The 57,671-nt window shown below is 70.1% G+C and carries 45 protein-coding genes and 1 riboswitch (2 of these 46 cut by a window edge); of the genes, 14 read left to right on the top strand and 31 right to left on the bottom strand.

The window, feature by feature from the left end; genetic code table 11:
- The 5 genes from ACFVWW_RS31790 to ACFVWW_RS31770 form a co-directional block, all read right to left on the bottom strand.
- Nucleotides 1-776: the beginning of an ABC transporter ATP-binding protein gene (locus ACFVWW_RS31790; protein WP_386878051.1), read on the bottom strand. It extends 961 nt beyond the left edge of the window; only the first 776 of its 1,737 coding nucleotides appear in the window; its start codon is at nucleotides 774-776; its stop codon lies off the left edge, out of view.
- Nucleotides 777-898: 122 nt separating this feature from the next.
- On the bottom strand, nucleotides 899-1,321 hold the full coding sequence (locus tag ACFVWW_RS31785) for a lasso peptide biosynthesis B2 protein (protein WP_384186856.1): 423 nt from the start codon (nucleotides 1,319-1,321) through the stop codon (nucleotides 899-901).
- Complete coding sequence (locus ACFVWW_RS31780; protein ID WP_384186859.1) at nucleotides 1,318-1,575, bottom strand: lasso peptide biosynthesis PqqD family chaperone; 258 nt, start codon at nucleotides 1,573-1,575, stop codon at nucleotides 1,318-1,320. The genes ACFVWW_RS31785 and ACFVWW_RS31780 overlap by 4 nt, the downstream gene beginning before the upstream one ends.
- Nucleotides 1,572-3,413 carry an asparagine synthase-related protein gene (locus tag ACFVWW_RS31775; RefSeq protein ID WP_386878050.1) on the bottom strand — a complete coding sequence of 614 codons (1,842 nt, stop codon included), beginning with the start codon at nucleotides 3,411-3,413 and terminating at the stop codon, nucleotides 1,572-1,574. Before ACFVWW_RS31775 ends, ACFVWW_RS31780 begins: the two co-directional genes overlap by 4 nt.
- 74 nt (nucleotides 3,414-3,487) lie before the next feature.
- Nucleotides 3,488-3,616, bottom strand: a complete 129-nt coding sequence (locus ACFVWW_RS31770) for a lasso RiPP family leader peptide-containing protein (protein WP_384186863.1) — start codon at nucleotides 3,614-3,616, stop codon at nucleotides 3,488-3,490.
- A gap of 230 nt (nucleotides 3,617-3,846) precedes the next feature.
- On the opposite strand from ACFVWW_RS31770, the gene ACFVWW_RS31765 reads away from it, so the two are divergent.
- The gene (locus tag ACFVWW_RS31765; RefSeq protein WP_386878049.1) at nucleotides 3,847-6,678 is read left to right on the top strand and encodes a BTAD domain-containing putative transcriptional regulator; all 2,832 of its coding nucleotides are present in this window, start codon (nucleotides 3,847-3,849) and stop codon (nucleotides 6,676-6,678) included.
- 11 nt (nucleotides 6,679-6,689) lie between these two features.
- Here ACFVWW_RS31765 and ACFVWW_RS31760 read toward each other — a convergent pair whose 3' ends face one another.
- Together ACFVWW_RS31760 and ACFVWW_RS31755 are read right to left on the bottom strand one after the other, a co-directional pair.
- Entirely contained in the window at nucleotides 6,690-7,892 is a 1,203-nt protein-coding gene (locus tag ACFVWW_RS31760) for a cytochrome P450 (RefSeq protein WP_384330576.1), read from the bottom strand.
- A 91-nt stretch (nucleotides 7,893-7,983) separates the two neighbouring features.
- A complete protein-coding gene (locus ACFVWW_RS31755) occupies nucleotides 7,984-8,583 on the bottom strand; it encodes a TetR/AcrR family transcriptional regulator (RefSeq protein ID WP_384186871.1) in 600 nt (199 codons plus the stop codon).
- A 321-nt stretch (nucleotides 8,584-8,904) separates the two neighbouring features.
- On the opposite strand from ACFVWW_RS31755, the gene ACFVWW_RS31750 reads away from it, so the two are divergent.
- Both ACFVWW_RS31750 and ACFVWW_RS31745 read left to right on the top strand, forming a co-directional pair.
- Nucleotides 8,905-11,196 carry a glycoside hydrolase family 3 N-terminal domain-containing protein gene (locus tag ACFVWW_RS31750; protein WP_386878048.1) on the top strand — a complete coding sequence of 764 codons (2,292 nt, stop codon included), beginning with the start codon at nucleotides 8,905-8,907 and terminating at the stop codon, nucleotides 11,194-11,196.
- A 400-nt stretch (nucleotides 11,197-11,596) separates the two neighbouring features.
- Nucleotides 11,597-12,589, top strand: a complete 993-nt coding sequence (locus ACFVWW_RS31745; RefSeq protein ID WP_386878047.1) for a hypothetical protein — start codon at nucleotides 11,597-11,599, stop codon at nucleotides 12,587-12,589.
- 24 nt (nucleotides 12,590-12,613) lie between these two features.
- Here the strand turns inward: ACFVWW_RS31745 and ACFVWW_RS31740 are convergent, their stop codons facing one another.
- The 3 genes from ACFVWW_RS31740 to ACFVWW_RS31730 form a co-directional block, all read right to left on the bottom strand.
- Complete coding sequence (locus ACFVWW_RS31740) at nucleotides 12,614-13,840, bottom strand: hypothetical protein (protein WP_386878046.1); 1,227 nt, start codon at nucleotides 13,838-13,840, stop codon at nucleotides 12,614-12,616.
- 117 nt (nucleotides 13,841-13,957) lie between these two features.
- The gene (locus ACFVWW_RS31735) at nucleotides 13,958-14,236 is read right to left on the bottom strand and encodes a hypothetical protein (RefSeq protein ID WP_386878045.1); all 279 of its coding nucleotides are present in this window, start codon (nucleotides 14,234-14,236) and stop codon (nucleotides 13,958-13,960) included.
- 26 nt (nucleotides 14,237-14,262) lie between these two features.
- Nucleotides 14,263-14,466, bottom strand: coding sequence for a hypothetical protein (locus ACFVWW_RS31730; protein WP_386878044.1), 204 nt, complete (start codon nucleotides 14,464-14,466; stop codon nucleotides 14,263-14,265).
- A gap of 168 nt (nucleotides 14,467-14,634) precedes the next feature.
- On the opposite strand from ACFVWW_RS31730, the gene ACFVWW_RS31725 reads away from it, so the two are divergent.
- The gene (locus tag ACFVWW_RS31725) at nucleotides 14,635-15,384 is read left to right on the top strand and encodes an SDR family NAD(P)-dependent oxidoreductase (protein WP_384186885.1); all 750 of its coding nucleotides are present in this window, start codon (nucleotides 14,635-14,637) and stop codon (nucleotides 15,382-15,384) included.
- An 83-nt stretch (nucleotides 15,385-15,467) separates the two neighbouring features.
- Here the strand turns inward: ACFVWW_RS31725 and ACFVWW_RS31720 are convergent, their stop codons facing one another.
- The 3 genes from ACFVWW_RS31720 to ACFVWW_RS31710 form a co-directional block, all read right to left on the bottom strand.
- Nucleotides 15,468-16,289, bottom strand: a complete 822-nt coding sequence (locus tag ACFVWW_RS31720) for a transglycosylase SLT domain-containing protein (protein WP_384330568.1) — start codon at nucleotides 16,287-16,289, stop codon at nucleotides 15,468-15,470.
- A gap of 4 nt (nucleotides 16,290-16,293) precedes the next feature.
- Nucleotides 16,294-16,480, bottom strand: a riboswitch (cyclic di-AMP (ydaO/yuaA leader).
- Nucleotides 16,481-16,818: 338 nt separating this feature from the next.
- Nucleotides 16,819-18,159: a M14 family metallopeptidase gene (locus ACFVWW_RS31715; RefSeq protein ID WP_386878043.1), complete on the bottom strand. Its 1,341-nt coding sequence runs from the start codon at nucleotides 18,157-18,159 to the stop codon at nucleotides 16,819-16,821.
- 201 nt (nucleotides 18,160-18,360) lie between these two features.
- Nucleotides 18,361-19,863 carry a phosphoesterase gene (locus tag ACFVWW_RS31710; RefSeq protein WP_384193501.1) on the bottom strand — a complete coding sequence of 501 codons (1,503 nt, stop codon included), beginning with the start codon at nucleotides 19,861-19,863 and terminating at the stop codon, nucleotides 18,361-18,363.
- An 896-nt stretch (nucleotides 19,864-20,759) separates the two neighbouring features.
- Between ACFVWW_RS31710 and ACFVWW_RS31705 the strand changes: the two genes are divergently transcribed.
- On the top strand, nucleotides 20,760-20,894 hold the full coding sequence (locus ACFVWW_RS31705; RefSeq protein WP_384193496.1) for a hypothetical protein: 135 nt from the start codon (nucleotides 20,760-20,762) through the stop codon (nucleotides 20,892-20,894).
- A 75-nt stretch (nucleotides 20,895-20,969) separates the two neighbouring features.
- Here ACFVWW_RS31705 and ACFVWW_RS31700 read toward each other — a convergent pair whose 3' ends face one another.
- Entirely contained in the window at nucleotides 20,970-21,434 is a 465-nt protein-coding gene (locus ACFVWW_RS31700; protein WP_386878042.1) for a hypothetical protein, read from the bottom strand.
- A gap of 171 nt (nucleotides 21,435-21,605) precedes the next feature.
- Between ACFVWW_RS31700 and ACFVWW_RS31695 the strand changes: the two genes are divergently transcribed.
- Nucleotides 21,606-26,081: an HAD-IC family P-type ATPase gene (locus ACFVWW_RS31695; RefSeq protein WP_386878041.1), complete on the top strand. Its 4,476-nt coding sequence runs from the start codon at nucleotides 21,606-21,608 to the stop codon at nucleotides 26,079-26,081.
- 25 nt (nucleotides 26,082-26,106) lie between these two features.
- Here ACFVWW_RS31695 and ACFVWW_RS31690 read toward each other — a convergent pair whose 3' ends face one another.
- Both ACFVWW_RS31690 and ACFVWW_RS31685 read right to left on the bottom strand, forming a co-directional pair.
- Complete coding sequence (locus ACFVWW_RS31690) at nucleotides 26,107-27,399, bottom strand: MFS transporter (protein ID WP_386878040.1); 1,293 nt, start codon at nucleotides 27,397-27,399, stop codon at nucleotides 26,107-26,109.
- A 160-nt stretch (nucleotides 27,400-27,559) separates the two neighbouring features.
- A complete protein-coding gene (locus ACFVWW_RS31685; protein ID WP_386878039.1) occupies nucleotides 27,560-27,973 on the bottom strand; it encodes a cytidine deaminase in 414 nt (137 codons plus the stop codon).
- A 146-nt stretch (nucleotides 27,974-28,119) separates the two neighbouring features.
- Here ACFVWW_RS31685 and ACFVWW_RS31680 point away from each other — a divergent pair, with 146 nt between their 5' ends.
- Nucleotides 28,120-28,959 (top strand): aldo/keto reductase, encoded by an 840-nt coding sequence (locus tag ACFVWW_RS31680; RefSeq protein WP_386878038.1) that lies wholly within the window; start codon nucleotides 28,120-28,122, stop codon nucleotides 28,957-28,959.
- Between the two features lie 14 nt (nucleotides 28,960-28,973).
- On the opposite strand, the gene ACFVWW_RS31675 is transcribed toward ACFVWW_RS31680, so the two are convergent.
- Nucleotides 28,974-29,771, bottom strand: coding sequence for a class I SAM-dependent methyltransferase (locus tag ACFVWW_RS31675; RefSeq protein WP_386878037.1), 798 nt, complete (start codon nucleotides 29,769-29,771; stop codon nucleotides 28,974-28,976).
- 248 nt (nucleotides 29,772-30,019) lie between these two features.
- Here ACFVWW_RS31675 and ACFVWW_RS31670 point away from each other — a divergent pair, with 248 nt between their 5' ends.
- Nucleotides 30,020-31,420 carry an MFS transporter gene (locus ACFVWW_RS31670; RefSeq protein WP_384330541.1) on the top strand — a complete coding sequence of 467 codons (1,401 nt, stop codon included), beginning with the start codon at nucleotides 30,020-30,022 and terminating at the stop codon, nucleotides 31,418-31,420.
- Here ACFVWW_RS31670 and ACFVWW_RS31665 read toward each other — a convergent pair.
- Together ACFVWW_RS31665 and ACFVWW_RS31660 are read right to left on the bottom strand one after the other, a co-directional pair.
- Nucleotides 31,302-33,305 (bottom strand): helix-turn-helix domain-containing protein, encoded by a 2,004-nt coding sequence (locus ACFVWW_RS31665; protein WP_384330538.1) that lies wholly within the window; start codon nucleotides 33,303-33,305, stop codon nucleotides 31,302-31,304. The two genes, ACFVWW_RS31670 and ACFVWW_RS31665, sit on opposite strands and share 119 nt — an antisense overlap.
- A gap of 118 nt (nucleotides 33,306-33,423) precedes the next feature.
- Complete coding sequence (locus ACFVWW_RS31660) at nucleotides 33,424-34,323, bottom strand: 3-hydroxybutyrate dehydrogenase (protein ID WP_384186226.1); 900 nt, start codon at nucleotides 34,321-34,323, stop codon at nucleotides 33,424-33,426.
- Nucleotides 34,324-34,453: 130 nt separating this feature from the next.
- Between ACFVWW_RS31660 and ACFVWW_RS31655 the strand changes: the two genes are divergently transcribed.
- Entirely contained in the window at nucleotides 34,454-34,948 is a 495-nt protein-coding gene (locus ACFVWW_RS31655) for an NUDIX domain-containing protein (protein ID WP_386878036.1), read from the top strand.
- Between the two features lie 42 nt (nucleotides 34,949-34,990).
- On the opposite strand, the gene lnt is transcribed toward ACFVWW_RS31655, so the two are convergent.
- Nucleotides 34,991-36,595, bottom strand: coding sequence for an apolipoprotein N-acyltransferase (lnt, locus tag ACFVWW_RS31650; RefSeq protein WP_386878035.1), 1,605 nt, complete (start codon nucleotides 36,593-36,595; stop codon nucleotides 34,991-34,993).
- Between the two features lie 183 nt (nucleotides 36,596-36,778).
- On the opposite strand from lnt, the gene ACFVWW_RS31645 reads away from it, so the two are divergent.
- Complete coding sequence (locus ACFVWW_RS31645; RefSeq protein ID WP_386878034.1) at nucleotides 36,779-37,876, top strand: O-antigen ligase family protein; 1,098 nt, start codon at nucleotides 36,779-36,781, stop codon at nucleotides 37,874-37,876.
- Between the two features lie 79 nt (nucleotides 37,877-37,955).
- On the opposite strand, the gene ACFVWW_RS31640 is transcribed toward ACFVWW_RS31645, so the two are convergent.
- Nucleotides 37,956-38,516: a hypothetical protein gene (locus ACFVWW_RS31640; RefSeq protein ID WP_384186216.1), complete on the bottom strand. Its 561-nt coding sequence runs from the start codon at nucleotides 38,514-38,516 to the stop codon at nucleotides 37,956-37,958.
- A gap of 147 nt (nucleotides 38,517-38,663) precedes the next feature.
- The gene (locus tag ACFVWW_RS31635; protein WP_384330529.1) at nucleotides 38,664-39,476 is read right to left on the bottom strand and encodes a glutamate racemase; all 813 of its coding nucleotides are present in this window, start codon (nucleotides 39,474-39,476) and stop codon (nucleotides 38,664-38,666) included.
- 58 nt (nucleotides 39,477-39,534) lie between these two features.
- Here ACFVWW_RS31635 and ACFVWW_RS31630 point away from each other — a divergent pair, with 58 nt between their 5' ends.
- Nucleotides 39,535-40,758, top strand: a complete 1,224-nt coding sequence (locus tag ACFVWW_RS31630) for a glycosyltransferase (RefSeq protein WP_386878033.1) — start codon at nucleotides 39,535-39,537, stop codon at nucleotides 40,756-40,758.
- Between the two features lie 73 nt (nucleotides 40,759-40,831).
- Here the strand turns inward: ACFVWW_RS31630 and ACFVWW_RS31625 are convergent, their stop codons facing one another.
- From ACFVWW_RS31625 to ACFVWW_RS31615, 3 genes are all read right to left on the bottom strand, one after another.
- The gene (locus ACFVWW_RS31625) at nucleotides 40,832-42,106 is read right to left on the bottom strand and encodes a TerD family protein (RefSeq protein ID WP_386878032.1); all 1,275 of its coding nucleotides are present in this window, start codon (nucleotides 42,104-42,106) and stop codon (nucleotides 40,832-40,834) included.
- A gap of 101 nt (nucleotides 42,107-42,207) precedes the next feature.
- Nucleotides 42,208-42,801, bottom strand: coding sequence for a transposase (locus ACFVWW_RS31620; RefSeq protein WP_386878031.1), 594 nt, complete (start codon nucleotides 42,799-42,801; stop codon nucleotides 42,208-42,210).
- The gene (locus ACFVWW_RS31615; RefSeq protein ID WP_386878030.1) at nucleotides 42,798-44,054 is read right to left on the bottom strand and encodes a recombinase family protein; all 1,257 of its coding nucleotides are present in this window, start codon (nucleotides 44,052-44,054) and stop codon (nucleotides 42,798-42,800) included. Before ACFVWW_RS31615 ends, ACFVWW_RS31620 begins: the two co-directional genes overlap by 4 nt.
- Here ACFVWW_RS31615 and ACFVWW_RS31610 point away from each other — a divergent pair.
- A complete protein-coding gene (locus tag ACFVWW_RS31610) occupies nucleotides 43,984-44,361 on the top strand; it encodes a hypothetical protein (protein ID WP_384330517.1) in 378 nt (125 codons plus the stop codon). The genes ACFVWW_RS31615 and ACFVWW_RS31610 overlap by 71 nt on opposite strands.
- Here the strand turns inward: ACFVWW_RS31610 and ACFVWW_RS31605 are convergent.
- Nucleotides 44,260-44,733: a hypothetical protein gene (locus ACFVWW_RS31605; RefSeq protein ID WP_384330514.1), complete on the bottom strand. Its 474-nt coding sequence runs from the start codon at nucleotides 44,731-44,733 to the stop codon at nucleotides 44,260-44,262. The genes ACFVWW_RS31610 and ACFVWW_RS31605 overlap by 102 nt on opposite strands.
- 328 nt (nucleotides 44,734-45,061) lie before the next feature.
- Here ACFVWW_RS31605 and ACFVWW_RS31600 point away from each other — a divergent pair, with 328 nt between their 5' ends.
- Nucleotides 45,062-45,703: a hypothetical protein gene (locus tag ACFVWW_RS31600; protein ID WP_384330512.1), complete on the top strand. Its 642-nt coding sequence runs from the start codon at nucleotides 45,062-45,064 to the stop codon at nucleotides 45,701-45,703.
- Between the two features lie 345 nt (nucleotides 45,704-46,048).
- Nucleotides 46,049-46,954: an FG-GAP-like repeat-containing protein gene (locus ACFVWW_RS31595; protein ID WP_386878152.1), complete on the top strand. Its 906-nt coding sequence runs from the start codon at nucleotides 46,049-46,051 to the stop codon at nucleotides 46,952-46,954.
- Nucleotides 46,955-47,096: 142 nt separating this feature from the next.
- Here ACFVWW_RS31595 and ACFVWW_RS31590 read toward each other — a convergent pair whose 3' ends face one another.
- The 5 genes from ACFVWW_RS31590 to ACFVWW_RS31570 all read right to left on the bottom strand — a co-directional run.
- Nucleotides 47,097-47,663 (bottom strand): YcxB family protein, encoded by a 567-nt coding sequence (locus ACFVWW_RS31590; protein WP_386878029.1) that lies wholly within the window; start codon nucleotides 47,661-47,663, stop codon nucleotides 47,097-47,099.
- Between the two features lie 363 nt (nucleotides 47,664-48,026).
- On the bottom strand, nucleotides 48,027-48,746 hold the full coding sequence (locus ACFVWW_RS31585; protein WP_384330502.1) for a DUF4328 domain-containing protein: 720 nt from the start codon (nucleotides 48,744-48,746) through the stop codon (nucleotides 48,027-48,029).
- Nucleotides 48,747-49,000: 254 nt separating this feature from the next.
- Nucleotides 49,001-49,300, bottom strand: a complete 300-nt coding sequence (locus ACFVWW_RS31580; protein ID WP_386878151.1) for a group II intron maturase-specific domain-containing protein — start codon at nucleotides 49,298-49,300, stop codon at nucleotides 49,001-49,003.
- Nucleotides 49,301-49,643: 343 nt separating this feature from the next.
- Nucleotides 49,644-50,162, bottom strand: coding sequence for a hypothetical protein (locus tag ACFVWW_RS31575; protein WP_386878028.1), 519 nt, complete (start codon nucleotides 50,160-50,162; stop codon nucleotides 49,644-49,646).
- Between the two features lie 72 nt (nucleotides 50,163-50,234).
- Nucleotides 50,235-57,671 carry the 3' portion of a DNRLRE domain-containing protein gene (locus tag ACFVWW_RS31570; protein ID WP_386878027.1) on the bottom strand. It continues 1,254 nt past the right edge of the window, so only the last 7,437 of its 8,691 coding nucleotides appear in the window; its start codon lies beyond the right edge, outside the window; it ends in the stop codon at nucleotides 50,235-50,237.

Below are 57,671 nucleotides of genomic sequence, written 5' to 3'. Positions count from 1 at the left end.
CCGAGCACGGCGAGAAAGGCGACTTGGACCGCCAGCCCGGCCGCCGAGGAGGCCAGGGACTGGAGCTTGGCGACTCTCACCCCGTGCCGCCACGCCGCGCGGGCCGCCACCTCGACGGCCGAGGCCTCACGCTGTTCCGCTCCCGCGGCCTTGATGGTACGAAAGGCTCCGAAGGCCCGCTCCAGCACCGAGGCCATGGTTCCCACGGCCCCCTGCACCTGCTGGGTGGCCTGCGCGATGCGCGGCATCACCAGCACCACGGATCCGCCGATCAACGCGACCGCGGCCAGGGAGACACCGAGCAGGACGACGTCCAGCACCCCCATGAGCACGAGGGTGGCGAGCAGCGTGAGACTGCCGATGACGGCGGAGACCAGCGACTGGGTGGTGGCCTGCCGCAGCAGCGTGGTGTCCGCGATGACACGGGACATCAGGTCCCCCGGCTGGGTCCGGTCCATCTCGGGGAGGCGTAGCCGCAGGAGACGGACCACCAACTGCCGGCGGGCGGCGAGCACGACCGATTCCGCCGTGCGCTCCAAGAGGTACTGCCCGAGCGTGGCGACCGCGCCGCCCAGCAGGACCAGAACGGTCAGCAGGATCAGCACGCCGGCGATCGACTCGCCTTCGCTGAGAGCGTCGACCAGTGCTTTCGCCGCCAGCGGCTGGGCCAGGCCCATGGCCGCGCCGGCCAGGCCCAGCAGGCCGCCGACGGCGATCACGGCGCGGTGCGGCCGGATGTGGGCGCGCAGCGCCCGCCAGGTGTCCCGGGCCGGCAAGGGGGCAGGGACGCCGCCGTCGGCCTCCCCCGCGTCCGCGGGCGTACGCGGCCACGCGGCCCCGGGCGACTGGCGCCGAGTCCCTGCCCGCGGTGGCCCTCCCGGTCCCCGCTGCCGCGGCTTCATCGCAGGCTCGGCACGGTCATGAGGACGTGGAAGTACCGGACGTCGCGGGCGTTCTCCCCGATGGGCTTGCCGTTCACCGCCAGCCACGCGTGGGCCTGGAACGGCTGTGTCCGTACGCCGGTGCACCAGTCGGGCCACGTACCCCTCATCCGGCACAGGAGCGCGCCGGCTATCGAACGTTGCAGGCATCGCGGCCCGGCGCACGGCACGCTGACCGCCACGACCGCCTGGCGGGCGCGGAGGGTCTCCGCCTCGGTTGCGGGACGGGCCCCACGCCGGACGAATTCCAGCACCTGACGCAGGCGCAGCGGCGCCAGACATGTCAGCAGCCGGGCCGCACCGACCGCGCACCACACGGCCGGACGCGAGCGCCACGGCAGCGCGGCGGACGTCTCGAGCGTCAGCGACCTGCCGGTCATGGGGTGACCACCTTCGCGACGCGCAGTGCGGCGATCACGCGCTCCACGTCGCCGGTCGTGTTCTGCGCCGCGTCGGGGAAACGCTCGCGCAGGGCCGCCACCGCCGACTCGACGGTCCCGCCGTCCAGCAGGCACCGCAGGACCAGCGCGCCCGTGTCGTTCATCTGCCAGTAGCGGCCGGTGCGCTCATTGAGCAGCACCATCCCGTGGTCGGTCCCCGTGATGGTGACATGAGGGGCCAGGGCGAACGTCATGATGCTCCTCGGGCGGATCGGGGTACGTGGTGGGTGCCGGCGGGCCGGGCGGCGGAGGGCAGCGAGCGGAGCCACCGTTCGTTGGCCAGCGTTCTCTCCAGGGGCGCGAGGGGTCTGACGTCCATGTGCAGACCGCCGACGACGGTCCGGATGCCGTCGACGTCGACGAGCCCGAGCCGCGCGAGGTACGAGTCGTCGAACAGCTCTGTCAGACGTCGCCGGTGCCGGCGCAGACCGATGTACAGCTCCGGACTGGCGTCGGCCTTGCTCCGCCGGTCGAGCAGGTCGTCGGGCACCACACCGCGCAGCGCGGCGGCGAGCACGGGTTTGACCCTTTCCGGTTCCGTACGGTCCTCCAGCCGGATGGACATCGCCGCCTCGATCACCCGGTCGTCCATGAACGGAGCCTGGAACGACACCCCGTACCGCTCGCCGATCCGGGCGGTGCCACGGACGGCACCGCCATTGATCTGCGTCAGCCGCAGCATCTCGTGATGCACGGGCAGCGGGGCGAGGGGTTCGGGGGACTCCGCGGCGGCCTCGCGAAGGAGACGGCGCACCGCGTCCACGGCATCCGCCGTCGCCCACGGAGGCATCCTCGGCGCTATCTCCCAGTCGACTTCCGCGCCCCAGGCCCGGTCCGCCGTGATGGTGTCGGCGACGGTGCCCAGCCACTGCGGATAGGTCGGGCCGCGCAGGAGATTGCGTGCCGTGGTCAGCCACGTCCAGCGGCGCATCGACTTCAGTTCCCGCACGTTCCTGAACGCGCCCAGCGGCCGGCTGCGCGCGAGCGCGTGCGTGGACATCACACTGGGAAGAAAGAGTTCGTCGGAGCCGATGCCTTGCAGGTGAACCGCCGAACCGTGGCTGGAGACGAGCTGGGCGACATGTTCCAGCATCGGCCGGCAGACCAAGGACGTCGGCGATTCGATGTCTTCTCCGTGCTGCGTCGTCGATTCGGCGAACTTTCCCGGTGTGCTTTCCATCGGGACGATCAGATGCTGGGCCTTCGGCAGCTTCTCCCGGCTGCGGGCGGCCCATATGCGGTCTTCGTTCGCGGGGTCCGACGACTCCAGGTGCACGGTCACCAGCGGGACATCGTTCCGCGCGGCGAGAAAGCACAGACTCGTCGAGTCCTTGCCGCCGGACAGGTCCGCGCTGACGATGCCGCCCCCCGCCGTGCGCGCGTCCACCGCGGTCTCCAGAGCCTGTCGCAGGACGGCACGTCCCGCGGTCAGGGGAACCTCCGCGGCCGGCGGCGTCCAGGAGCGGGCCGTGCGGCTCCGGCCGTCCCTACCGATCTCCAGACGGTGTCCGAGGGTGAGAGCCCGTACCCCCCGCCATACGCATCGGTCGTTCAGGGGCCAGGGCGGACCGTACGGCGTCAGCAGTTGCAGTGCCAGCAGCTCTTCGTCCACGCCGGCGCCCGTCAGCGCGGCCACCGCCTGTGGCCGGTCGGCGGCCACGGTCACGCCGTCGACGGAGCCGTGGAATATCTGACGCGCCGTCGAAAGACTCCCCCGCGCCCCCACGCGGCCGCCGATCGACACGATCAGATGGAAGCAACCCGGCAGTGATCGTGCCAGCACGTCCATGTCATGGACGGTCCGCACGGCGCCGATCTTCCCGGCCAGCCTCTCCGCGGACGCGGTCGGGGAGCCGAAGACCGCCGCCGCGTTGTCCCCGGCCGAAGCGGCGACCACGTCCCGCTCCGACCAGCTTCCCGCGATCCATGGCCGGCCGGAAGCGTGCGACAGCAGGTGGGTCTTTTCGGAGTCCGGCAGCCGCGCTTCGATCGCGGTTCCCGCCGGCTGATCTGGAAGGATCACAAATACCATGTCACCTCTCCCGCGCCGGGCCGGCGCGGGGGAATCCCCGCGCCGGCCTGTTCTTCCCTGGGCCTAGAACCGGCCTAGAACCAGTACTGGTCCCAGAAGGGGTTGTCGTAGTAGCCGCCGTTGGCGGTGATACGGGTCAGTTCGGTGAAGTCGCCGACCTCGACAAGCATCGGGGCCTCGTATACCGGCTGCTCTGCGTCCACGGAAAACCATCTCCCTTGAGTTGATTCACGAGTGCGGTCGCCGTTCCCGGAGGAGCGCCGCGGCCACGACTCTGCGCGAGTGGCCATGGACAGACCTTGGACGAACCTTGAATCGCCCGGTCGGAGCCGCTGAGGAGGTCGCGGGGACCGAGGACCGGATCAGCCGAATACGTCCCCGTCCCCGCCACCTGCGGGTTAGTTTGAGTTCCACTCGGGGGGTGGACAGGGTGATGGTGGAATTCCGCCTACTCGGCGCGATGGAGGCCAGTGTCAACGGCCGTCCGGCGGATATGGGCCACACCCGGCAGCGCTGTGTGCTGGCGGCACTGCTCGTGGACGCCAATCGGGCGGTGCCGGTCGACCAGCTCATCGACCGCGTGTGGGGAGACCGCGCCGCGCAGCGGGCCAGAGGGACGCTGTACGGCTATCTCTCCCATCTGCGCCGGGCGCTGGCCGCCGCCGAGGACGTACGGATCGTGCGACAGCCCGGTGGCTATGTGCTGGAGACCGACCCGGAGACGGTGGATCTGCACCGATTCCGCGCTCTGGTCGTCCGAGCCCGCGCCGCCGACGACGAGCGGGCGGCGGCGCTGATGGAACAGGCGCTGGGGCTGTGGCGGGGAGAGCCGTTCGCCAGCGTCGACAGCCCGTGGTTCCGCGATCTGCGCCAGACCCTGGAGCGGGAGCGGTTCTCGGCCGAGCTGGACAGCAACGACATCGCGTTACGGTGCGGGCGGCACGGCGGGCTGTTGCCCGGCCTCGTCGCCCGTACCGAGGAACACCCGTTGGACGAGCGGCTGGCCGGTCAGCTCATGCTCACCCTGTACCGGGAGGGGCGCTCCGCCGACGCCTTGACCCACTACCGGCGGACCCGGCAGATCCTGGCCGGTCAACTCGGTATCGATCCGGGAGCGCCGCTGCTCCAGCTCCATCAGCGGATCCTGACCGGTGACCCGGCGCTGGACGTCCCGAAGTCCGCCCGGGCCACCGGGCCGCCCACCGCGCCGCCCGTCCTGGTGCCCCGTCAGCTTCCCGCCTGTCCGCGGTGGTTCACCGGCCGCGATCAGCAACTCGCCGAACTCACGAAAGCCGTGGACCTGCCCGGTGAGCTGGGCGGGACGATGATGATTTCCGCGATAGGCGGCAGCGGCGGGGTCGGCAAGACCTGGCTGGCCGTGCACTGGGCGCACGAGAACCTCGATCGTTTCCCCGACGGACAGCTCTACGTCGATCTGCGCGGTTTCGATCCTTCCGGCGAGCCCGTCGCGCCCGCCGTGGCGGTACGCGGCTTTCTCGATGCCCTGGGTGTGGAGTCCGCGGCCATGCCGGTGGATCCGCAGGCTCAGACCGGGCTCTACCGGAGTCTGGTCGCGGACAGACGGATGCTGATCGTGCTGGACAACGCGGCGGACGCCGAGCACGCGGCCGCGCTGCTGCCGGGCAGCGCCACCTGCGCGGTGCTGGTCACCAGCCGCCGACGGCTGACGGGGCTGGCGACCGCCCACGGGGCCCACCTCATGACGCTCGACGGGCTGGCCGGCCCCGAGGCCCGCGAGCTGTTGGGCCGTCATGTGGGCGGGAACCGCGCGAGCGCCGAGCCCGAAGCCGTCACCGCCTTACTGGACCACTGCGCTGGGCTGCCCCTGGCGATCAGCATCGTGGGAGCCCGTGCGGCCGCTCACCCGCATTTCCCCCTGGCCGTGCTGGCCGAGGAGCTGCAGGACCAGTCGGCACGGCTGGACGCCCTGGACGCGGGCGATCTGGCGGCCAACGTACGCGCGGTCTTCGCCGTGTCGTACCGCGCTCTGGCCCCCGGGACGGCGGAGGTGTTCCGGCTGCTGGGGCTGGCCCCGGCACCCGAGATCGGACTGGCGGCGGCCGGCAGTCTCGTCGCGCGACCGGCCGCCGCCACCCGCGCGGTACTGCGGGAGCTGGAGACCGTACATCTGGTGCAGCAACCGGTACCCGGCCGCTATCAACTGCACGATCTGGTCCGCCTGTACGCCGCCGAGCGCGCCGGAGACGACCAGCCGGCGGAGTCCCGCCGTCAGGCTCTGCGGCGTCTGACGGATTTCTACCTGCACACGGCGTACGCCGGTGACCGGATACTGGGCCCGTTCGATCACCACTCCCTGGAGCTCGGCCGGCCGGCCGAGGGCTCGACGGCCCAGCCGCTGCCCGACCAGACGGCGGTCATGGCCTGGTTCCGCACGGAGCACGCCGGTCTGCTCGCCGCGCAGCGGCTCGCCGTCGAGCAGGGGTGGGACGTCCCGGTGTGGCAACTGGCCAGGGTGCTGGACGGCTTCATGTGGCGGCAGGGCCGGCTGCACGACCACATGGCGCTGTGGCGGACGGGCCTCGCCGCGGCCGAACGGCTCGGTGAGGTGTCCGTACGGGCCTGGGCGCACCGGCGGCTGGCCCATGCCTGCGCCAGAGCCGGGGACCACGACGACGCGCTGGAACACGCGCGCCTGGCCCTCCACTCGGCCGAGGAGGCCGGCGACACCGCCGAGCAGGCGCGCGTCCATGACGTCGTCGCCTGGGCCTGGGCCCGCCGGGGCGACGACCGGCAGGCTCTGGCGCACGTCCGGCACGCGCTGCGGCTGCACCGCACGGGCGACGACCGGCTGATGGAGGCGAGCGCCCTCAACGGGGTGGGGTGGTACGAGGCCCGTCTCGGTGACTACGAACAGGCGCTGGCCCACTGCGAGGAAGGGCTCGCCATCCACCGCCGGCACGGCTTTCGTGACGGCGAGGCGTGCACCCTCGACAGCCTCGGTTACATCGCCCACGCCGCCGGCCGCCACGCCGAGGCACTCGCCCACTACCAACGCGCCCGGGACCTGTTCCACGACCTCGGCAACACCTACGAGGAGGCCAACACCCTGGCCAACCTGGGCGACGTCCACCTCGGCCTCGGCCGGTCCGACCTGGCCCGCAGGAGCTGGCAGCGGGCCACGGACCTCTACCGGGCCCAGCACCGCGAGAAGGACGTCGAACGGCTCACGGCCAAGCTGGACGCGAGGGCGGCGGACGGGGCCGTACCACCCGGCGACGGCTGAGGCGCTCCCCCTCAGACCGTGACGGGCAGCCCCTCCAGTCCCCTGATCACGAAGTTCGGCTTGCGGCGAGGCTCGGCCGCCGGGCGCAGCCCCGGGGCCAGGTCCAGCAACGCGGTCATGGACGCGGCCAGTTCGATCCGGGCCAGCGGGGCGCCGATGCAGTAGTGGATGCCCGCGCTGAAGGAGATGTGCGGGTTGTCGCGGCGGGAGAGGTCCAGGGTGGCGGGGGTGGTGAAGGCCGCCGGGTCGTGGTTGGCGGAGCCGAAGAGCAGCGCGACCTCGGCGCCACGCGGGAGAGTGGCGCCGCCGATCTCGATCTCGTCGAGCACCCAGCGTTCGAAGAGCTGGAGGGGCGTGTCGTAGCGCATCAACTCCTCGACGGCGGTGGGCAGCAGGGCCCGGTCCGCGCGCAGGGCGGCGAGCTGCCCGGGGTGCCGGAACAGCGCGTGCCAGCCGTTGACGGTGGCGTTGACCGTCGCCTCGTGCCCGGCGTTCAGCAGCAGCGCGCAGGTGGCGACCATCTCGGCCTCGGTCAGCTTCTCGCCGTCGTCGTGGGCGGCGATGAGGCCCGAGACCAGGTCCTCGCCCGGCTTCTCCCGCCGTACCGCGATGAGTTCGCGCAGATACGCCGAGAATTCCAGGGAGGCGGTGACCGCGCGGCGGGCCGTCTCCTCGGACGGGTTCAGCTCGTACATTCCGCAGATCGCCGCCGACCACGGCCGCAGCAGTGGCCGGTCCGTCTCGGGAACGCCCAGCATCTCGGCGATCACGGCGACCGGCAGCGGCTCGGCGACGGCCGTCAGCAGATCGCCCCCGCCCTGCTCCACGAGCCGGCGCACCAGCTCGGCCGCGAGCCGCCGCACGTACGGTTCGAGCTGTTCGACCGTACGCGGGGTGAACGCTTTCGACACCAGGCGCCGGATACGGGGATGGTCCGGCGGCTCCAGCTCCAGCATCCCCTGGTCGTTCAGCTCGTGGAAGGGTTCGTGGCCGGGCGGCGGCGCGGTCTTCCCGAACTCCTCGTGTGTGAAGCGGTGCCCGTAGGACCGGCCGAGCCGCCGGTCCCGCAGCAGCGCCGCGACATCGGCGTGGTGCGGGACGAGCCACTGGTCACTCGGCTCGTAGTAGTGCACCCGGCCACCGGCCCGCAGCTCGGCGTAGGCGGGGTAGGGATCGGCGAGGAAGGCGGGCGAGCGTGGGTCGAACTCGGGCATTCAAGGACGGTATCCGGCGGGGCGGGCGAGGGCCAGAGAGACCGGCGCGACAAGCGGGGCGGACGATCGGCCGCGACGGCTCCCTCCGTGCTCAGTACGCCACGGTGAGCTGTGCCTCGATGTGCGCGCGCATCACGCCTGCCATGTCCGTCGTGCAGCCGCTGAGGAGCCACTGCACCTGAAGTCCGTCCATCAGGGCGATCAGCTGCTGCGCCGCCGCGTCGGGCGTGATGCCGGCTCGGAGCGCGCCCTCGTCGCGCGCCTGTGCGTAGGCGAGTGCCGTACTCGCGACCGAGGTCCGGTAACGCCGCACGAAGTACGCGTGGGCGGGGTGATCGGCGGAGGTCGCTTCGGCGGCGAGCACCGAGAACAGCTCGACGATCCCTCGGCGGGTGGCGTTCAGCGCGGCCAGATCGACCAGCCGGCGCAGCTGGTCGACGCCGGTGGGGCCACCGAGCGCGAGCCACTCGCCGTCCACCGCGTCACGGTGTTCGAGCACCGCCAGCAGGAGCGATTCCTTGGTCGGGAAGTGGTGCAGCAGCCCGGGGTGCGAGATGCCGCAGCGGGTCGCGATCACCCGGAGCGAAGCGCCCCGGTAGCCGACCTCGCCGAACATGGCCATGGCGTGGTCGAGGATCTCCACTCGCTTCGCACGGCCCTTCGCGTAGCCACGCCGCGCTTCGGCGGTCACTCGTCACACTCCCCGGTCTCTTCGGACGGCCCCACTGACCAGATTCGCACAGACCAAAATACTTACCACATGGTCGGTATTGAGCGTACGGTGAACCGGAGCGGCCGAAGCGCGCCGTCCCACCCGACGCGTCGGAAGTGATCACCGGGCTCTGCGGCGAGCGCCTCCGGAACAGGTCCCGGCGTTCCCCCGCCGTGAGCAGCTCCGTGGACCGGTCCCGCAGGCCCGTCGCCCGGCCGGCTGCCCGAACAGACCCGTCCCCGCCCCCCATTCAGGTATCCGCCCGACGAGAACGTCACCGACGTTGTGAAAGGACCTCTTGTGGACTCCTTCCCGCCCTATCTCGACCCCGCGCTGCCCGTCGCCGAGCGGGTCGCCGACCTCCTCAGCCGTATGACGCTGCCCGAGAAGGTCGGCCAGATGCTCCAGTTGAACGCCAAGGACGGGGTGCGGCACCTCATCGAGGACCTGCACGCGGGATCGATCCTCCACGCCTCTCCCGAACGCGTCCTCGAAGCGGCCCGGCTCACCGAGCAGACCCGCCTGCGCATCCCGCTGCTCGTCGCGGAGGACTGCATCCACGGGCACTCCTTCTGGGAGGGTGCCACGATCTACCCCACCCAGCTCGGCATGGCCGCGACGTGGGATCCGGAGCTGGTGGAGCGCATCGCCAGGGCGACGGCCGTCGAGGTCGCGGCGACCGGCGTCCACTGGACCTTCTCCCCCGTGCTGTGCATCACCCGGGACCTGCGCTGGGGCCGGGTGAGCGAGACGTTCGGCGAGGACCCCTTCCTCATCGGTGATCTCGCCTCGGCGATGGTGCGCGGCTACCAGGGCGAGGGACTGAGCGACCCGACGGCGATCCTGGCGTGCGCCAAGCACTTCGCGGGCTACTCCGAGACGCAGGGCGGCCGTGACGCGAGCGAGGCCGACATCTCCCGGCGCAAACTGCGCTCGTGGTTCCTGCCTCCGTTCGAACGCGTCGCCCGCGAGGGCTGCCGTACGTTCATGCTCGGCTACCAGTCCATGGACGGCGTACCGATCACGGTGAACAACTGGCTGCTGAACGACGTGCTGCGCGGCGAGTGGGGCTACACCGGCACCCTGGTGACCGACTGGGACAACGTCGGCCGCATGGTGTGGGAGCAGCAGGTGTACGCGGACTACACGCAGGCCGCCGCCGCGGCGGTCCGCGCGGGCAACGACATGGTGATGACGACGCCGAAGTTCTTCGCCGGAGCGCAGGAGGCGGTCGCGCAGGGCACGCTCGACGAAGCGGAGATCGACGCGGCGGTCAGCCGCGTCCTGACGCTCAAGTTCGAGCTGGGCCTCTTCGAGAACCCGCGCCGCCCGGACCCCGGCCGGCAGGCCGAGGTCATCGGCAGCGCGGAGCACGCCGCGCTGAACCTCGAAGCCGCCCGCCGGTCGCTGGTCCTGCTCAGCAACGACGGCACCCTGCCCCTGACCGGCTCGGCCGCGGCCGACCACCGGGGGCGCGCCGTCGCCGGTCCCGGTTCCGCGCCGCGCACGGTGGCCGTCATCGGGCCCAACGCCGACGACCCGCAGACCCAGCTCGGCGACTGGGCCGGTTCCTCCGGCCAGGCCGACTGGCTGCCGGACGGTCATCCGCGCGCGATGATCAAGACCGTACTCGACGGATTCCGTGACCACGCCCCCGACGGCTGGACGGTCTCGCACGCCAGAGGCGCCGACATCCTGACCGTCGGTCCCGACCCTGAAGGCGCCTTCTTCCCCGACGGACAGCCCCGGCCCGAGATCGTCGTCCCCGCTGCCCCCCGCGCGGACCTCATCGAAGAGGCCGTCGCCGCGGCGCGGGCCGCCGACTACGTCGTCGCGGTCGTGGGTGACCGGATCGAGCTCGTCGGCGAGGGGCGGTCGACCGCGACCCTGGAGCTCGTCGGCGGCCAGATCGCACTGCTCGACGCGCTGGCCGCGACCGGCAAGCCGCTCGTCGTCGTGGTCATCAGCTCCAAACCACTGGTGCTCCCGCCCTCCGCGCTCGGTGCGGCGGCGATCGTGCACGCCTTCAACCCGGGCATGCTCGGTGGCCGGGCCGTGGCCGAGCTCGTTCTCGGCCTCGTCGAACCCTCGGGGCGCCTGCCGGTCTCCTTCGCACGCCACAGCGGCCAGCAGCCCACGTACTACAACCAGGTGCGCGGCCAGCACGGCACTCGTTACGCCGACCTCACCCAGAGTCCGGCGTTCGTGTTCGGCGAGGGCCTGAGCTACACGACCGTCTCCTACACGGACCTGGAGGTGCTCACGCCCGCCCTCGGGGCGAGCGACACACTGCGCGCACGCGTCACGGTCCGCAACACCGGCGGCCGGCCCGCGCTGGAGACCGTGCAGGTGTACGTCAGCGACACGATCACCTCGGTGACCTGGGCCGACAAGGAGCTGAAGGCGTATCAGCAGGTGGCGCTCGCCCCGGGCGAGTCGCGTGAGGTCCTCATCGACCTGCCGGCCGCGGCGTGCACGCTCGTGGACGCCGAGGGCAACCGCATCATCGAACCGGGCGCCTTCGAGCTGCTCGTCGGCCCGTCGTCGCGCGATGACAGCCTCCTGCGGGCCGGCTTCACCGTAAAAGCCTGAGGCGCGCGTCCGCGAGGCGCCTGGCAGCGGACCAGGCGCCGCGCGGCGCGGGCCGCGAGGGGCCCCGCCCTAGGCCCTGTCCGGTCGATCTTCGCGGGCCCGCGACGCCCGGCACGGCACCTCGCCGCGTTGTCGGAGTCATCCAAGTACGTCCAGTACGAGGATGATCCTCCGCCTTGCGATCCACCGCACCGGACGCCGCGGGCTGATCCACGAAGATCGACCGGACAGGACCTAGACCTTGCGGGCGCCAGCCAGGATCGCCGCGGCATGCGCCGGGCGGTGGTTCGGGGCGCGGTGCCGGCGAGTAGGGTGCGGCGGTACGTACGGCCGTGCAGGGGCGGGCGTGTGGTCGGTGCGACGGGGGCGGGAACGGATGTGGCGCTGGGTCAAGGTGTCGGTGGCGGTTGCGGTGGTCCTGGCCGGGGGCGGCTATGTGGCCGAGCCCCATGTGCGCGAGTGGATGGTGATCCGGAACGCCTGCGGCGGGACACTGCCCCGGGACGCCGTGGAGCGGCTCGTACCGGAGGACTCCCGTCTGGAGTCCGAGGAGTCGAGGCGGACCGAGGGGCTCGACTCCTACTCGTGCGGTTTCGCCTTCGAGGGGGGCGACCGGTTCGTCGCCATGTCGGCGTACACCCGTCGGGACGACCAGGACCGGGAGTTCATGAGGGTCTTCCCCGAGGGGGGCTTCTCCGCGCAGGCACCGCTGCCCGAGGACCTGCCCGGGTTCACCGACGACTACGGCACCACCTGGCTCCGGCTGCCCTGCCCGGATCTCGGCAAGGACGACAACGGCAGGGCGCGCACACTGCTGGTGCGGGCCACCATGGGACGGGACATCCGCACCGAAGTCCCGGGAGCCGCCTACCGCACCACCGTGGCCCTCGCCAACTCCGCTTCGGATGCGCTCGGTTGTGGTACGGAGCCCCTCAAGGCCCCGAAGCGGGACGTTCCCCTCATCGACGTCTCGGAGAATCCGGAAACGGTCCCGCTGGCCGAGGCGAAGGGCACGGCGTGCGAGTGGGTGACCCGGGCCGGACTGCCGGAGCGCGGGAACTGGCGAATCGCGGTGCATGCGAACAACGCGGCACCCAGCGGTATGTGCGACCTCTCCGCGCAGTACGGGGATACGTCGGACAACGACACGGGGCTGGCCTTCGCCTCCTGGTACGGCGACTGGAGCAACCGCCTCGCGGCCGACGACAACAACGGCGAGCGGCGGCCCATGACCGCGACCGCGCGCTGCGACGGCGAGGCCGCCAACTACGCGCTCAGCGCGTCCGACGACATTCCCGGGGTCGGCGAGGCCGCGAAGCGGCGGATGCTCAAGGAGTTCGCGGCGGACGAGGTGCGGCGCCGCGGTTGCTCCGATCTGACGTTCCGTTTCTGACCCCGCCGGATCCGTACGGCGGGGTCAGATCCTCAGCCACAGTGCGCGGACATAGAAGTCGTCCATCAACTGCCGCATGGCGACCGCGCGTTGCGGCGGTATGTTCCGCTGCTGTGCCCAGCGGTCCAGCACGGTGAACAGCTGGTACCGGCCGTCCATCGGGTCGCCCCGCACGGGCCCGACGACGGGCCGGTCCGCGATGTCACCCATCGGGGGACGGGTGTTCAGCTGCCGGTCCGCGGGACGGAAGGTGCCCCGGGTCCGCTCGCGTACGGATCTGTCGAAGGCGGCGAGATCGGAGATCGTTCCGTCCCTGGTATAGGCGGCGCGGTACTTCATCAGGGTACCGACGCGGTCTGCCACGTCCTGGAGATCGTTGTCGGGCCAGGTCGTCGCGGTCGAGGAGGGTTCGCGGCGCGAGGGGCGGAAGCCGGGGTCGCCACCCTCATCGGTCAGCCGCTCCAGATAGTGCGCGAGATTCGCCCGCTCGGCGTCGTAGAGAATCGCGAACGCCTCCGGATCCCTGGCGAGTTCGGCGATCAGGTATTCGATATCCGCGTCGGCGTCCGCGGCCCGGTCGACGTATGCGAACGTGGTGTGTGCCTCCCCGGGCGCGAGGAAGCGGCCGAGCCTCACCCAGCCGTTCTCGTCCGGCAGGGCCTGCTCGGAGGGGGCCACGGGGCCGGGCTCGGACTTCATGCTGAAACCGTTGTCACGCGCCGCGTCCAGCGTGTATTCGGCCAGCATCCGTGCCACGCCGGGCGCCAGCCCGGTGGGGAGTTCGGTGTCATGCAGCGCTGCGGCCACCGCGTAGGCGCTGCGCGCCTGCGCCGCGGTGTGCGGCTCGCCCTTGCCCGCGGAGCGGGTGGCTCCGTCCACGATGCGCCCCAGAACCCGGGCGCCGTCACCGCACACCTTCTCGTGCACCAGCAGCTTCTTCACGGATCCGAGGCGGGCGAGATCGTCCCCGGGGTCGAGGGCCTTGGTGGCCGCCGCGGGGTCGTCGGCGAGGGCCCGGACCGAGGCGGGCAGCTGCCGGCACGGGTCGTTGACCTGGTCGTCGGCGCCGCCGGACAGGGGGACCGCGATCCCGGCGGCCAGCACCACCACGGCCACCGCGGAGGCGAGCAGCCAATGCTTTCTCAGCAGCCCGAACCGGCCGCCCGGCTCGGTGGAACCGTCCGCGGGCCCGACGCCGAGCCCCTCGGCACGCCCGTCGCCACTGTCACCGTTGCTTCCCCCACCACGCATCCGGGCAGACTAGCGACCACCACCACTCCCGGCCCCGCCGGGGCCACACCCACGTAGGGCGACGTCGGACCCACGCGTCATGTGACGCTCCGTCAGGACGCGTTCCCGCGTTGCCTTCTAGAGCGGTGGCTCGGTGAAGAGCTCCCGCAGCCACCGGGCGCTCTCCGCGCCGCCCGCGTCGTCGGATGCCCCGGGGAAGAGCCGCCCCCAGGAGCAGGCCCGGCCGATCGCTCCGAGCCTCCAGGCCAGACCCACCGCGCGTCGCAGTTCCGCCGTCGTACGGCCGTCTCCGGTCCACGGCTCCAGGTAGGCGTCCCGCAGCCGGGACAGCACCTCGGGCCCGTACCGCTCGCGGGCCGAGCGAGTCCGCGACGCCCGCGCCCGCGAGCTCCTCACACCAGTCCACGAGCCGGGGCCGCAGCTCACGCAACGCCCCCGTCCGGAAGCAGCGCCCAGCCACGGTCGGCGTCCCACGGCCGCAGACGGACCTTCCACTGCCCTGTTTCCCGCAGCCCGGGGGCGGCAAGCTCGCGCTCCGCTGCCCAGCCGAGAGCCGCGTCCCGCCAGGCCGTCTCCATCCGGTTTTCTCCCGGTCCGGACGACGCCGCGATGACTTCTCTGTCCATTTTGGGATTAATGGTCGGTTTTCATTGGTTATCGCTTTTACGAGGTGTGCGGCAGAGCGCGGCGCCCATGTGATCGTCTGCGGACGCGACGCCGAACGCGGTGGCTCGACGGCCGGCACCCGATCCGAGAAGCAGAGGCACATCCGATCCGAGAAGGAATTGTCAGCCATGACCACTCCCGTCGTTCTCATCACCGGAGCCCTGACCGGCATCGGCCGCGCGACAGCCACCACGTTCGCGGCGGCCGGAGCGCATATCGTCGTCTCCGGACGGCACGAGGAAGCCGGCCTCGCCCTCGCCGAAGAACTGCGCAAGCTGGGCGGCGAGGCGGAGTTCATACGCGCCGATGTGCGCCATGACGACGACCTGAAGACACTCGTCGACGGAACCATCGAGCGCTTCGGCCGCCTCGACATCGCCGTCAACAACGCCGGGACCGAAGGCGAGTTCAGCGCGATCACCGACCTGACCCCGGAGACATACGCCGCGACCTTCGACACGAACGTACTCGGCACTCTGCTGAGCATGAAGCACGAGCTGCTGGCCATGCGGGCGCAGGGATCCGGCGCCATCGTCAACGTCAGCTCCGTCTTCGGCGAAAGGGGCTACCCCAACGGCGCGCTCTACGTCGCCAGCAAGCACGCGGTCATCGGCCTGACCCGGTCCGCCGCGCTGGAAGCCGCCGCCTTCGGCGTGCGCGTCAACGCCGTCGGCCCCGGCCCCGTACAGACCGAGATGCTCGACCGGTTCATAGGCCGCAGCGACGAGACGAAGAGTTCGTTCGTCGCCACCGTCCCTCTCGGCCGGGCGGGCGATCCGGACGAGATCGCCGAGGCCATCGCCTTCCTCAGCTCCGACCACGCCGGCTTCATGACCGGCCAGACCGTCTTCCTCGACGGCGGCTTGACCGCCGCCTGAGGACCGGACCGGCACCGGCGACCTACCGGCACAGCACATTCCCCTACCCGGGGCCGAGTAGGGGAATGTGCTGCGCCGGTAGGTCAGTAAGGACCGTTCACATTGTCGATCGAGCCGTACCGGTCGGCGGCGTAGTTGCACGCGGCGGTGATGTTGGCCACCGGGTCGTAACTGTCCATCGACGTACCGGGCACGTGATAGGCCTGGAACGTCGGGTCGATCACCTGCAGCAGCCCCTTGGACGGCGTTCCGGCCGCGGCGTTGGAGTCCCAGTTGTTGATGGCCAGCGGGTTGCCCGAAGACTCACGCATGATGTTCCGGTAGATGCCGTCGTAGCTGCCGGGAATGCCTTGCGCGGCCATGACGTCCAGCGACTCCTTTATCCAGCCGTCCAGATCGTTGGTGTACGCCGGTGCGACTGCCTCGGTCGCGACCTCCGCCGGCGCGACTGCCTCCGTCGCGACTGCCGGGACGGTGGCGCTACTCGCACCGACCGGTGCGCTCGCGGCGACCGCCGGCGCGGCGGACGTGGTCGCCGTCCGCGACTCCGCCTTCCCACCGAGCGTCAGCTTGAGGCCGGGACGAATCAGCGACGGGTTGTCGCCGATGGTCCGCCGGTTGTCCTGATACAGCTTCTGCCAGCCGCCGCTCACGGAATGGGCGCGGGCGATCTTGGACAGGGAGTCACCCGCGACGACGACGTAGGTCACGGAGGTGTCCTTCTGAGCGGCGACAGCAGTCGCCGGGTCCGCTTCCGCGGTGACACGGTGGGCCGACGGCGCGGCGCCGGCGGTTGTCGCCGCCACCAACGGGAGGGCGAGTGCCGCCCCACCCGTGCCCGCGGCGACGAGGCGTCGAGCGAGCGGGCTGGTTCTGGGACGACGGTGCTTTGCATGTGCGGGCATGACGCATTCCTCTCCGTCGCCTGCGAGGTGAGCTGTCGGGTTCGGGCTGGAGCTGCCCGGCCGCGGTGGAATGCGGCTTCACCCCAAGCCGGTCCGGATTTCGGATCGGCGACTTACCTGGTTCCCCCGCTCCTGCCGTACGTGAGTGGACTCGGTTTCCGGATGGCGGCAGGATTCGGCAGTCCATCCGGATTGACGCGAACGTAAGCGAGACCGCCCGGGCGAAACAAGTCCCGAATTCGCAACGCAATCCCCTTTTCGAATCCAGCCGGGAAAGATCCGGCTATTCATCCGATGCCGGGGAACTCAACTTTCCTTCCCTGACAGGGAAATGGAGAAGGAAGCGGGAAGCACGGCGCACCACAGAGGTGACACACATCACGGCCACAACAGAGCCACCACGCAGAACACCGACAAATCGCCCTTATAGGCCGCTCTTGACGAGGAGAAACTAGCCCAAACCGCCCGGCCGCCGCAGAAAGCCGCGGCACGGCGGACGAGGCCCTGCCGCGGCGGTCCACGCGCGGGATCACGCGCAGTACTGCTGCTCCTTGCCGATCGACCGGTACATGCAGTCGGCGTTCTCGATCAGCTGGAGCACCGCGTCGCGGTTCCGGCTGGTCTCACGCTCGATCACCTCGTCGGGCGGATAGAAGCCGCCGCCACCGGAGCTCGGGTACATCTCGAAGGTGTAGCTGAAGACCTTCTGGTTGCCCCACAGCCAGTCGTCGATCGAGCCGTCGGTGATGTACAGGTCACTGGACTGCTCGGGCGTGTACCCGTTGCTCGCGGCCATCTTCCTGCCGACGGCGGCGAAGGCGTCACGGTCGTCCTGGGTCAGGCCGGGCGCGGTGTCGGCGTTGGTCCAGCCGAACGGCCAGAGGACCAGCTCGCTGTACGTATGGAAGTCGATGGCCGCCTTGATCTGCTGCTTGCCGCCGACGACCCGCGAGCGGACGAAGTCGGCGACGACCTTCACCTCGGGGGCGGACTCGGCGGCCCGGCCGCGGTAGGTCTCGGAGCTCGCGGAGCCGGAGGAGCCGCCGCAGCAGCCCCATTTGAAGTTCCAGTTACGGTTGAGGTCGGTACCGACGTACGAGGAGCCGGAGTTGGGCTGACGGTTCTTGCGCCAGCTGCGGTACGCGCCGGAGGCGATGTCGTACTCTCCGCCGTCCGGGTTGAGGTCCGGCACGATCCATATCTCACGGTTGTTGACGGCGTTCGTGATACGCGAGTCGGAGCCGTATCCCGCGCCCATCTCACGCAGCAGATACAGCGCCATCTCCACCGTGAGATGTTCGCGCGCATGCTGGTGGTGGGTGAAAAGGACCTCGGGCTCGTTCTCGTCCGACGCGACGTTGTCGCTCACCTTGACGGCGATGATGTCCCGGCCCTCATAGGTCTTGCCGATGACACGTTTGGACATGAGATTCGGATACTGCTGAATGCGCTGGTCGATCTCCGCGTTCATCTCCGCGTAGGTGTGATAGCGGGAGTCGGCGGGCGGAAAGTCCATGGGGGCGACGGCCAGTCCGTCGGTCCGTGCGGGCGGCGCGGGCAGCACGGTGAGCCGGTAGCCGAGGGCGCGAAGGCGCGTGGACTGCTCGGCGTTGGCGCTGACGACGACCGAGTGATCGTCGGCCTCGTCGATCGATACGCCGGTCGCGACGAGGGCGGTGCGATCGGCGGCGGTGGCCGGGCCGTGGATCTCGTACTGCCGGATCACCTCCTCGGCAGTGGCGGCCGACGCGAGGGCGGTCGCGGCGGGCGTACTCGGGGAGGTCGCGGCGGCGGTGAGCGGCGCCGCGACCGCGAGAGCCAGTAACGCCGTGAGGGTGGCGGACCTTCTGCGGTGGATGCGTAGTCGCATGGTCTCTCCTGTAGCGGGGGGAGTCCGGAGAGGCGTCCCCATGCGACGCATCGTGAGACCCTGGCATGCACCCGTCAAGAAGCGCTGTTCGGCCATCGCGGGGGCCCCGCCGCCCCGGGCCGGTTCCGCCGCCGCGCGGCAACGGAACCGGCCCCCACAGGACCTAGTGCTCCTCCCAGCAACATTTGCTCCGTCGCGGCACTAGCGGACCTGGACGAAGACCGGGTTCGAGTAGAACCACAGATCGTCCCAGGGGCTCTCCTGCCCGTCGGCGAGCGGCTCGACCTCGTCCGTGCTCGTACCGCGCACGCGGGCGTAGAGGTCACTTTCCACATTGCGCAGGGTGTGCCGGATGACGTACTCCTTCCCCTGCTTGCGCCAGTCGCGCGGACCGAACCGGGCCACCACCTTCGTGGTCGGGTTGGTGTCGGTGTCGAGGCTGGCGCTCGGGCCGGTGACCTGGCCCACGATCAGGTCGACGCGCCGGACCTCCGGACGGTCACCGTTGGCGTTCTTGCCCTCCAGCGGCCGGAACTTGATCTCGATGTCGACATCGGTGCGGTTGCGGCGGCTCACGGTCAGGGTCTCGCCCATGGCGGCGTCGCTGCCCCGGTTGCTGGCGGTGAGGTCGAGACTGGTGATCAGATCCCCGGTCCCGACCCAGATCCGCCCGTTGCGGAGTCCGTCCATGATGTCGGCGTAGTCCTGCCTGGCCAGCACATGCGTCTTGCTGTACTCGCCCGGCCAGAAGTCCGAGCCGCCGCGCGTCCAGTGCACGTGCGAGTCCGACGTCGCGGTGATCCACCACCGTCGGCCTTCGCCGAGCAGGGAGTCCCACAGCCCGCCGACGCGAGCCGTCATCTGGTCGAAGCCGCCGTGGGTCGGGTAGCTTCCGTACCCGCCGCGCGCGCCGCCGTTGAGCGGGCCGGCCTGGTGACCGGGAGCCCCCTCGAAGCCGATGTAGATCTCCGGTGCGGCGTTGTTGCCGTTACGGAACTCCCGCGGGGTGTCCTGCCCGTAGACACCGAGGCCGGTCGCCGACCGTGCCGCGTGGTGAGCGATCACCAGCGGCTTCCGCCTCATGTCCTTCGCGGCCTTCAGGAACTCGATCATCTTGGGCTCGGTGTCACGGCCGCTGTCGGCCGGGAAAGGGTCGTTCTTGGCGAAACGGCTCTCCAACTCGAAGAGCTGCTGCGCCTCGTCACTGTGGTGAGGAATCATCAGCGTGTGGTGGTCCAGGGCGGGGGCGTCGAACTCCATCCCCCAGAACTGGAGAACTCCCGGCACGAGTACACGTGAGCGCAGGAGGTCGGGGTATGCCTGCTCCAGGTTCACCTTCGAGTGCGTCGGCCCGCCGTGGTCGGTGCACATCACCCAGCTGAGACCGAAGTGCTTGGCCATGATCGCGTTGGTGACGATCGGGTAGACCGCGTCGCCACCCTTACGGAACGTGGGCGGGGTCGTCGACGTGTCGAACGAGCCGCTGTACTCCGAGTGCACATGGTGGTCACCGGCGCGCCACACCCGGTTGCGGGAGTCGTCGGACTTCCCGTGCTTCCGGTCGTCATCGTCGTCGGCCCACGCCGGTCCCCCGCCCACCAGCGGGCTCGCGGCCGCCAGCGTCGCCCCGACGCCGGCGAACTTGACCAACCGGCGCCGCGAGATCGCCGAGTACTCAGGATCTTCGCTGTTTCTGTCCTTCACGATGGAGCCTCTCGTTCAACAGCTGAGGGGGGGCGATCAGCGAGTCTCGAACAACAAACGAAACGCAGCGTGAACAACGAACGCGACATCGGAGAACAGGAACGCCGGTCCTGGAGTCGCGGCGAATCCGTCAACTCGAACCCCGGCCCGACGCCATGACCCGGCCGTCAAAAATCCGGCCACCGCTCAGCCGGAATCACCAGGGGGCACCCAGGCGGACGCCCAGCGACCGAGTCCGGTCCAGGACAGTTTCTGACGGACTGTGCGGCACGCGTTCAGGAACAACAGGGGGCGCCGAACGCGCAGTGCCATGACGGAGCGATGCTCACGCCGGACGAATTGGCCGGCCCCGGGCAGCAGGCGGCGGTTCACTCTCGGCGTCCGGTGTGACCTCCAGTGTGCGCGCCGGATCTCCTTCCACGGCAAAGCCGGGAGCGTGGAGGCGGACCTCGAAGCACTCAGCCGCGGGCAGGTACGCGGGGGCCACGCTCGCGGCCGACTCGGTGCGGGTCAACCGCACCGGCAGTACGCCGCGTTCACCGATTCGCAGCCGCTTCGGCGCGAAGACCTCGGGTGTATCTGGCCGCGGCCGCCGCGGCGACCCGTGACCGCAGCGCGGCCACCCCACCCTCCGGACCGGGAACCGGGAGTGAGCCGTGGCCGCGGTCGTGCCCCGTGCTCTCCCTCAGCCGTGGCGCGACGGTGGGATGGCCGACGAACAGCAGTGCCCGTCTGGAGGAACTCGAGGTACGGCGACCGCGGGATCCCATCGCGTACGTCGGCTCCGCCGATTAGCTGGCATGCGTCATTTACCCGCGATTCACCCTCCATCCGTCTGCGCGATGTCCGCCGGGTTCACAAAGGGGAGAACACACCACAGACAGAAAGGGTGTCCCATGCCGGGCTTCCTCACCTCGATCCTCACCAAGGTGGCGATCACCGCCATCGAGACGATCGTGACCACCGTGCTCGTACGCATCTGGACCGCCTACGCGAACTCCCGCCGCGCGAGCACGCCGGCCTTCGCCTGAGGGGGTCTTTGCCGCCCGGCTCGCCCGGGAGCGCGGCAGCGCGTCAGCGCGGAAGGCGCTGACGCGCCGGCTCGGTCAGGCCGCGGGCCGCTTCTTGTCGGCGCCCCGCTGGCCGGCCTTCTTCTGCGCGGCTTCCGCCGATTGGGTGGCGTCTTCGTCGGCACGCTCCCCACCGTGCCCGTTGCCGCGCTCGGCGCTGCGTCGGCCACTGCGGGCAATCGCGGCCGCGGCTCCGATGGCCGCGGCGACCGGCCACTCGACCGCCCCGAGGACCGCCAGAGCGCCCAGGCCGCCGTAAAAGGCGATCTGCCTGGGTGCCGGCATCGGTGCCAGCTTCGCCCTCGCGGCGCGGGCGTTGGCGGTGATGTCGCCGGGTGTGAGGTACGGGATGGGCAGCTCCGCGTGGAGCGTGTGCATCCGCAGGGCGCCGTCGGGACCATGCTCGGGTGTCTGCATCTGTGCCTGTGCCTGATCCGGTCCGCTCTTCCCGGCCTGACCGCTGCCGCCCTGCCTGTCGGTACGTTCCGTGACACCTGACATAGTTGGCCGCCTCCTTGATGATTTGTCCCTTTTATACTAACTTTCCCCTTCGTATTCGCGTCCTGTCCCGCCCCGTCCCGCCGACCTCCGAGGGTCGGCTGTCGCGCACGTCATGTTCTTGGTCAGGGCGACCGGGCACGCGGGCCGATCAGCCGACATGGACGGTGAGCTGTGGGAATCCCCGGACTCGGCATGCTGAGAGCGGCGGCGCGGCCCGTCGTGGGCGCGCTGGAAGCGCTGGCCGAGCCCCTGGCGTCGCGCTCACACGCACGGGTACGGACGGTTCACGGCGGACGCGTGCATCTCAGCGTGCGCGGACTGCGCGGCTCGGAGTCCGTGAAGGTCGCCGAGGCCCTGGAGCGGCGGCTGGCCCAGGTGTCCGGTGTGCGGTGGGCAGTGGTGAACGCGGTCCTGGAGTCCGTGGTCGTGGCCACGGAAGGGTCGCCGGACGCTGAATCGACCGTACGAGCGCTGCTCGATGTCGTCGAGGCGGTGGAGCAGGTACACGACGTGGCCGAGGAGCCACTGCCCTCCCACCCCGTCTCGCCCGAAGCGACCAGCCGGGCCGCCTGGGCCATGGCGACGCAGGCAGCCGCGCTGCCCCTGGCGATCCTCGGCCGGCTGACCCGCCACTCTCCGCTGGCGCCGGAGTTCGCCGCGCTGGTCACCATCGTCGACACGCAGCCACGGTTGCGGCGCGTGGTGGAGCTCGCGGTGGGGCAGCGGAATGCCCGACTGGTGCTCGCCACGGTCAACGCCGTCGCTCAGGCGAGCTCGGGGGGATTCCTGGGGCTGGCCGTCGACGCCGTACGGGACGCCATGCGCATGGCAGAGCTCAGCGCCCACCGCACCGCCTGGATCGCGGCGGAGCCGGACCTCGCCGGGGCCCCGCACCTCGCCGGGGCGGAGTACCGGGACCGCCCGCCACGCCCGGCGCCGCTGCGGCCCGGCGCCGTCGAACGGTACGCCGACATGGCGGGCATCATCGCGGGCCTGACCTTCGCCGGGGCACTCACGGTCACCCGGCGCCCCGCCGGCGCGGCGCGTGCGGCCCTCGCGGCCATCCCCAAGGCCCCCTGGCTGGCCAGGGAGGGCTTCGCGTGCACCCTCGGTGGCGCCCTGGCCCACAGCGGCAGCGTCGTCCACGATCCAGGGGCACTGCGCAAGCTCGACCGTATCGGCGTCCTCGTCCTGGACGCCGAAGCGCTGACCACCGGGGCCCATGTCCTCGCCGATCTCATCCCGCTCGACGACGACACCTCCGCCGGAGACACCTCCGCTGGAGACTTCGCGGCCGGAGACTTCGCCGCCACCGCCCACCGGCTGTTCGACCCCGGAAACCCGCAAGCTGTGCGCCAGGACCGAGGCACGGAATCGGACGAGGTCCCCGAGCCGGACGCGGGGGCCCTCTGGACCCTGGGCCCGTTGGACCGGCTGACCCCGCACGGCCGCACCGGCGCGCGCGCCAGGGCCCGCCTCGAAGGCGAAGGCGCCGCGTATGTGCTGGGTCTGGCGCGGGGCGACCAGCTGATGGCGGTCGTCAGCGTCGTCCCGGAGGTGCACACCGCCGCCGAGGCACTGGTGAACGGCGCCCGGAATGCCGGATTGAAGGTGCTGGCCGCGGGCGAGGCCACGCCCGCGGTCGTCACCGGAGCCGATGGCACCGTACCCGGCGGCGCACGGCTCGCCGAGTCCGTGCGAGAACTGCAGACCGACGGCGCCGGGGTACTCCTGGTATCCCGGGACCGCGCCGCACTGGATGCCGCCGACGTCGGCATCGGACTCGCCGAGGCTGACGGCCGGCCGGCCTGGGGGGCCGATCTGTACATCGCGGATTCCGGCGACGCCGTGGTCGTGGTCGAGGCATGCGGCGTCGCACGCCGCGTCGCACGTCGCGGGGTCTGGCTGGCCCAGGGCGCCTCAGGGCTGGGCAGCGCGATGACACTCGCCGGACGGACGGAACGGCTGGGCGCGAGCAGCCTGGCGGCCGTCAACTGGGCGGCGGCGCTGGGGATGGTGTACGGCGTCTGGTCCGCGGCCGAGTTGCTGCGCCGCCCGCCGGCCCCGACGATGTCCCGGCAGCCCTGGCACTCGATGCTCCCCGAGACGGTCCTGGCCAGAACGAGCAGTGGTCACAGCGGCTTGACCGGCCGTCAGGCAGCCGAACGTGCCAAGCAGTTGGGCGACCAGGCGGTACCGCCCACCTCGCTGCCCCGCGCCGTAGTGACCGAACTGATCAATCCCCTCACCCCCGTTCTGGTGGGCGGCGCCGCCCTGTCCGCCGCGGTCGGCGGCGTCCTCGACGCCGTCATCGTCCTCGCCGTCACCGGTCTGTCCGGCCTCATCGGCGGAACCCAACGCCACATCACGGACCGCGCGGTGCACCGTCTGCGCAAGCGTTCCGCCGTACGCGCCAGGGTGATCCGGGACGGCGAGGAGAACGAGGTGCCCTCCGAGGAACTGGTCGTGGGGGACATCATCACGCTCAGCCCCGGCGACGTCGTCCCCGCCGACTGCAGACTCCTGGACGCCCACAGTGTGGAGACCGACGAGTCGGCCCTGACCGGCGAGTCCCTGCCCGGCCCCAAGACCGTCGATCCGGTGCTCGCCGCCGATGTGGCGGACCGTACGTCCATGCTCTACGAGGGCACCACCATGGCCGCCGGGCACGCTCGGGCCGTCGTCGTGGCCACCGGCGAGAACACCGAGGCAGGGCGCGGCGCCCGGGCCGGCCATGGCCCCGCTCCCGCGGTGGGCGTCGAGCGCCGGCTCGCGCGGATCACCAGAACCACCCTGCCCCTGGCACTCGGCTCGGCCGGCGCGGTGATGGCCGCCGGGCTGCTGCGCGGCCGCCCGGCCCGCGAGACAGTGGGGGCGGGCGTGGGCCTCGCCGTGGCGAGCGTGCCCGAGGGGCTGCCGTTCCTGGTCTCCGCCGCCCAACTCGCGGCCGCGCGACGGCTTTCCACCCTGGGCGTGCTGGTACGTGACCCACGCACCATCGAGGCCGCGGGCCGCGCGGACGTGCTGTGCTTCGACAAGACAGGAACCCTCACTCACGGCCGTATCGCACTCGCCGGAGTCCTCGCGGACGGCGACAGCCAGCACCGGCCCCTGGACAGCCTCGAACCCCGCCAACAGGCCGTGCTCGCATGCGGGTTGAGGGCCACCCCGCACCGCCGCGGCGAGGGCGAGCTGGAGCACTTCACCGACCGCGCTGTGGCATCCGGCGCCGCAGGGGCCGCTGTCGAGCGCACCGACAACGCACCTGGCTGGGCGCAGTTGGCGAGCCTGCCGTTCGAGCCCCGCCGCGGCTTCCACGCCACCCGGGGCAGCAGCCACGGGCTGTGGCTGCTGTCAGTCAAAGGCGCGCCGGAAGAGGTCGTCGAACGCTGCGCCATGGACGGTGAAAGGAAGCACGCGCTCCTCACCGAGAGCAAAAGGCTGGCCGCTCAGGGCCACCGGGTGCTGGCGGTGGCCGAGTCGCGCGGCGAGGCTGGCGAGGGCGGCGGCAGACTCACCGACGACACGGTGCGCGAGCTGGACTTCCTCGGCTTCCTCCTCCTCAGCGACCAGGTGCGCAGCGGCGCGTCCGGCTCGCTGCGGCGGCTCGCCGAAGCGGGCGTGCACATCGTGATGATCACCGGCGACCATCCGCAGACCGCCGAGTCGATCGCCCGGGAGATCGATCTCATCGACGGCCGCCGGGTCGTCACGGGTGCGGAGCTGGACGCGCTGGACGACGATGCCCTGGATGAACTGCTGCCGCACGTCGGCGTGGTCGCGCGCGGCACCCCCACCCACAAGGTCCGGGTGGTCAAGGCGTTCCAGCGGCTCGGCCGTACGGTCGCGATGACCGGTGACGGCGCCAACGACGCGCCCGCCATCCGGCTCGCCGACGTCGGCATCGCCCTCGGCTCGCGGGCCACCCCGGCCGCCCGCGCCGCGGCGGACCTGGTCGTCACGGACGGCAGCCTGGAGACCATCCTGGCCACGCTGGTCGAGGGACGCGCGATGTGGGCCTCCGTACGGCAGGCCCTCGCCATCCTCCTCGGCGGGAACCTCGGTGAGATCGGCTTCACCCTGCTCGGCGCCACCCTCACCGGCACCTCACCGCTGACCGCCCGTCAGCTGCTGCTGGTCAACCTCTTCACCGACCTCGCGCCCGCCATCGCCATCGCCCTGCGCCCGCCCGGGGACGACGCCGCGGAACGGCTCCTCCGGGAGGGCCCCGAGTCGTCGCTCGGCAGCGCTCTGACGGACGAGATCACCGTACGGGCCATTGCCACCGCCCTCGGCGCCACCCTCGCCTGGGCAGCCGCCCGCGCGACGGGCCGCCCCACCCGGGCCAGGACGGTCGCCCTGGCCGCCCTCGTAGGCACCCAACTCGGCCAGACCCTGCTGGTCGGCGGGCGCAGCACCGCCGTCCTCGCCTCAGCGGCCGGCTCCATGGCGGCGCTGGCCATGGTCATCCAGACCCCAGGGGTCAGCCATTTCTTCGGCAGCACCCCACTCGGCCCGGTGGGCTGGACGATCGCCCTGACCTCGGCGGCGGCTGCCACGGTGACATCCCTCTTCCTGCCCCCGGTGGCAGGCCGCGTCCGCACAGCCCTCGGCGCCCTGCCGCCGCTGCCGTCCCTGTCAGGGTGAACACCCGAAACGCGGCTCGGACCGTTCAGTCGCCGTCCCGGTTGACCTCGATCCGCCGAAGCGACGGCACGAGTAACGGCACCAGCATCGCCATCGCCGCCAGCCCACCGCCGGTGACGGCGACCGCCGCCGTTCCGAACGCCGCGGCGAGGACCGGCACGGACAGCTGGCCGACGGGGATGGACGCGAACGACAAGCACTCGTCGTAGGCGCCGACCCGGGAGAGCAGCCGCTCCGGGACGTGGGTGTAATGAACGGTCTCCCACACGACGGTGAAGAATTCGGCGACCACTCCCGACACGAACGCCGCTGCGGCCAGCCAGAGCGTGTTCGCGCCGGTGCCGAGCAGGATGAGCGGGACGGCGGCCAGGGCCATCGAGGAGAGGGCCGGCACCATCGGCCGGCGCACCGTCAGCTTCACCATCACCACACTGGCCAGCAGCGCTCCGACACCACGGGCGCTCAGCACCAGGCCCCAGCCCTCCGCGCCGATGGTGTCGTTCGCGATCACCGGGCCGAGGATCTGCCAGACGCCCATGTTGGCGGCGTTGAAGACGGCGAAGGCCAGCGTGACCGTCCAGATCCACGGCTTGGAGCTGAAGTAGTCCCAGCCCTGCCGCAGTTCGCCGAGCATCGTCGGGCCGCCCTTGGCGCGCGGCGGCAGGTCGGGCAGCGAGATCCGGGCGAAGAAGGCGGCCGCCAGCAGGAAGGACGCGGCGTCGGCGGCGATTGCCCAGCCGCCTCCGACGGTGGCGGTCAGCAGGCCGGCGACGGTCGGGCCGAGGATCCGGGTGGTGTTCCTGACGGAGGCCAGCAGGGAGCTGGCCTGCTGAAAGCCGCGCCCCGCCGCCAGATTCGGAACGATGCCGCGCAGCGCGGGCGTGGTCAGTCCCTGGAAGATGCCGTTGAGGGCGGCCAGCGGCAGCAGCAGCGCGGGGTTCTGGTGGGTGAGGAGGAGGATCGCCACTCCGGCCTGGCTGAGGCCGGCGCCCAGGCTGGTGAGGCGCAGCACGGTGTCGCGGCGGTAGCGGTCGGCGATGCCGCCGCCGAGGATCATCGTCGCGATCATGGGGACCATGGAGGCGGTGGTGACCAGGGACAGCCAGGCGGCGCTGTCGGTGACCTCCAGGACGCCGAAGGCCAGGGCGACGGGCGCCATGGCATTGCCGGCCATGGAGATCGAACGGCCGACGAAGAACCACCGGAAGGCGGGGGAACGGAGGGGCCGTTCGGCCGCGAGGCTGGTGCCGGATGCGGGCGTCGCAGCACTTTCGGGCGGCTCAGTATCCCGATTTCCGGGCGCGTCTGTTTCGGGCACGAGGGGGAACGCTGCCAGCGCGTACGGGATGTATCAAGTGGTTTCCAGGCGGTCGAACCGCCTCCGGGCCAAGACCGCCGCGAGCGCCGGGCCGAGGTTCAGAACGGCCTTGCCCCGGACGGTCAATGGGCGTCGCCGCGGTGCTCCTACGGGTCGCGGTTCAGTCAGCGTCGAGCTGGTGGTCGGCCCAGACGTAGCTTTTGGGAAGCAGGTCGGTGATGGGGAGGGTCCGGAGGCGATCGTCCGCACCGACGATGACCTTGAGGGCGGGGAAGTAGTCGAGAAGGACCTGGCGGCACCGGCCGCACGGGGGAACAACCCCCCGGTCACGGTCGCCCACGGCGACGATCGTGTCGAGTTCGTAGGCGCCTTGGGCGGCTGCCGCGCCGATGAGAACCAGCTCGGCGCAGGGGCCTCCCGTGAAGTGGTAGGCGTTCACCGCGGTGACGATCCGGCCGTCCCGGGCGCGCGCCGCGGCCGCCATGGTGTGGTTGTCGCCCCGGCAGCGGGTGCGCGCGACATGGGCCGCGGCCCGGACGAGTTCGTGGTCGACGTGGTGGGTCTGCGTGGTCATCTTCTCTGCCTTTGTACGGTGTCAGGCGACCTTGACCCGAGTGACGACGGCGAGCAAGCGGATATCGCGGCAGGACCGCCGGACTGACTCCGTGGCCAACTGCGCTGTTAGCGTTTCCTGTTCATCGAGGGGAGCGAGGACAGCTGATGGCATCCACTACGTTTCGTATAGGCGGAGATTTAGGCGTACGGCGGCTGGGGTTCGGGGCCATGCACTTGCCGACCGAGGCGGGCGCCGGCCGCGAGAACTCTGTGGGGGTTGTCCGTCGGGCCGTCGAGCTGGGCGTCACACTGATCGACACCGCATATCTGTATGGCGGGGGAGCCAACGAGGAACTCATCGCGGAGGCCCTGCACCCCTACCCGGATGCGCTGCTCATCACCACCAAGGTCGGCGTCGCACGCTCGGGGGCCTCGGACGAATGGAGGCTCGACGGGCGGCCGGCTGTCCTGCGCGATCAGGTCGAGCAGGCATTGCGTCGACTGCGCGTCGAGAGGATCGAGCTGCTTCAGCTGCACCGTATCGATCCGGATACGCCGCTCGCCGACCAGCTCGGCACGCTGGCGGACCTGCGAACCGAGGGCAAGATCGGCCGGATCGGACTGTCCGAGGTCAGCGTCGCCGAACTCACCCAGGCGCAGGAGATCGTCGACATCGCGACCGTGCAGAACCGTTACAACGTGCTCGACCGCGAGCACGAGCCCGTGCTCGCGGCCTGTGAGGCGGCGGGGATCGCCTTCTTGCCGTGGCGCCCCGTCGCCTGGGGAAAGTCGGGAGCGAAGGCCGAAGTCGCCGCGGTGGCGGCCGAGCTCGACGCCACACCCACGCAGATCGCGCTCGCCTGGCTCCTCGGCCACTCGCCGGTCATCCTGCCGATCCCTGGCACCGCCCGGATCGACCATCTGGAGGAGAACCTCGCCGCGGAAGGTCTCCACCTCTCCCCCGCCCACCGCGACCGCCTCGACCGGCTGACCGAGCCGACATAGGGCCGGGGCGGCGGTCAGGGGGTGCCGGCGTCCTCGGTCGGTTTGGCCGCGACCACGGCCCAGGTGCGGTGCGGGACGCGCAGGACGTCACCGGGGAAGCGGTCCCGCAGGACGCCGTCCAGCTCGGCGGAGAACGCCTCGACCCGCTCAGGGGGGAGGCTCGCGCCCACGCCCGCGCTGGCCCGGATCCGCCCGGTCCACGCCTGCGGGGTGTACGGCACGTCCAGGTCGAAGGAGAACGTCTCGATGGCGCCGAAGCCGACGGTGGCCAGGTCGGTCAGCCAGCGGGGGTACAGGCCGGTGCCGCCGCCCAGCGTCCAGGCGGGGTTGTACGCGGTGATCAACCGCTCGGTCTCGGCGACGACGTTGCCGGACAACGGCAGCCAGTCGAAATGCGCGATGACGGCGCGCCCGCCCGGGCGGAGCAGCCGCCATACCTCGGCGGCGGCCCTGGGGGCGTCGAACCAGTGCCAGCACTGGCCCGCCGACACCACGTCGAACGACGCGTCGGGAAGCCCGGTGTCCTCGGCCGTGGCCACCTCGTACGCGATCTCGACGCCGGCCTCCAGGTCGAGTCCCCTGGCCTGTTCGAGCAGGGGGGCTGCGGGGTCGACGCCGGTGACCCGCGCCCCGGCGCGGGCGAAGAGCCGGGCGAGGCTGCCGGTCCCGGTGCCGAGGTCCAGCACATCCCGGTCCCTCACCTCCGCTCCGAGGCGGCCGAGCCGCTCGACGATTTCCGGCGGGAAGCCGGCGCGGTGGCGGGTGTAGTCCTCGGCCGTCAGTCCGAAGTCCGGGTTGTATTCACTGGACACGCGGCCCTCCGTTTTCTGATCAACGAAGGCAAAACTACCTGCAAACTCGAAGGCACACCGACACCACTGAGCAGGTCGTCGGCCGCCCACGGTGAGGCCCTCGCAGTGAGTCGAACGGGGGCTCATGGTGCCCGCGCGCACAGCCGGGCCAGTAACTATGGTGTCCCACCACATGTGCCGCTGACCTGGTGCTTTCTACCTTGTGCCGACACGCATACGTCCCCGCCAACCGCCTGGAAGTGGTGTTCATGGCTGCCTCGGCATCCGCTCCCCCAACGCCCAGCTCCCTCAAGCGCATTGTCGCCGCGAGCCTCATCGGCACGACCATCGAGTGGTACGACTTCTTCTTGTACGGGTCGGCCGCCGCGCTGGTCTTCAACCAGCTGTTCTTTCCCGGCTCCGATCCGCTGGTCGGGACGCTGCTGTCCTTCCTGACGTACGCCGTCGGCTTTGCCGCGCGGCCGCTCGGAGCGCTGGTCTTCGGGCACTACGGTGACCGGGTCGGGCGTAAGAAGCTGCTGGTCCTGAGCCTGTTGATGATGGGCGGGGCGACATTCGCCATCGGGCTGATGCCCACGCACGCCACCATCGGTACGGCCGCTCCCATCCTGCTGACCGTCCTGCGGCTGATCCAGGGCTTCGCGCTCGGCGGCGAGTGGGGCGGGGCCGTCCTGCTGGTGTCGGAGCACGGTGACGCCGAGCGGCGCGGGTTCTGGGCGTCGTGGCCGCAGACCGGGGCGCCGGCCGGGCAGTTGCTCGCCACCGGTGTGCTCTCGGCGCTCACCGCGCTGCTCTCGGACGCCGCCTTCGTCTCATGGGGCTGGCGCATACCGTTCCTGCTCTCCGGTGTGCTGGTGATCGTCGGGCTGTGGATCCGTCTCTCTGTCGACGAATCCCCGGTCTTCAAGGCCGCGTTGGCCCAGGCCGAGGAGCGGAAGGCGGCCGCCACCGGGGACACCGAGAAGACGCCGATCGTCGCCGTCCTGCGCCACCACTGGCGGGATGTGCTCGTGGCGATGGGCGCGCGGATGGCGGAGAACATCAGCTACTACGTGATCACCGCCTTCATCCTGGTGTACGCGACGACCGCGGCCGGGCTGAGCAAGCAGACCGCGCTCAACGCCGTACTCATCGCGTCCGCCGTGCACTTCGCGGTGATCCCGGCGTGGGGCGCGCTGTCGGACCGGATCGGCCGCCGGCCCGTGTATCTGATCGGCGCCGTCGGTGTCGGGGCCTGGATGTTCCCGTTCTTCGCGCTGATCGACACCGCGACCTTCGGCAATCTGCTCCTGGCCGTCACGGTCGGTCTGGTGCTGCACGGTGCGATGTACGCGCCCCAGGCGGCCTTCTTCTCCGAGATGTTCGCGACCCGGATGCGCTACTCGGGCGCCTCGATCGGGGCTCAGTTCGCCTCCGTGGCGGCCGGTGCGCCGGCGCCGCTGATCGCGACGGCGCTGCTCGCCGACTACGACAGCTCGACGCCGATCGCCCTGTACGTGATCGCCGCCGCGCTGCTCACCGTCGTCGCGATCATCTGTGCGCGGGAGACCCGGCACCGCGATCTGGCGGATGTCGAGGCGGAGCCGGCACGGGGCGCTGTCCCGGCGCCGCGGAAGGCCGACGCCTCCACCCGTACGCCGAGCGCCTGACGCGTCCGGCGGACATGGCGTGCAGCCGCAGGGCCAGCTGGATCTCCAGGGCCCGTGCGGGTGACTGCCAGTCGGGGCCGAGCAGCCGGCCGATGCGTTCGAGGCGCTGGGCCACGGTGTTGACATGGACGTGCAGCTCGTCCTTCGTACGGGCCGGGCTCATCCCCGACGCGAAGTAGGCACCGAGCGTGCGCACCAGATCCGTGCCGCGGCGCACGTCGTAGTCGACGACTTCCCCGATGGTGCGGTGGACGAAGCCCTCGATGTCCCTGGTGTCGGCGAGGAGCAGTCCGAGGAAGCCGAGGTCCTGGGCGGCCGCGCCGTCGCCCGAGCGGCCGAGCAGCCGCAGCGCGTCGAGGCAGCGCCGGGCTTCCGCGTACGCCTCCGCTATCGCGCCCGGCCGCGCGGCGGGCGCCTCGACGGCGGCGGACGCGCCGATCGTGACCGCCTCCCGCAGAGCGCTGCCGAGCTGCCTGGCCGTACGGCGGGCGAGGTCGGCCGCCGTGTCGCCGGGCGCGAGCGGCAGCAGCAGGACGGTGCCGCCGTCGCGGGTGGCCGCCAGTCCCTGTCCGGTGGCGGCGAGATGGGACGCGGCGGACCACAGCCGGCGGCGGTCGGCGGTCTCGCGTTCCGTGGTGTCGGGGGCGGGGCCGTCGATCCGCGCTGCCAGCACCACATGCGGGGCGTCGAGGTCGGCGCGGAGCCGGACGGCCCGTTCGCGCAGCAGCCGGGGGTCGCGGTCGGGAGCGTCGAGCAGGTCGTCGAGCAGCTCGCCCCGTACCCGCTGCTCCGCCTCTCCCGCGGAGCGGCGTGCGAGCAGCAGCAGAGAGGTGACCATCGCGGCCCGCTCCAGGGTGCGCTGGTCGACCGGGTCGAGCCCGGGGTGACCGCGCAGGACGAGCGCGCCGAGCAGTTCGCCGCCGGCCGATACGGCGGCGCCCCAGACCCCGCCGTGGCCCTTGGCACGGCCGTCGGTGCCGGTCAGCTCCAGCGCGGTCACCGAGGCGGAATCGGGGCCGGCGAATTCCACCGTGCCGTCCAGCACTTCGGAGAGCGCGCTCGCGACGTCATGGACGCCGCCGCCGCGCAGTACCAGTTCGGTCAGCCGGTCGTGCACGTCCGAGGCGCGCTCGATGACCGCGCTGTGGTCCTTGATGATCCCGTTGGCCTTCTCCAGCTCCGCGAGCGCCGAGCGGGTCTCCCCCAGCAGATTCGCGGTGTCGATGGCGACCGCGGCATGGGCCGCGAACGAACCGAGCAGGGCGGTCTGTTCGCGCTCGAAGACCCGGGCGTGCCGGTCCGCGGCGAAGAGCACACCGATGACCTGGCTGCCGAGCATCAGGGGGACGCCGAGAATGGCGACCAGTCCTTCGTCGCGCACGCCGGAGTCGATGCTCCTGGTGTGCTGGAAGCGCGGGTCGTCGAAATAGCTGTCGGTGACATAGGGGCGGGCGGTCTGGGCGACGAGCCCGCCGAGCCCCTCCCCCATGCCGAGCCTCAGCTGCTGGAAGCGGGCCGATACCGATCCCTCGGTCACGCGCATGTATGTGTCGCCCGCGACCTGGTCGTTGAGGCACAGATAGGCGACTTCCGTGCCGAGCAGCGAACGGGCGCGCTGCACGATCGCCCGGAGCACGGCGTCGAGGTCACGCAGCCCCGCCAGGTCGTGGGCCGTCTCGAAGAGCGCCGACAGCTCGGCCTCGCGGCGGCGTCGCTCCTCCAGCTCGGCCCGCACCCGCAGGGCGAGCTGCTTGGCGTGTTCCAGCGCGGCGAGCGTCTCCGGTCCCGCGCCGTCCGCGCGGGCCAGCAGCGCGGGCCGGTCGTATGCCTCCGCCGCGGCGCCGCGCGCGAGGAGTTCCAGGTAGGAAGCCTGATCGTGGGACATGGACACAGGATTACCTGTCGTACGGCCGGCCGCGCCAGCCCTGTGGACAACGAGAGCGATGTGGATAACGGATACGGTGCGGCCGACGCCGGGGCCGGCCTGCCGTGCCGGACCGGGCCTAATGCGCGGTCCAGCCTCCGTCGAGCGTCAGTGACGTGCCCGTGATGAAGGATGCCTGCGGGGTGCAGAGATAGGCCACCGCCTCGGCCACCTCGTCCGGTTCGAGGAGCCGCTTGAGCGCGGAGTCCTGGAGCAGGACATCGGCCAGGACCCGTTCCTCGGGGATGTGGTGCGCCTCCGCCTGGTCGCTGATCTGTTTCTCGACCAGTGGTGTACGCACATAGCCCGGGTTGACACAGTTGGAGGTGACACCGTGCGGGGCGCCTTCGAGGGCCGCGGTCTTGGAGAGTCCTTCGAGACCATGTTTGGCTGACACATAGGCCGACTTGTAAGGGGATGCGCGCAGCCCGTGTACGGAGGAGATATTGATGATCCGCCCCCAGTGTTCGGCGTACATATGCGGCAGCGCGCCCCTGATCAGCCGGAAGGGCGCCTCCAGCATGACCGTGAGAACGGTGTGGAACACGTCCGGCGGGAAGTCCTCGATGGGGCGGACGAGCTGCAGGCCGGCGTTGTTGACCAGGATGTCGGCGCCCGCGGCCGCCTGCTCCGCCGCGTCGAGATCCGTCAGGTCGAGCACCCGTGGTTCGACGGCGCCCGCCAGTCCGATGGCCGCCCCGACCAGGTCGTCGAGGCCATCCCCGTCCCGGTCCACGGCTCTTACCTTGGCCCCGGCCGCCACCAGCCGCAGCGCGCAGGCGCGGCCGATCCCGCTCGCGGCGCCGGTGACCAGTGCGGTACGGCCCGCGAGGTCGAGCGCGACGGGAGCGAGAGCGTCGGGAGCCGGCGCGGGACCGTCGGCGGCGCGGGCGGGGGTACCGACGGCGCGAGCGGGTGCGTCGGCGGCGCGCGACTCGGGCGTGCGAGGGACGGGACCTGGTGTGGTGGGCGCGGTCATATTCCGCACCCTAAGCAGCGCCGACACCCCAACCGATATGGTCAGCGCCCACACTTCGCCCTGAAGTGATGGGTGTGAACCATGTGGGTGTACGAATGATCGCCGCCCAGCGCCCGGATAGGGTCCTGCCATGGCGACTCCGGACTTCATTCGCACGATCCGGGCCTCTGCGGGCCACCAACTGCTCCTCCTGCCGGGAGTGACCGCGGTCGTATTCGACGACGCCGGCCGCGTGCTGCTGGTCCGCCGTGCCGACAACGGCGCCTGGACACTGGTCGGGGGCATTCCCGAGCCAGGGGAACAGCCCGCGGTGGCGGCCGTGCGTGAGGTGTACGAGGAGACCGCCGTGCGGTGTACGCCGGAGCGGGTCGTGGTCGTCCAGGCCCTGGATCCGGTTCAGTACTCCAATCAGGACCGCTGCCAGTACATGGACATCACCTTCCTGTGCCGCGCGACCGGTGGCGAGGCCCGGGTCAATGACGACGAGTCCATCGAGGTGGGGTGGTTTCCGCCGGACGGCCTGCCCGGCCTCGACGAAGCCACGCTGCTGAGGATCAAGCAGGCCCGCAGCGACGAGCCGGCCTGGTTCGATCCCGGCACCGGACAGGACCCGGCCGACCGGTGACACGCCGACCGGTGACACGCCGGCCGGCGCGGGACCGGCCGGTCACCGACGGCCGGGGTGCCGCCGCTCGCGTACGGAACGGACCGTCACCCAGACCGGCCCGGCCACGGCGAGCGCCACCAGCAGACCTTCGGGAAGGGTGCCGAGCCTGGTGGCCGGGGTCATCGAGGAGCGCAGCGGCACCTTGGCCACCAGCGCGTCCGGCGTGAACATCGCGGTCTTCCGGATGATCTTTCCGTCCGGCTGGATGATCGCGCTGACGCCGCTGGTGACGGGGACGACCACGGTCCTGCTGTGCTCGACGGCCCGCACCCGCGACATCGCCAGCTGCTGGTAGGTCATCTCACTGCGGTCGAAGGTGGCGTTGTTGCTGGGTACGGAGATGAGCTGAGCGCCATGGGTGACGGTGTCCCGTACGGCCGCGTCGAAAGCCGCCTCGTAACAGGTGGCCAGCCCGACCTGGGTGCCCGCGAGGTCGAAGACGCCGGGCTTGGTGCCGCGTCCGAAGTCGCGGCGCACCATGTCGGCGTAGCCGGGGCTGATGGCCTTCACCACGGAGCGCAGCGGGAGGAACTCGCCGAAGGGCTGGATCTGCCGCTTGTCGTACGTGTCGGTCGGGCCGCGCTCCGGATCCCAGAGGATCTGGGTGTTGCGCAGCGGTCCGGTGGCCGGGGTGACGACGGCTCCGACGGAGATCGGCACGCCGATCGCCCTGGCGGCCTGGTCGATTACCTCCCGCGCGTCGGCGTTGCGGTAGGGGTCGATGTCCGAGGAGTTCTCCGGCCACAGCACGAAGTCGGGCTGGGGCTCCTTGCCCGCCTTCACGTCGTCGGCGAGCTGGAGGGTCCTGCGGACATGGTTGTCGAGGACCGCGCGGCGCTGGGCGTTGAATTCGAGCCCGGCCTGCGGCACGTTGCCCTGTACGGCGGCGACGGTCGCGGTGCCGTTCTCGGCGGAGTCGCTCACGAGCGGCAGCGCCGCGAGCGCCGCTGCCACGGGGACGAAGACGGTGAGGGCCGCGGCGGCCCCGGCGCGGCGCGGCACCACGCCGGTCGTGCGGTACTCGAGGACCTGGCGCAGCGCCTCGTACAGTCCGAAGCCGCACAGGACGACGGCGAAGCCGAGGAGCGGCGTGCCACCGACGGCGGCGAGCGGGAGGAAGATGCTGTCCGCCTGGCCGAAGGCGATCTTGCCCCAGGGGAAGCCGCCGAACGGCACGCGCGCGCGGACCGCCTCGCCGAGGATCCAGACCGCCGCGGCCCATACCGGCCACAGGGGCAGTCGCGTCACGGCGGCGATCCCCAGGCCGGTGAAGGCGATGAAGAGTGCCTCCACCGCGACCAGTCCGAGCCAGGGCCCCGGGCCGACCTCCGCGCCCGTCCAGACCAGCAGCGGCAGCAGAAAGCCCAGGCCGGCGAGGTAGCCGAGGCCGAGGCCCGCGCGCAGCCGGCGCCCGTACAGGCTCCAGGCGAGCAGGGCGAAAGCGGGCAGGGCCAGCCACCACAGGGTGCGGGGCGGGAAGCTCGCGTAGAGCAGCACGCCGGACAGCACAGAGGCGGCGGGCCTGGCGAGCCGGCGCAGCAGCTTCCCGCCGCCGGACGCGGGGGCGGGCGGAGGGGTCTCGACGGAGGTGATGGTGGCGCTCACCTGGGGGAGTCTACGGTGATCCGACGTGTGTCCAGCGGTAAGGCCCGGCGCGTACAGCAACGCTTCTTCGCAATCTCTCCACAAATCCGCGCCACGGCCGTTACCGTGTGCGCCAGTCCTTGCCCCCTGGCCGGATCCGGCGGTCGTGGCACAGGACCCGTCACAGGGCGAGGGGGCGACGGGATGGCAGCACCGGCGGAACGGTCCTCCGTACGGCACCGTGGCAGCGCGCCCGATGTCGTCGGGGTGGTCGTGCTGGGCGGCTGCGCGGTATGGGCGCTGATCAGCGCGGCAGGGCACGGAGGCAGGCCCGAGGGTGTCCTGCTGGCGGTACTCGCCGTCACCGCGGGCTATGCCTGTGGCCGGATCAGCGGGTCGCTGGCGCCGGTCGCCACCGCGTGCGTCGTGGCGCTCGCCGGGTTCGGGGCGGCGGTCGCATCCGGCCACGGAGTGTTCGGTACGGGGATGGCCCTGGCCGCACCGCAGGGCGACACGAGCGCGGTCGCCGGACTCCTGGTGCTGGCGGCGGGAGCGGCGAGCTGTGCGGCCGCGACCGCCGGGCACACTGCCGTACGGGCGGCCATGCGGCTGCTGGCGCTGATGATCGCGGTCGCCGCGCCGCTGCTCGGTTCCGTCGCGGGGTTCCTCGGGGTGCTCGGGGTGCTGCTCTGCTCGCTGGCGGCGGTCAGGATGCGGCGCCGGCTGGTCGGACTCGCCGGGTTCGCGCTGGTCACCGGGGTGGTGGTGGGCACGTCGTGGGCGGTCGCGGAACAGGCGCTGCCCGAGGGACTCGCGGTCTCGCTGGAAGGACAGCTGACCCAGCACCAGGTGGGCCTGTGGCGGGACGCGGTCAGTATGGCGAAGGAATATCCGCTGCTGGGAGCGGGCCCCGACCGCTTCGGGGACCTCAGCCCGACCGCGACGCAGTCGCTGGAAGCCCACAGCAAACCGCACTCGGCACCCCTGGAGCAGGCGGCCGAGCAGGGCGTGGTGGGGGTATCGCTGCTGGCGGCGGTGTTCGGCTGGCTGCTGTACGGACTGGCGCGCTCGCCCTGCTCCACTCGGGTGGCGCTCACGGCGGGAGCCGCCCTGACGGCGCTGGCCGCCCTGGCGAGCGTCGGCAACGCGCTGAGTTTCACACCGGTGACGGCGGGCGCGGGGCTGCTGGCGGGCCTGGCCACGGCACGACCGGCGGCCGGTGCGGTGCCCGCTCAGGCCCTGGGGACGACCGAGGACGTAGGGCGCCTCAACCCGGAAGAACCGCAAGAAGCGGACAGATAGCGAGCAAGGTCACCGGAGCGCGCGGATCACGACAGAACGCGGACGCCTGAGCTCCCGGGGCGATACGCCCCGGCGGCGGTCAGGCGCCGGCCGGGTCGGGCTTGGGGAGGAGGTGCAGGCGGTTGCGGATGACCCGTACCGCCGCCTCGGCGTCGTCCACCGTGACGGTGAATATCCTGCCGTCGCCGAGCTTGAGGACGAGGGCCTCGCCTCGGCGGACGACCACGGCCGTGCCCATCTCGGGGCGCCAGCGGTAGCCCCAGCCGCCCCATTGGCGCGGGGTGACCCGTGGCACGAAGTCGGCGTCCACGACATGGGCGAGGAGGATACGGCGGCGGGGCAGGCCCATATGGCCGCAGCGCACTTCCAGGCAGTCGCCCTCGACCCTGACCGCCACATGGACGAACGCCAGAGTGCCGAAAAGCATGAGCAGACCCGCGGCGACGCAGCCGATGACGGACATCAGCAGCGCGGCTATCCCGGAGTCCCAGGTGGAATTGATGGCCAGCTCGACGCCGAGCGTGATGCAGGCGATGCCTGCGGCCGCGAGCAGCCACTGCACACGATTGGTGGCGCGGCCGGTCCAGGTCTCAGGCAGGGGCTCATCGGGGTGGCCCTCGTGCCGCGGGTGCTCCCTCATGCCTTGCAGAGTACCCAGGTTCCGCCACGAGGGAAGTGCCGTGGCTGCTGGATGCCACGACCGTCCGCGGGGCGGTCGGCCCGTCCGCTGGTTGGTGCAGCTGGCCGAACCGTGGGGCGCACCGGGGCGTGTCCGGCGCACCGGCAGTTAGTGCACTTGGCTGACGGCGGCGAGCAGCCGTCCCTCGGCATAGGCCAGCGCCGGGCCGGGCAGGGCGGATTCGCGACCGCCCAGCAGCACCGTGAGCCGCGCGCCCGGCGAGGCGACCGGACCGGCCGGGACGACCGGCGCCGGCGCGGCGGTCCTGCCGCCGACACGGCGCAGTGCCTGCGCGGCGACGGCCTCGGCCGACCCGTGCAGGACGACGGGCGGCAGGCCCGGTTGCTGGACGGCGGCACGGATACGTTCGGCGACCAGCTCGTAGTGGGTGCAGCCCAGGACGACGGCCCGTACATCGCGCGGGGTGAGTGCGGCCGCCGCGGCCACCGCGCGGTCGATCGCGGCCTCGTCGGCTTCCTGCACGGCGTCCGCGAGACCGGGGCACGGCACTTCGGTGACCTGGGCGGACGAGGCGAAGTCACGGATCAGAGCGCGCTGATAGGGGCTGCCGGTGGTGGCCGGGGTGGCCCAGATCACGAAGGGCCCGCCGGCGGCCGCCGCGGGCTTGATCGCCGGGACCGTACCGATGACCGGCAGCCACGGCTCCAGCTCGGCGCGGAGCGTGGCCAGGGCATGCACCGAGGCAGTGTTGCAGGCGATGATCAGCGCGTCGGGACGGTGCTCGGCGGCCGCCTGTGCGACGGCGAGCGCGCGCTCGGTGACATCCTGCGGAGTGCGCGGGCCCCACGGCATCCCGTCGGGGTCGGAGGAGAGGACGAGATCGGCGTCGGGGCGCAGCCGCCGTACCGCCGCGGCCGCCGCGAGCAGGCCGATGCCGGAGTCCATGAGCGCGATCTTCACCCGGTCACCATAGTCGACCGCACTCGCGGCCCCGGCGCGGTGAGGCAGACTGCCGCGAATGAGCGCCGTTGCCTGGATCGCCGTGGGTTCGCTGGCCGCCTGGGGCTGGCTGTTGCTGGGTCAGGGATTCTTCTGGCGGACTGACCAACGGCTGCCCCCGCCCCAGGACCGCCGGAACCCGGACGACGAAGCGGCCGGGAGCCGCGCCGGCGCGGACGGGGAGGGCCGGTGGCCGTCCGTCGCCGTCGTCGTACCCGCGAGGGACGAGGCGGCGGTGCTGCCCGAGAGCCTGCCGTCCCTGCTGGCGCAGGTCTATCCGGGCGAGGCCGAGATCTTCCTCATCGACGACGGCAGCCAGGACGGTACGGGCGAGCTGGCCCGTGAACTGTCCGCGACGTACGGCGGTCTGCCGCTGACGGTCGCCTCGCCCGGTGAACCCGGACCCGGCTGGACCGGGAAGCTGTGGGCGCTGCGGCACGGGATCACCCTGGCCCGCGCCCACAGCCCCGAGTATCTGCTGCTGACGGACGCCGACATCGCCCATGAGCCGGACAGTCTGCGGGAGCTGGTCGACGCGGCCAGGACGCGGGATCTCGACCTGGTCTCGCAGATGGCGCGGCTCCGGGTCACGAGCGTATGGGAGAAGCTCGTCGTCCCGGCGTTCGTGTACTTCTTCTCGCAGCTGTACCCGTTCCGTTGGATCAACCGTCCGGGCGGGCGGACGGCCGCCGCGGCCGGCGGATGCGTGCTGCTGCGCGCGGAGGCGGCCGAGCGCGCGCGGGTGCCGGAGTCGATCCGTCAGGCCGTGATCGACGATGTGTCGCTGGCCCGGGCGGTACGGCGCAGCGGGGGCCGGATCTGGCTGGGGCTGGCGGACCGGGTGGACAGTGTGCGTCCGTATCCGCGGCTGGCCGATCTGTGGGCCATGATCGCGCGCAGCGCCTACGCGCAGCTCCGGCACAATCCGCTGCTGCTCGCGGGGACGGTGGCGGGGCTCGCGGTCGTCTATCTGGCGCCGCCCGTCGCCGTGTGCGCCGGTGTGTTCGGCGGGGACACGGCCGCGGGGTGGCTGGGCTTCGCCGCATGGGCGGTGATGACGGGGACGTACATCCCGATGCTGCGCTACTACCGGCAGTCGCTGTGGCTGGCTCCGCTGCTGCCGTTCACCGCGCTGCTCTATCTGCTGATGACGGTCGACTCGGCGGTGCGGCACTACCGGGGCCGCGGCGCGGCCTGGAAGGGACGTACGTACGCCCGCCCGGAGACCGCACCGGACCGCTGACAGGGCTCGGTCCGCACCGCTGACACGGCTCGGTCCGGACCGCTGACGCGCGCCGGCCGACCGCCGACGCGGGTCACTTCCTGCCGGGCGTCCAGTTCATGCCCCAGCCATAGGTGTAATCGATGGTGCGCTGCGGACTGACTCCTCGTTCCGGTACGAGAAAGCGCGCTTCCCTCTGGACGACGAGGTCCGAGCCGGTATTGGTGATCAACGCCAGCGAGCAGACCGTCGAAGGCACCGTGCATTCACCGAGCGAGAAGTCGATCGCGGCGCCGTGCTGCGGCTGGAGGGTGACCGTCGCGTCAAGATCCGCGAAACTGCGCGCGCCTTCATAGATGGTGACGAAGATGACGACGCGGCGGAGCCGGTCCTTGTGGTCGAGGTTGATCGTGAGGTTCTCACCACTGGAGACCGCGCCGGTGCGGTCGTCGCCGTCGAGATGGATGTACGGCGGCTGGTTGACCGCACCGAAGGCATTGCCGAGCGCCTGGACGACGCCTTTGCGGCCGTCGGTCAGTTCATAGAGCGCGCACAGGTCGAGATCGAGGTCGCCGTGCATGGCGACCGCCCGGCCGAGTTTGGCGCCCCAGCCCTTGAACTGTTTACGCACCTGCCAGTTGAGGTTGACGCGCATGGCGCCCGAGGTGCCGCCCTGCTTGGACAGCGAGACCGACGGGGAGTCCTTCGTCAGCGTCACCTTGCTGAGCCGTACCGGTGCGGAGGCCGGGGTGGGGGCGACGGGGGCCGGGGGAACGGCCGAGGACGGCACCGTCAAGGACGGCACGGTCGGCGGCGGTTCGGCCGGCCGCCGCGGTTCGTCGACCGAGATACCGAAATCCGTTGCCAGGCCCGCCAGTCCGCTGTCGTAGCCCTGGCCCACCGCCCGGAACTTCCAGCTCCCCTGGCGCCGGTACAGCTCGCCGAGGACGAACGCCGTCTCGACGGTCGCGTCCTGGCTGTCGTACCGCGCGATCTCCGTGCCGGCCGCCGCGTCCAGCACCCGCACATGGAGCCCCGGCACCTGACCGAAGCTGCCGCCGTCCGACGAGGCGGCCAGGACGATCCGCTCGACGGCGGGCTCGACCCGCCCGAGGTCGACCGTCACGGTGTCCGTGACACCGTCTCCCCCGGTCTTCCTGCCTTCGTGGCGCACGGCCCCGGACGCGTGTTCCGGCTGGTTGTAGAAGACAAAGTCCGCGTCCGAGCGGACTCTCCCGGACACGAGCAGGAGTGCCGACGCGTCGACATCCGGCACTCCGGCTCCTGAACGCCATCCCAATTCGACGCGGACGGCGGGCGCCGGTACCGGAAGATTGGCTCCTTTAAGCATGGCCATGCTCGCCCCCATCGCGAGTCGGGGTGTCCGACGATTCCGTCACGCCAACCTAATCGCAGGAACGGCGTTCGGACCCCCCAGGACCCGCCGGTAACACCGCCCTAGCATGCCCTTTACACGATCTGGACCCCTCCGAGCGACCGTTTTTCCCATGTTCGCTCGCATTGGGGATCCGAAGTAACCCACTGCTCCCGAAACAACCCCCTTATCGGACTCCCCAACGGGAACCCTTCGACGGAGGGCTCCCGTGTGGAAACTAGGAGCCGCGGATCAAGCCGCCCCTCCACCCTGATGGGCGGCAGGGTGATCTCCTCCGGCGGAATGGGCGTGCCGGGCATGCCGGCCAACAGCTCCATGCCCACGGCCCAGACACCTCGCTCGCTCCAACGGCGCCAGGTGCTCGCCACTGTCGCCCAAGGGCCGTACTGCTCGCCGGTCTCACGCCAGGAACAGCGACTGACGGCCTTGTGCAGCAGGGCCTCCAGCATCAGCCGCGGGGGCCGCGTCGGCCGTCCCGCGGACGGGCCCGTGAAAACGGGCTCCGCTTTCGCCCAGGCTTCATCCGTCAGCGTCGGTACGACGCCGCCGTTGGCCCGGAACCACTGGGCCACCTGATCATCCTTGCTCTTGCGCGACGGAACGTCGCCGAGGAGCGTCACACGAACATCGAGCAAGTCCAAGACTTCCGCCTGCTCGGCAGGAGTCATGTCGTGCAGCCGCTCCCGGACGATCTCGGCGAGCGCCTGAAGATCCCGGGCGCGCTGCGCCGATCCCTCGCTCTCCCGCTGCCAAGCCTTGACTTCGCCAAGCAGTTGCTCGGTGCGCTCGCGGATGTGGCATCTTCGGCTCGGGGGCCTCGGGCCTGCCGCTTCAGTGCGGCATTCAGCAGTCGCACCTCCTCCTCGGTGAAGACTCGGCGGGCCTTGACCTCGACGGTGCTGCCGTACAGCGGGGTGCCGTCGGCGTCCAGCTTGGTGCCCCGTTCCCGCCCGGCCGTCGCGGGGTTCCGGAAGATCCGGACTCCCCTCTGCACGGACGGGCTGGTGAGGATGCGGTACAGCGTCTCACCGCACCATCCCCCGCCGGTCGGCGAGTGGTATCCGAGGGCATCGAGCCGGCTCGCGGCCTTGTTAAGGCTGTTGTGCTCCTTGACGATGAAACGCCAGCCCATACGAAGGGCGGCACAACTCAGCTTCTCGCCGTCCACGTCGCCGTCAGTGTCAAGCGCGAGGTGGCTCTCGCCCTTGACTCCCTTGTTCACGATGCGCCAGCCGAATGGTGGCCGGCCGCCGAAATGACCACCGTCCTCGGCTTTCTCCTGGATCCCGCCCTGTGTGCGGTCGCGGATGGTGATCCGCTCGTCCTCGGCGCGGTCGGCGGCCTTGCGCATGCGCGAGCGGCCCTCGTCTGAGGTGTTGTCATAGTCGCCCTTGGTGACGGCGACGAAGACGCCAAGGTCTTGCAGCTCCCACACCCAGGGCCAGAAGGCCCTGTCCGCACGCCCGATGGCCCGTTCCTCGTACACGGTGACGAGATCAAGCGGGCGCAGCGTCTGCCTCGCCCGCTTCATGAGCTCGCCGAGGTCCGGGCGTTGGGTGTGATCAAGGCTCCCGCTGTACCCCTCGCCGGCGAAGACGTCGACCAGCGCCCACCCCTTCTTGGCTATGTGCTTGACGACCCGCTCCCGGTCCAGCACGCGAAGCCCGAGGTCGGCCAGCGCGGCGACCTTGTCTTGGTGAGCTTGCCGCGCCTGGTCTTGCTGTTCGACAGGAACACTCCGAGCTTGACTTGGGTCGCCGATCCAGTCCGCGGTACTGCTGTGGTGCATCGGCCGGCAGCGCGAGGGATGGCTGAAGGCCGCGCACAAGAAGATCGCGGACAAGCTGGGCGTGGAGCGGTCGAACGTCACCCGGGCGCTCGGGCGGCTGGAGGAGTGGCGCATGCTCCAGCGCGTCGACACCGGACTGATCTTCGTGAACCCGCTGCTCGGCTTCGAGGGCAATGGCGATGTTCAGCAGGAGATCCTGGAGGCCCTGCGCAACGGTGCGGCGGAGGGTGCCTTCCCGGAGGTGAAGCCGCCGCCGGCACCGCGCAGCGTGCAGCTGGGGCTCGCGGCCGAAGACGGGGACGATGAGGTGTCGACAAGGAGCGACAGGCATGCTGATTCAGGCGAGCACCGGTTTCGGAATGATGTACCGACTGGACCTCACCAAGGCCGCGACGAACCTCCTGAGCGCCCTCATCGAGCGCCAGGAGCCTGGCGGTGAGGTGAGTCGGGCCGTCGGCGCTTTCCACGGCAGGATGCCCTGCTGCCAGGCTTCGTCCAGCGAGTACCGCACCGGCACGGGGTGCCCGAAGGCGTCGTTCGCCGACGACGGCTGGCGAATCGCGGGCGGCGGGGCGGGCCGTGCGGGCGGGACGGCGGGACTGTGCCCGCACACCTGCGGCCGCTCATGTTCGATCAGCGGTTCCATCCCGGCCGGGATCCGGCGCAGCGGCGGCCCCGGGGCGCCGGCCACGAGGGCCTGCGCGGCGGCCAGCTCGGCCACATGGAACCCGGCTGAGCGCAGACTCGCCACCCTGCGGTTGCGCACCTCTACCGCGTCGGCGAGTTCCTTCGGCAGCTGCGTCCAGTCCATGCCCGGCACAACGCCCAGGCCGCGGTGGGGTGACGGCCGGTGACCACTCCGGGGCTCGGACTGTCCTATCCCCCAGTCCCCCAGCAGGACGGCTGTCGGTCGTTCACCTGACGATGTGGTCCGGCGCCAAGTGCGCGATTCGCCGTGTCACCATCTGTGCGCCGGGGGCCGGTTCGTGGAACCCTGGAATCGGCGCGGGCCGTCTGTCCGCTCGGCGTGCGCGTTTCGCGGGCGGGGGGAGCCGGCTGTGTGGGGATGTCCCGGGAAGCGTCGTGGCGCGCGTCGCCGAGGCGAGGAGGGCAGTGCCGAACTTCTGCTCTGCTTACGCGTGTTGATTCTCGTCGTCGCGGTGGCCGGCCTCATCGAGGGCGTCCAGCGGGCCGAGGCGAACTACCGGGCCACGCTGGTCTACAAGAACGCCGAACTCTGCACGGCCGCGCCGCCGGTGGACGCGGAGGCGGACTGCGTCGTGTCAGTCACGGGCCGGGTCCTCGGCAAGGCGACCGGCCAGTCCTGCACGGCGAACAGCAACGGGGGGCAGTCCTGCACCACCCACTACCGCGTCCAGGTCCGGCATGCCGGGGACACCCACTGGCTGGACGTCCCGTCCCACACGTACCGCGACGTGGAGCGCGGAGACCGGGCCGAACTGCGCCTGTGGCGGGGCGATGTGGTGTGGATGGCCGTGCGTGGTCATACGGCGATGTATCTGGCGTCGGCCGAGTTGGCGTTGCTGGGGTGGCTGGTCCTGGCCTGGGTCCTGCTGGGGGCCGCGTGGTCCTCCTTGGGGGGCTTTCGGCTGGTGGCGATGGTGCCCGGGTGGCTCGTGCTGACAGTGCCGTATCTGCTGATCGTGTACGGGGAACTGTTCGACCCCATGGGAGTGGTGGCCTGGAGCTTCACCGTGTCGCTGACCGCGGCGGGGATCTGGGTCATGGTCTGGGGGTTCAGGGAATCGGCATACGTGTGAGTCCACGCACACGGTCATCCAGCGCGCACGGAAGGCGCCCGGGGTGACCGGCGCGCAGCAGCGTCGTTGAGCTGGCATCGCGTGCATCAACATCCGACTCCGCCGGATACGCGAGCGAGCCCGGACCGACTGGTCCGGGCTCGCTGCTTCGGGGCGCGGCCTCTACAGCCGGCCACACCGAGCAGGCCGGCCTCCTCCAGGACCTTCAGCATGTGGGCTCGCTCGGGCAGCCCGTTGGAGCACAGCCACTCCTGCCACTCGATCTCCATCTGGAGGTAGCGGAGTTCGTCTTCGGCGGCAGCAGCGGCTTCGGCGGCGAGCTCGTCCTGGACAACGCACGCGGACATCCTCTCCGTCGCTCCGGGCAAGCCGGGCCGCTGGTGGACCTGGGACGGCAAGTCCGGCGCAGCCAAGTCCGGTTACCTGAACTCGACGGCGTACACCGCCGCCGCGAGCTACGCCTCAGCCGTCAGCGGCGACTTCAACAAGGACGGATACGCGGACGCCGCGGTCGGCTTCCGCGACCCGGGCGGTGTCGGCCGGCTGCTCTGGCTCAAGGGCTCCGCGACCGGGCTCCAGCGCGTCGGCGTCTTGGAGGCGCGCGGCGGCCGTTCGCTCGCGGCGGGCGACCTCAACGGCGACGGCTACACCGACCTCGCGGTCGGCCAGCCGAGCACCACGGAGTCCGGGCACACCCTCAAGGGCGGCGCGGTCACGGCCGTCTTCGGATCGGCGACGGGACTGACCTCGACCGGACGCAAGACGTTCGGCCAGGACACCGCAGGCGTCCCGGACACCGGCGAGACCGGCGACGACATGGGCGCCTCCGTCTCCGTGGGTGACGTCAACCTCGACGGGTACGACGACATCCTCACCGGGCTGCCGGGTGAGGACATCACCCGAAGCGGTGTCGCCCAGACCAACGCGGGCCAGGTCATCCTGCTGCGCGGCACGTCCACAGGCCCGACCGCCACCGGCTCCGCCGCGTATCACCAGGACACCGCGGGTGTGCCGGGTACCACCGGGTCCAACGACCGCCTCGGCTCGTCCGTCTCGCTCACCGACCTGTCGGGCTACAGCCGGGCCGATCTGGCCATCGGCGCCGACGGCGAGGACGCGAACAACGGCACGATCCTGCAGTTGGACAACAGCGGCACCAGCGGCATCGTGACCAGTTCCGGTGTCTTCTACGGCACCACGGCACTGGGCGCACCCGCGGGCATTCGCATCGGCCAGGTACTGACGCCGTAACACCCACAGCACCCCGAACAGCGGCGAGGCCGGATCCGGTCACCGAGAAACGATCTTGACGTTCGCACCCCGGTCTCCGCGCAACGCACGGAGACCGGGGCTGACGACGCGCTCTGGCCGGCGCTGGGTGCTTTCACCTTCGTCACACGCGAGTGGTGTGCTGGTCAAGGATGGCCCGCAGCCGGTCGAGACCCTCGGCCTCACGCACGCCCCGCTTGGGCAGGACATCGAGGCACATGATGTTGGGATCCCGGCTGAGCAGGACGAAGTGATCTGCCGTCTCCCGGTAGCCCTGGAAGACGGACCACTTCTGGACCAACGTGCAGTGGTCGGTGCGGCAGGTGATCCCGGCCGGAGACACGGTGGCGCGGTACTCGCCCTGCCATCCGATGATCCGCTGCACGTGGGCGGCCTGTAGCCGCGGGTACCCCCACATCATCAGGACGAGGAACAAGAACGGAACTGTCGAGACCGCGTCGACACTCCCGCGGCCCACGGCGGAGACCAGCCAGTACCCTACGCAGAGTGCGAGGGACACGCCCCGCAGTAGTAGCCCGGTCCGCTTGATCCGCTCGCGGACCCGCAGGCCGACCAGTGTGTCGGCGGACTGAGGCCGATACACGAGCTGGACTGCGGTCCGCTCGTCCACGACATCCTCAGAGGTTTCCGCGCCGTTGTCGGTGCCTCCGGCGCTGTGGCCCTCGGCCATGGTCCCTCCCCGGTACGAAGACCTGCGGATCCTACCGAACCTCAGCGTCGGGGCGGACGGCCGCCGTGGCGGGGCAGGCGGCAATCCGGTATACCGCGCAGCCGGTCGGTGTCGGCCCTGTCCATGGCGCGCTTCGGCACTAGTGCGCGACGAGCAGGTGGGCGTCAGCAGGACGAATCCGGCGGCGGTCTCCATGTACCCGCCCGTCCCTTCTCCGGGGCGAGCCGGGCACGAGGTATACCCGCTTCCTTCCTCCGTGGCCTGGCTGCTGGGGGTCCACCCGGCAGTGAACGTGTGTGCCCCGCGCGACGATGGTCGCCGTCATGAGCCGAATCAGTCCGATGGCCCCACCACCGATCACGATCAGCTGAACGGCACTCCCTCTTGGGCGGTCGACCCGTACCGCGCCTTGACGTGTTGCATGTGCGTCAGCGTGCGGACCAGCCGGACAGCGAGAACGGCACAGACGATGTCGAGAAGGTCGGAGACCATGAGAAGGCCGAGACCCACCTTCGTCGGGCCGATCGATTCGGCCGTGTCGTAGACCGCGCCACCGGCCAGTGCGATGAAGCCCTGCGCGAGCCAGAAGCCCCACCACAGGTTGATCAGGCCACGGCCCGGCCGGTCGGGCGAATACGGTCCCACGGGACGGCTCGCGTCCCAGATGTCGAGGGTGATCCGTCGCGGGAACCACAGGTTAACGACCGGGATGAGCCAGCCCCAGCCGGTCCAACTGCGGCCACGTCGGTGAGTGCCGGGGGCGAAGACTTCGGCGTTGTCGCGCAATCGGAACAGCCAGCACACGTAGACGATTCCGGTGGAGAGGTAGAAGACGCTCTGGAGCAGGCCGAAGAGGTCGTAGTAGAGCTGCCGGTCCTCGACGCCGGGCACCGTCCACAGGGCCGCCTGGGCGCGCGGCATACTGCGCAGCAGGTCGTACAAATGGGCGCCTGAGGCGAGGGACAGCACATCCGTGACGATCACGGCACCGAGCAGCAGGGAGGTGGCCAGCCCCAGACCGATCGGTGAGCGCAGCACCGCGAGGTAGGCGGGCGAAAGGGCGGCGGTGTGCGTCGCATTCATGTTCACACTCCGACTAGCGACGCAGGCGTTCCAGGCGTCACACCCCAGCCACTCCAGGAACGGCGACGCGGTGCCCAACTCACCTGTCAGGGCAATCCAGTCCACTCGGGGTGACATTGACCGCCGTCGATGTCATGGCCCGTTGTGTCACCGAGTAGGGTCGGGGACTGGCACGGTGGCTGACGCTCCGTTTCCAGTTCCCGCCGCTTCAAACCCTGCATGCAGTTCTCCCGCACACGGCTTTCCGACATCGTTCACCGGCTGGCATGCGCCGTCGCTCTGTGCACGCTTCCGGTAAGACGGTAGACACCGAGCCGAGTGATCCACCCATAGGTAAACCGCGTGGCCCAGTTCCTGCCCGCGAGTCTGTGTTTCGCGCTGGCGAAAATCGCCAGCCGCTCGTGGACGTAGCCGTCGACCACGTTGAACTTCCGCCCTGAGTTACCGTTACGGAAGTACGCAGCCCAGCCCCGCAGCACGGGGTTGAGATCACCCCGGACGTGTGGGGAACCGGAGTGCTGATCCTCCCCAAACGTGGTCTGGGTGCTCCGCAGGACTCCGAACGACTGCGGTCACTGATCACCAAGCATCTCGCAGCCGCGTGAACGCAGGCGTCGGCTCGCGGCTCCCGAGGTGAGTAACGCGGCCCTGCCTCAAACTCGCGAATCGAGCGTCATCCGAGCGTCAAGAATCATGAACGAGGCCTCGCCACCGGCGCTCATGAGATCCTCGCCGCACCCTGAACCCGCAGGTCAGGCCAGTCTGAATGGCGGGCGCCCACCCGCCTCCGGAGTACCCGCTCAACGCCACGACGACAGACGCCACGGCGGATGACGGCCCGTTGGGGCCCCGGGCCGTCACTGAAAACTCACGTCGGGCGCAAGAGTGGTGCGCGACTCAATCCATCGGGTAGAAGTCAGGCTCCGGAAACAGCCTCGCGATCGAGAACGGCTCGAACTCCGGATCCGTCAATACTCGGTAGACGAACTCGGAGGTGCACATGCTCACTTGTTGCCAGGGGTACGGATCGCCTTGCGTGACGATGGGCCAGCTCGCCGGATCTTCCTCCGCGGACGCCAGCCAGAAGTAGTTGCACTCCATCTCACCGAACGCCCAAGGAATGAGCCCCCGCCGACCGGGCCGGTACATCTGGTACGGCTTGAAGACAGGGTCGGGCCCGTCTTCCGGGCTGAGGTCGAGGTATTTGTGCCAGATGCGGGCCAGGTCGAACTGCCCCGTGCCATCAACGGAAAGAACATTCAAGAATTCCGAGAATTCTCCCTTGCCAAATGCCTCGGCAAGCTCCTTGTAGTCCTCGGGCAGTGCCGTACCGAGATCTTCCTCAACGCTGTTCCACGGAATCTCGAGCCGAAGCGGATTCCAGTTCACGGCCTCAGCGATTCGCTCGATCCACATTCTCTTCACATTCCGATCGAAGGCTTGGACCGGGGGGCGCGCCAGGTATCCGGCACGCCCCCCGGGCTCACTCTATGGGGTGTTGTAGATCGGCACCGAATCGCTGGCGCCGCTCGAACTGCTCCAGGTTATATCGAAGCGGTCCGGCATCGGATCGGTGGCACTGGGGTAGTGGGCCATGACCTGATAGAAGACGGTGTTTCCGCTGTTGATCTCTTCGGCCACCGCGTCCTCCACCGTCGACATCGCCTTCCGGTTCACGTCGCGGTACATCGGCGCCAGGTTTCGGATGTCCTCACCGGAGCCGCCGAACCGGTTGGCGATCAGGTGTCCCCGGTCCAGTCCCTTCCGATAGAGCGGGCCGCCCTTCTGCATCGCCTTCGGGATGTACAAGGGGTCATCGGTAGGCCAGACCGTCGGGCTGCCGAAGATCCCGTCACCGCCGTAGATCTCACCGGATCCCTTGTCGACGTTGTTGACGTCGTGCCAGTTCAGGCAGGCGATCCCTCCCTGAGCACGCCCCGCGCCGTCGAGCGGCATGTAGTAGATCATGCTCTGACGGTTGTCGTTGCAGTCCTGCTGTTGGAACGGGAACCGGCTGGCGCCGCCCTTCCACTCCTTCTCGTCGTCGGGCCTGACGAGCAGACCTTTATCGTAGTCCGGCGTGTCACCGGGCTCCGATTCGTACCCGTTGGACGCCGTCTGGTTGTACCACCCGATGCCCGTGAGGAACGCGTCGGCGACAGTCAGCCATCCGCCCCTGGCCTTCTTCGCCCCACCTTCGGCCAAGGCTCCGATGCCCTTGAGGACGTCACCGCAGACGTCACACCCGAAGATGTGACCGTCCAGCTCGACGAAGCTGACGGGATTGCCACCGGTGAACGCGTACCGGTTCCCTGTGTAGGGGTCCGACCCAAGGCTCATGTCCGCGAGGGCCCCGTTGTACATGTCCCGGCTGGTGAACCGGTTGAGTCCCGGGTTGTAGTCCCGGAATCCCATGTCGTAGGTACCGGACTGCGCGTCCCAGCGCTTGGCGTTGAACCGGTAGGGGTTGTACGCCTCCTTGGTCGGATCGGCCGCTTCCGGCTTGTCGATGCCGGTGAACTCGTCCTTGTCGTTGGAGCCGTAGGCGGTGTAGCCGTAGGTGGACTTGGTGTCGCCGTCCTTGTCGGTCAGCGTCTCGACGTCCGTGTGCGAGTTGTAGCCGTAGAAGCCGTCCTCGCTGGTCCCGTCGGTGTTGTGCTTGACCTGGGAGAGACGCTCGCCCCACGGGCTGTACTGGTAGGACTTGGTGAGCTCGCCGGCGACTTCCTCACCCAGCACCTCGCTGGACATGCCGAGGTAGTTGAAGTCGGTCGTCTTGCCGTCCGCCGTCTTCGACGCGGTGCGGTCCAGCGGGTCGAACGTGTACTTCGTCGACTTCAACGCACCCGTGTCGTCCGTCGTCTGGGACTCCACGACGTGGTCGAATCCGTCGTAGACGCTGCGCTCAACGACCTTTCCGCCCGCGGTGACCGACTCCTGGCGGCCGAACGGGTCGTAGTTGTAGTTGGCGGTCGAGCCGGCCGAGGTGGCGGTCAGCAGCCGGTTGCGGTCGTAGTCGAACGTCGTGGAAACGCCCTTGACCGACTGGCTGATGACGTTGGCGTTGTCGTCGTGGACATAGGTGTCGGTGCCCGCGCCCGTGCCCGTCTTGACCGACTTGGCGAGTCGGTCGGCCGGGTCGTAGGTGTAGTCCGTGGTGGAGTCGAGGTACGCCGCGTGGTTGTCGGCGTTCATCTTCTTCGCCACGTCCTGCGCCTTGTTGCCGTTGTCGTCGTAGGCGTAGTTGTGCGAGGAGACGAGGGTGCCGGAGCCCTTCTTCTCCGTCGTCGACTTCAGGGAGCCGTTCAGGTAGTAGGTGGAGTCGACCGTGTTCTTGTTGGCCTTGGTCTCCTGGAGCTTCTGGCCGCGGTCGGTGTATGTGTAGGAGCTCACCTTCGGTGAGGCATCGGCCGCCGTCTTGCCGACCGACACCGTCTTGACCTGCTCTCGCAGGTCGTAGGTGTACTTGGAGAACTGGTCGGGGTGGGTGACCGTGTCCGTCTGGCCGTTGGCGTCGTACGTGTACGACGTGACCTTCTTCTCCGCGCCGGCCAGCGCCTCGGTCACCTTCGCGACCTGGTTCAGGCCCGTGTACGCCACCGTGTAGGCGTCGATCTTCGCGCCGGACGAGGTGTCGTCGATCGAGGCGAGGTTGCTGTTGACGTCGTAGGCGTAGGCGAAGGTGTGCTTTTCACTGTCGGTCTCACCGCTGGCGTCGCGCACGAGCTTGACCGCGTCCGCAACGACCGCACCACCACTGTTCTGGTCCAGCTTGAGCTTGCTGTCCTCGCCCTGCTTGAGGGTGTAGCTGCCCAAGCTGACCCAGGTGCCGGTGTTCGCCGTCTGGTCCTTCGTCGCCGAAGGCTCGGTCGTCGTGCCGTGCGCGAGGGTGTACTTGGCGGTGGTGGCGGCACCGGTCACCTTCGGGTACTTCACGTACGCCGTGTACGTGCCGTCCTTGGGGATGTTCAGCGTCCAGGTGAAGGCATCCGTGCCGGTGCCCGCCGCGTGCGTGCGGTGGTCGTAGCCCTGCTGGCCGGTGAGGTCTCCCGTCGCCCACGTACCGGTGGAGGAGGTGTGCTGGGTGTCGGAGTTGTCGACCAGCACGACCGACTTGCCGACCGGCACACCGTCGTCGGACTTCGACTTGAGCTTGCCGTCGGGGTAGTACGACCACGCCATGGTGCGGTCCGAGGAGCCGCCCGCCGAGGTCAGCGTGCGGGCCTTCTGCTGGCCCGTCTCGGTGTAGTCGTAGGTCGTGGTGATGTCCCACGGATCGGTGGACTTCCTCGTCCAGCCGTTGTCGAAGTACTCGTAGGTGGTGTCGTTGCGGACCGTCTCACCTGCAGAGGGCGGCAGCGAGGTCTTCGCCACCCGGCCCACGGCGTCGTACGACGTCTGGGTGTAGACGTCCGCCTTGTTGTAACGGCCGTCCGTCGGGTCGTACGGCTGGAACTGCTTGACCGGACGGTTCAGCGCGTCGTACTCGGTGCGCTGCGCGAAGTCGTCCGCGGTGCCCGTCGTCGCAGTGCCCCGCGGCGTGATGACCTTGGTGGTGTTGCCGACCTGGTCGTACTCGAACTGGGTCTTGCGGATCGTGGTCCCGGAGTAGGGGGCGCGGATCTCCTTCTGCTTGCCGCGCTTGTCGTAGTCGAAGAACGTGGAGTTGTTCTCGGCGTCCTTGGTCTCGACGACCAAGGAGTCCTTGTTGTACGTCCGCGAGGTGGACTTGCCGGCCGCGTCCGTGACCGTGGTGACCCGATGGTTCAGGTCGTAGGCGGTCTTGGTCATGTAGTCGTCGGGGTCGGCGGTGGCGTTCTTCTTCGGGTCCACCACCTTGGTGAGGTTGCCGACGCTGTCGTACGTGTAGGAGATCCTGTCGCCGTCCGCGTTGACCGCGGAGAGCAGCTGATAGACCTCGTCATACACGTTGGTCGTGACGTAGTCCGTCGCGTCGGACGTGGTCAGCGAACCCTTCGGCTCGGTCGTCGTCTTGAGGTTGCCGACCTTGTCGTAGGTGTACGTCGACTTCCGCTCACCCGATGTGGAGGTGTCCTTCGGTCCGGTGGCCGAGGTGATCTGGTCCGCCGCGTCGTACACCGCCGTGGATTCCGCGCCGTTGGGCGAGGTCGACTTGGTGGTGTTGTCGTTGGCGTCGTACTCCGGCTCCGGGGTGGTGATCAGAACCCCGGCTTCCTTGGGCACCGTCGCGACCTTGGGACGCCCGAAGGCGTCGTAGGTCTGGGTGACCTTCTTGCCGAGCGCGTCGGTGACTTCCTTGACCTGCCCACGCTCGTCGTACACGTAGGACGTCGGGTTGCCCAGCGCGTCGGTGATCGTCGCCGGGTAGCCCGTCGGGCCGAAGCCGCTGTTGGTCGTCGGGTTGCCCTTGGCGTCGATCACCTTGGTCAGCTGACCGTAGGCGTCGTACTCGTACTTGGTGGTGTAGTCGTCGGCCGTCGCAGTCGCGACGCCCTCGGGGTCAGTGACCGTCTTCAGATTGCCGAACGAGTCATAGCCGAACTGCCACTTGTTGCCCTCGGGAGAGGTCTTCGTGTGCAGGTCGGCGGAGAAACCATCCAGACGGGTCTGGTAGCTGTACTGCTGCGAGTTCGCCGGGTACGTTCCCGGAGCGCAGTCGGCCGCGGGCGGCACACCTGCCTTGTTGTTCTCCGCCTCGCGTTGCCAGAGCGGGTAGCCCGTTTTCTGGTCGTAGCAGTAAGCGGTCTTGGCGCCGTTGTCCTCCTCCAGATACGTGACGTTGTTGTCCGCGTCCCAACTGATCTTGGTCGTCTGGGACTTGGCGTTCGTGGTCTGCACGGGACGGCCGAAGTCGTCCGTCACATGAGTCGCCGTGTGGGACTCCGCGTCCGTGACCTTGCTCTCGGTGAACTTCGCGTTCGACGCGTCGACCGCGTAGCTGAAGCCGGTCGCACCGTTCAGCCGGTCCGTGACCGTCTTCGTCCACCAGTGGTACTTCGGGTCGTCACCGGACTGTGGTGCGTAGTACGCCAGGGACGTGCCGTTGCCGCGCGGGTCGGTGACCTTGACCAGCTTGACGTTCTTGTTGCCCTGGGTGGCGTCGTACGTGAACTTGAAGTTCTTCGGCTGCGAGTTGCCCACACCGTCGGTGAACTGCCCGAGCAGACCTTTAGCCGTGTAGTAGAACTCAACCTTCCGACCGGAGATGTCGGTGACCGAGCGGATGTGGTCGTAGATCTTCGAGTTGTTGAGGTTGCCGGTGTCCGAGGTCAGCACACCCGAGTCGTTGATGTACTGGTAGCCGTTCTGGCCCTTGTCCCAGTACTCGACGTTCAGCGACTGCCGGCCCGCCGGGTCGGTGATGTACTTGAGGAACTTGGTCGGCTTGTTGTTGGACTTCCGCTCCTCGTACGTGAACAGCTGTGTGTTGCCGTTCTTGTCGATCGTCGAGGTGAGGTATCCGTCGCAGCCGAACAGGAACCGGGTCCCGTCCGGGCGGGTCATCGTCCAGGCGTCCGGGATCGGGTCCTTGGCCGGGGTGCAGTCCAGGCCCGCCTTGGCCGACAGCTTGTAGTGGACGCCGGCCGGCGCCTTCCACACGCTGTTGGTGGCATCCCAGCGGAACACATGGGTCGTGCCGTCACCGTCGGGCAGGCGGATCTCGGTCGGGTTGGGCTTGGGATGGAAGTCCAGCGGCGCGCCGAGCCGGATCGGACCGGCGGCCTGCATCGACCAACCATGACCGGAGACCGTGTCGGACGTGTCGAGGGAGTTGTAGGCCATGCGGAAGAACGTGCTCAGGCCCCGGCCGGGGTTGCTGAACGCGTTGTACGACCACACGCTGTTGCCCGACGAGAGGTTGTTCATCACCGTCGAGCCGGCGCCGGTGTTCTTGCCCGCGTAGGCATAGAACTTCTCCATGCCCAGCGAGTTGGAGGTCGGGTCCTCGACCGCCACGCTCTGTTTCAGCGGGGTGATCGTGGGGTTGGTGACCGAGAGCCAGGAGCCGTCGGCGATCTTCTTCACGTCCCAGCCGAGGACGTATTCGGTGCGCTTGTTGCCGCTGTCCGAGTTGATCGGTGTCTTGACCGTGGCCTTGACGGTGGCGGACTCGCCGGGGATCAGGGCCGGGATGGCGGTGGCCGCCTGGTTGCCGCCGGTGGTGACGTCGGTGCCGTCGGGCAGCTTCCACGTGTAGGAGAGCTGGCGTTCACCGGCAGCCCACGCGGCGCTCGTGGTGTTGGTGACCGTGAAGTCCACCGTGTACGTGGAGTTCGGCGTCATCCGGGACGGGGTGGTCGGCGCGTAGTACGTGTCCTCGGTCGTGGAGTCGACGTAGATCACGCGCAGCAGCGGGCCGAGCTGCCAGTCGGCGGCCTCCGAGGCCAGCCACAGGGTGCGTTCCTGCTGGGTGGCATCGGTGTCACCCGCCAGTTTGACCAGGGCGCCGTTGTTGTTGGCGGGCGTCTGCACCCAGCTCTTGGTGAGGGTGGTGGCGTCCCACCAGTGGCGTCCGACCTCGTCGGTGAACTGCGGCACGGTGTCCGAGACCGTGGCCGAGAAGTCGCCGCCGGGAGCGGTCCAGGGGGCCGAGGTGGCCGACTGGTTCCAGGTGGCGGTGGTCTCGTCGAAGGTCTTGTTCAGGCCGTGGAGTTCGTAGACAGCGCCCGCGGAGGTGTTGGTGGTTTCCGCGCCCCACAGATACATCCGGCCTTCGAGGACGGTCGCCGTGGTGGGGATGGCCGCGGTGTTGAACTTCAGTGCGGCCCGGGTGGTGCCATAGGTGCCGGAGTTGTCGCCGGTGCTGAGCCACTTCTGGCCGACCCCGAAGGACTGGATGGTGTCCTGGTTGGTGGTGGGCTGCTGGGAGGAGAGTGTGGTGTCGGTGACGTCGTCGGTGCCCTGGAGCAGGCGCATGGTGCGGCCCGGCTTGGGGATGCCGACGGTCCGTGTCGGTGAGCCGAGCAGCTGCCCGTCGGCCGTCTTGACCACGATCTGGTAGTAGTACGATCGGCCGATCTCCGGTGTTCCGGCCCCGTTCGGGGACGGGACGGCGGTGGTGTCGGTGTATGTGGTCGCGGTCTTGGCGATCGGCGCCACCAGGGTGGCGGACGACGGCGTGAAAGCCTGCTGGGTCGACCGGTGCAGCTGGTACTCGGCGACATCGAGCGTCGTGTCCCCGGTGTCGTTCTTGTACGCGGGCCAGCTCAGCTCGGGACCGGTGGAGTGCACGACCTCCGGCGAGTTCAGCGAGGTGCCGACCTTGCCGTACGTGACGGTCAGCCGTGGGATGGTCGCTGTCTCTCCGCCGTACGTGGAGCCGTCGGCGGCCTCGTAGCGCGGGCCGCCGGTCGGCGCGGTGGCCGACTCGTCGGTGGCCTTGAGCACGAATCCGTAGTTGGTGGCGGTCCCGGAGACCCACTTCTGGACGGTGTCGGTGACCGGGAAGTTGTGCCACTGGTTGTACTCGCCGGTGTTCTTGACGATCGAGGCGGGGTTCACCAGGCGTACGGCGTCGGCCATGGTCCGCTTGGTGGAGTCGCCCGTGTCGCCGAGGACGATCTTGTCGGCGTTGCCTTTGTTGAAGTCCAGCTGGGTGCTGGTCAGGGCCTTCCAGGTCGACGTGGTCCCGGCCGTCTGGTCGACGGTGTAGTTGTGGGTGAGGCCGTCGTGGAGGACCTTGTACGGGGCAACGGTGGTGTTGTCGGCCAGCGGCGAGTAATGGGCCTCGACGCGGTACGACGCGGTCTCCGCGATCTGCGGCTGGTAGGTGTACGTCTCGCCGGTGGCCGCGTTCTTGTTGTAGGTGTAGTCGCTGCCGATGTTCGCCGTGCTGGTGGTGGTGACCCTCGGCCACTCGCCTACCGCGGCCGTTCCAGCGTCACCGTCGTCGATCTGCACGGTGGTGCCGGACAGCTCTCCGACCAGGGCGCTGGTGTTGGA

Source organism: Streptomyces sp. NPDC058198, from assembly GCF_042882605.1.
In the GTDB taxonomy this organism is placed as follows: Bacteria; Actinomycetota; Actinomycetes; order Streptomycetales; family Streptomycetaceae; genus Streptomyces.
Note: the sequence above shows the minus strand (reverse complement) of the source record. Positions and strands in the feature narration are given on the sequence as shown.

Excerpts from the sequence above, each read along its gene's own strand:
- ACFVWW_RS31785 (WP_384186856.1), bottom strand. The coding sequence starts at position 1,321 with ATGACCGGCAGGTCGCTGACGCTCGAGACGTCCGCCGCGCTGCCGTGG.
- ACFVWW_RS31720 (WP_384330568.1), bottom strand. The coding sequence starts at position 16,289 with ATGCCCGCACATGCAAAGCACCGTCGTCCCAGAACCAGCCCGCTCGCT.
- ACFVWW_RS31665 (WP_384330538.1), bottom strand. The coding sequence starts at position 33,305 with ATGTCCCACGATCAGGCTTCCTACCTGGAACTCCTCGCGCGCGGCGCC.
- ACFVWW_RS31585 (WP_384330502.1), bottom strand. The coding sequence starts at position 48,746 with ATGAATGCGACGCACACCGCCGCCCTTTCGCCCGCCTACCTCGCGGTG.
- ACFVWW_RS31780 (WP_384186859.1), bottom strand. The coding sequence starts at position 1,575 with ATGACGTTCGCCCTGGCCCCTCATGTCACCATCACGGGGACCGACCAC.
- ACFVWW_RS31605 (WP_384330514.1), bottom strand. The coding sequence starts at position 44,733 with ATGGACTGGACGCAGCTGCCGAAGGAACTCGCCGACGCGGTAGAGGTG.
- ACFVWW_RS31775 (WP_386878050.1), bottom strand. The coding sequence starts at position 3,413 with ATGGTATTTGTGATCCTTCCAGATCAGCCGGCGGGAACCGCGATCGAA.
- ACFVWW_RS31575 (WP_386878028.1), bottom strand. The coding sequence starts at position 50,162 with ATGTGGATCGAGCGAATCGCTGAGGCCGTGAACTGGAATCCGCTTCGG.
- ACFVWW_RS31715 (WP_386878043.1), bottom strand. The coding sequence starts at position 18,159 with ATGCGACTACGCATCCACCGCAGAAGGTCCGCCACCCTCACGGCGTTA.
- ACFVWW_RS31685 (WP_386878039.1), bottom strand. The coding sequence starts at position 27,973 with ATGACCACGCAGACCCACCACGTCGACCACGAACTCGTCCGGGCCGCG.
- ACFVWW_RS31630 (WP_386878033.1), top strand. The coding sequence starts at position 39,535 with ATGAGCGCCGTTGCCTGGATCGCCGTGGGTTCGCTGGCCGCCTGGGGC.
- ACFVWW_RS31590 (WP_386878029.1), bottom strand. The coding sequence starts at position 47,663 with ATGGCCGAGGGCCACAGCGCCGGAGGCACCGACAACGGCGCGGAAACC.
- ACFVWW_RS31640 (WP_384186216.1), bottom strand. The coding sequence starts at position 38,516 with ATGAGGGAGCACCCGCGGCACGAGGGCCACCCCGATGAGCCCCTGCCT.
- ACFVWW_RS31620 (WP_386878031.1), bottom strand. The coding sequence starts at position 42,801 with ATGACTCCTGCCGAGCAGGCGGAAGTCTTGGACTTGCTCGATGTTCGT.
- ACFVWW_RS31700 (WP_386878042.1), bottom strand. The coding sequence starts at position 21,434 with ATGTCAGGTGTCACGGAACGTACCGACAGGCAGGGCGGCAGCGGTCAG.
- ACFVWW_RS31625 (WP_386878032.1), bottom strand. The coding sequence starts at position 42,106 with ATGGGGGCGAGCATGGCCATGCTTAAAGGAGCCAATCTTCCGGTACCG.
- ACFVWW_RS31660 (WP_384186226.1), bottom strand. The coding sequence starts at position 34,323 with ATGACCGCGCCCACCACACCAGGTCCCGTCCCTCGCACGCCCGAGTCG.
- ACFVWW_RS31760 (WP_384330576.1), bottom strand. The coding sequence starts at position 7,892 with ATGCCCGAGTTCGACCCACGCTCGCCCGCCTTCCTCGCCGATCCCTAC.
- ACFVWW_RS31725 (WP_384186885.1), top strand. The coding sequence starts at position 14,635 with ATGACCACTCCCGTCGTTCTCATCACCGGAGCCCTGACCGGCATCGGC.
- ACFVWW_RS31765 (WP_386878049.1), top strand. The coding sequence starts at position 3,847 with ATGGTGGAATTCCGCCTACTCGGCGCGATGGAGGCCAGTGTCAACGGC.
- ACFVWW_RS31730 (WP_386878044.1), bottom strand. The coding sequence starts at position 14,466 with ATGGACAGAGAAGTCATCGCGGCGTCGTCCGGACCGGGAGAAAACCGG.
- ACFVWW_RS31655 (WP_386878036.1), top strand. The coding sequence starts at position 34,454 with ATGGCGACTCCGGACTTCATTCGCACGATCCGGGCCTCTGCGGGCCAC.
- ACFVWW_RS31740 (WP_386878046.1), bottom strand. The coding sequence starts at position 13,840 with ATGCGTGGTGGGGGAAGCAACGGTGACAGTGGCGACGGGCGTGCCGAG.
- ACFVWW_RS31705 (WP_384193496.1), top strand. The coding sequence starts at position 20,760 with ATGCCGGGCTTCCTCACCTCGATCCTCACCAAGGTGGCGATCACCGCC.
- ACFVWW_RS31680 (WP_386878038.1), top strand. The coding sequence starts at position 28,120 with ATGGCATCCACTACGTTTCGTATAGGCGGAGATTTAGGCGTACGGCGG.
- ACFVWW_RS31645 (WP_386878034.1), top strand. The coding sequence starts at position 36,779 with ATGGCAGCACCGGCGGAACGGTCCTCCGTACGGCACCGTGGCAGCGCG.
- ACFVWW_RS31670 (WP_384330541.1), top strand. The coding sequence starts at position 30,020 with ATGGCTGCCTCGGCATCCGCTCCCCCAACGCCCAGCTCCCTCAAGCGC.